We start from the raw sequence: 56,051 nt of genomic DNA, 5'->3' as shown, positions 1-56,051 counted from the left end.
TGATCGCCGAGCGGCGGGCCGCCCCCGGCGAGGACCTGGTCAGCGGCCTGCTGGCGGCCGCCGCCGAGGACGGCTCGATCACCGAGGGGCAGCTGGTCGCGCTGGTCGTCGGCCTGGTGGTGGCCGGCCACGAGACGACCATGACCAGCCTCGGCAACGCCCTGGTCTACCTGCTGGAGGACGGCCGGGAGGCCTGGCAGCGCCTCGCCTCGGACGAGGCCAGCGCCGCCGCCGCGACCGAGCAGATCCTGCGCGCCGTCCCGCTCGGCGACGCCCAGGAGTTCATGCCCGGGCTGCTGCGCCGCGCAGTGGAGGACGTGGAGATCGGCGGCGTGGTGATCCCGGCCGGCAGCGTGGTCGCCGCAGACACCGGCGCCGCCAACGTGGACCCGGCGGTCCACACCGGGGACCTGCGCACCGAGCTGTTCGCCCCGCTGGCCGCGCCGACGCTCACCTTCGGCGCCGGCCCGCACCACTGCCTGGGCGCCTGGCTGGCCCGGATGGAGCTCGAACTGGCCCTGCACCGGCTGGCCCGCCGCCTCCCGGCACTGCGGATCGCCGACCCGGTCGACGGCATCGACTGGCGCCGCGGGCTGCTCACCCGCAGCCCCAACTCCCTGCGGGTCTCCTGGTGACGGGCCCCGCCGAGACGGAGCCGGTGGTGGTCCGGGTCGACCGGGACCGCTGCATCGGCTCCGGGATGTGCGCACTGAGCGCCCCCGGCTCGCTGGCCCTGGACGCCGACGGCCGGGCCCGGCCGGTAGCCGAGTACGCCGACGGCGGCGCGGAGTTGACGGACGGCCTCGCCGAGGCGGTGGAGTTCTGCCCGGTCGAGGCGCTCGCCCTCCACTCGGCGCGCGGCGGGCACCGGATCGCCCCGCCGGACTGACGGCCCGCCCGGTACCGCCCGCTGCGACTGCGGTAGCGGGCGGTACCCCGGCCTGCCCCTCGGGGTGGGGGCTACGGCTGCCGGGGCGCTCCCCGGTCCGGTTGCGCGCAGGCGAGCACGGCGCGCAGCTCGGCGGCCGGGTCGCCCTCGTGGTAGGGGCGTTCGCTCGACTCGATGTGGTCCAGGAACTCCTGGTACCGCAGCGCGTACGACAGGTGGTAGAGAGGCTCGGCGAGTTCCAGCGCCCGCTGCGGGTCCGAGCCGGGGGCGTGGTGGCGCCAGGCGTCCGTCCAGATCCGGGTGTGGTGCCGCCAGCCGTCCGCGCTGAGGTGGGCGCGGGGGCGCAGCCCGTCCAGGGCGGGGTGCCCGAGGCAGGAGTCGGCGTAGTCGACGATCACCGAACGCACGCCGTCGGAGCGCCAGTTGCCCGGGTGGAAGTCGCCGTGCAGCAGGGTCTCGGGCAGGCCGCAGTCGGCGAGCCGGTCCAGCAGCCGGGGGAGGCCGGCGGCGAAGGCGTGGAGGCGGTCGCACTCCTCGGGCGTCAGGTCGGTCTCGCCGGGGAGCCGGTCCAACAGGGTCCGCAGCTGGGTGAGCAGCGCGGAGGGGGTCCGGTCGCGCAGGCCGGCGAGGGCCGCCGGGCGGCCGGCCAGCGCCGCCTGGGCGGCTACCAGCCGGGGGACGAGCTCGGCGACGGTCCCGGCGGACGGCTCCCAGCAGTCCTGCCCGGGTACGTGGTCGAGCAGCAGCCGGCCCTGCGCCGGCTCGCCGGCCAGGACGGTCGGTACCAGTGTCGGGTCGACGCCGCCGAGCAGCGCGATGACCTCGCCTTCACGGGCGTTGAACGCGGGCGTGGTGGTCTTCAGCCAGGCGTCGGTGCCCGTGGCGGTCGGTAGGCGGAAGAGCCCGGAGAGGTTCCAGGTGCGGATCTGCTGCGCGGGGGCGGCGGCCGGACGACCGGCGGCCGCGAGCCGCGCCTCCGCCCAGGCCAGTGCCTCCCGCAGGCCCTCCGGCGTCGCCCAGGCGGCGCGCAGTGGCGCGGGTGCCAGGAGCGCGGCCGTCTCACCGTCCGGGGCGAGGGGGTCGAGCGCGGGCGGCCGCCGCAGCGCCTCCGCGTGGTAGCGCACCCCGCCGCCGTGCCCGGCGTCCTCGCTGTGCCCCTCCAGCAGCCGCACCACGAGCACCGGCACCCCGACTGACTCGGACGCCCGCTCCACCACCCCGTCGACGGAGGACCACCAGCCGAGGTCCACTTCGAAGGGGCCGAGTCGCCCGAAGTACTCGGCGCCGTGGGTGAGTTCGACGGTGACGGTACGGCTGTTCGCTCGCTGCATCCGGACAGCTTGGCCCAGGCGAGCGCCTGACGCGAACGGATTTCCGGCGGGGACGGACCGGGCAGCCGCCGGTCCGGCCCGGCGGCGGCGTCCGGGATGCGGCGTTCGGGCGGGGGCGTTCAGCATGCGATGTTCAGCGGCGTCGCTCAACCCCCGTCGCGGTGCCCGCCGGGCTGGAAGGCTGGGGGCTCGCAGGCTTCCGGCCCGGCGGGCGGGGCGTACTGGGCCAGTCCGTCGCCGAGGGACCAGTCGATCGGCGCGTTCTCGGTCAGCGTCACGAACACGTTCCGCGGTTCGGTGCCCGCGTACCGCTCGGCGAGTTCGGCGATCCTCCGGTACAGCGCCCGTTTCTGTCGGGGCGTCCGCCCGGCACGCAGCGTGATCGTGACGTAGACGATGCCTTCGTCGCGGTGCACGCCGAGGTAGTCGCCGTAGCGCAGCGTGCTGGTGACGCCGTCGTGGCCGACCAGGACCTGGAAGTGGTCGTCCGGCGGGATCCCGATGGTCTCCATCAGGGCCTCGTGCACCGCGCGGCCGAGCGCCTCCAGCCGTGCGCCGTCGGCCTGCAGGGCGTCGATCCGTACGAAGGGCATGGCGGTTCCTCTCCCGGCCGTCCGGCCGCCGTCCGTCCGTTCGGGCGCGGCCGGGGACCGGGCTCGCACCTCCAGGCCCTGAACATACCAGTAGGTACAGGAGGCCTCGCCCCCTACGGGATCGTCACCGCCGTGCCCGAGACCCGCACCCGGCTGTCCTCCGCCCGCAGTTCGACCCGCAGCAGGCCCGGCCTGCCGAGGTCCTCCCCCTGGTGCAGCGTCAGCACCACCGGAGCCGTCACCGCGCCCAGTTCGCGCAGGTACGCGCCGAAGGCAGCGGCGGCGGCCCCGGTGGCCGGGTCCTCGACGACGCCGCCGACGGGGAACGGGTCGCGGACGTGGAAGACCTCGGCGGCCTCGCGCCAGACGAGTTGCAGGGTGGTCAGGTCCCGGGCGCGCATGTACGCGGCCAGGCCCTCGAAGTCGTAGTCGAGGCGGGCGAGGCGCGAGCGGGTGCCGGCGGCGAGGACCAGGTGGCGGGCGCCCGCGTAGGCGATCCGCGGGGGCAGGGCCGGGTCGAGGTCGTCGGCGGACCAGCCGAGCAGGGCAAGCGCCTCGGCGGTGTCGGCCTGCGGCAGTTCCTCGGTCTTCGGCTCGACGCTGGTGAGGGTCGCCCGCAGCGCGCCGTCGGCGTCGCGTTCCACCTCGACCGGGACCTCGCCGGCCGCCGTGCCGAACACGTACCGCCCGGGCCCGGTCCGCTCGGCCAGCGCCACGGCCGAGGCGACGGTGGCGTGCCCGCAGAACGGGACCTCGGCGAGCGGGCTGAAGTACCTGACAGCGTAAGACCCTTGGACGGACCCGGGGGTCAGGAAGGCGGTCTCGGAGTACCCGACCTCGGCGGCGATCTCGAGCATCCGCGCGTCGCCGAGTCCGGTGGCGTCGAGCACCACACCGGCCGGGTTGCCGCCGTCGGGGCGGGTCGCGAAGGCGGCGTAGCGCAGGATCTCGGGCGGGGCGACGGATTGGGTGGCGGGCGGGGCAACGGGCGGAACGGCAGCGGCATCGTCGTCGGTCATGACCGGACGAACGCGTTCCGTGCGGTCCGTGTTCCCGGCGCGTCGAAGCACCGTGGGCACGGCGACCGCACGCTCACCGCAGCAGCGCCTCCAGGAAGTCCGAGCCGAGCCGGGCACTGCCCGCCAGGTCCAGCTGGTAGAGCATGTACCGCCCGCGCCGCTCGGTGTGCAGCAGCCCGGCCTTGCGCAGCACGGCCAGGTGGCGGGAGACCTCGGGGGCGCTGAGCTGCCAGGCGTCGGCCAGTTCGCCGGTGGTGTGCGGCCCGCGGGCGATGGTGCGGACGAGCCGCAGTCGGACGGGGTGGGCGAGGGCCTCCAGCCGCTGCTGGACGAGCGCGAGCGAGACGGGATCGGATCCGTCGGCCTCGGCGACGGGGTACTGCAGGACGGGGCGCCAGCCGCGGGCGTGCACCGCGAGCAGGTGGGGGCGGCCGAAGACGGTGGGGATGAAGGTGACGCCCCCGGCGGCGGTGCCGCTGGTGGTGCTGTCCTGGAGCTTGTCGATGACGATCCGCCGCCGCCCGTCAGCGCCCTGGTCGAGGCTGACGGACGGCGAGAGGTCCCCGACCGCCTCGGCGAGGCCGCGGCGGGCCAGCAGGTCGGCCTTGCGCCGGGCGTCGGCGGCGAGGGCGGGCAGGACCCGCTGCCAGGCGTCGGCGAAGAAGACGGACGCGCAGTCCTCCAGCATCCGCCGCACCAGGGCCCGGACGGCCGGCGGGTCGGCGAGCAACCGGTCGGCGAAGGCGGCCTGCCGGGGGCCGCGGGCGAGGGCGAGGTCGCGGGCCCGCTCGTTGGCGGCGGGATCGGTGAGCGGAGACGCCGTCGGGCGCGCGAACCGGGAGGAGCCGCAGGTGGTGATGAGTGCTCCGGCGACGAACAGCTCGTCCTCGATCCGGTCGACGGCGTCGAGTTCCTCGGTGAGGGTGGCGCCCGGCAGCCCGGGGACGAGGAAGTCGGCGCGCGAGGAACGCCAGAGGAAGTCGGCCTCCAGCAGCCGTTCGGAGAGCTCGGCCGGTATCGCGGCGGCGGTGCTGGTCACCCAGCCGTGCAGCGCGGGGTGGTGCGCCGGCTCGGCGAGCGCGTGCAGCATGGCGTTCAGCTCGGCGAGCGGGGAGGGGGCGAAGAGCAGCCGGTCCTCGGGAAGACCGGTGATGTCGATGGTCACGCTCATGCGCCCGATCGTGCCACCCCCGCGGGCCGCGTCCGCTTCGATTGACGCCGACCGTCAATCGACGTGCCGGGTGCCCCGTCGGGGCGGACCGTACCGGTCATGAGTGTGACCCAGGAGAAGTCCGTCCATGACCACGCCGCCGTGCGCACCGGCGATCGGCCCGCCCTGCCGATCGGCACCGGCCGCGGCGGCCCGTCCGCGCTGCTGAGTCTGGTCACGGCCGCCGGCGGCCCCCGGTACGCGGTGGCCCTCGCCGTGGACGCGGTGGGCGGCGGCCTGCTGCGGCCGTTCCTGCTGCTGTTCGGCGTCGGGGTGCTCCACCTGCCCGCCGGAGCGGTCGGGTTGGCGTTGTCGGCCGGGATGGTGGCCGGTCTGCTTCTGGTGCCGCTGACCGGCCGCTGGATCGACCGCGGGGCCCGCACCCTGCCCGCGGCGGTGACGCTGGTGCTGCGGGCGGCGGGGGCCTTCACCCTGCTGACCGCGCAGGGGCTGCCGCTGTTCACGCTGGCGGCGGTGCTGTTCGGGGTGGGCAGCCAGTCCTGGCCGACCACCCACGCCGCCGTGGTGAGCACCCTGACGGAGGGACGGCTGCGGGACGCCGCGCTGGCCGCCGGGCGGTCGGTGCGCAACGCGGGCCTGGGCGCGGGTGCGCTGCTCGCCACGGTGACGGTGGCCGGCGGGGCGGACGCGATCCGGGTGCTGGCCGGGGTGACCGGCACGGCCTGCCTGGTCGCCGCGCTGCTGGCGGGCTCCCTGCGGGTGCGGGCGCCGCAGCGGACGACGGACCACGAGGGCGACGGCACCGGGGCGCCGGGCGGGCCGCTGCGCCGGATCTCCCTGCTGAGCCTCGCCAACCTGCCGTACGCGTTCTGCTTCGACGTGCTGGAGGTGGCGCTCCCGGCGCTGCTGGTGCTGCGGCTGCACGCCTCCCCGGCGTGGTCCTCAGGGGTGTTCGTGGGCAACACCGTGCTGGTGATCGCGCTGCAACTGGCGCTGGTGCTGCGGCTGGCGAAGCACTCGCGCCGCGCCGTGCTGGCGGCGGCGGGGGCCGTGCTGGCGGTCTCGTACCTGGGGTTCTGGGCGGCCGGGTCGCTGGGCGGCACTCCGGGGGCGGTGGGCATCGTGGCGGTGTCCGTGGTGTACACGGTGGGCGAGATCCTCTACACCGGCTCGGGCACGGCCCTGGTGACGGCCTCCGTGCCGCCGCACCTGCTCGGGCGGGCGCTGGCGCGGTGGGAGCTGGCGAGCGGGGTCGGCCGGGCGGCGGCGCCGGCCGTGCTGACGGCGCTGCTGGCCGCCGGGCCGGGGCTGCTGTGGACCTGCCTCGCGGTGGCCACGGCGGCGGGGGCGCTGGCGGTGCTGCGACTCGCACCGGCCGGCGGGGAGTAGCCACCCGGGGCGGGGGCGCGGCTGGGGCCCTGCGGCTCGGCTCCGCCGCCCCTCCCCTTCGCCGTCCCTCCCCTCCGCCGTCCCTCCCCTCCGCCGCCCAACCCTCCCCTTCGCCGCTCAACCCTCCCCTCGCTCACCCCTCCCGCCGCCCGACCCGCCTGCCGCTCCGGATGCGGACCGGGCGCCGAGCACGGATGCTGGCGACGAGGTGTGCCCGCCCCGAGGAAGGATGCTCGACCCGATGAGTGCCCTGGAGTTCGAGATCATCGACAGCCCCGACAGCTCGCTCAACAAGACGTCCGTCCTGGTCACCGGCCCCAGGGACGCCCTGCTGGTGGACGCCGGGTTCACCCGCTCCGACGGTCGCCGCCTGGTCGAGCGGGTGCGCGCGAGCGGCAAGCGGCTCACCACCGTCTTCGTCAGCCACGGCGACCCCGACTTCTACTTCGGCGCCCAGGAGGTCCAGGACGCCTTCCCGCAGGCCCGCTTCCTCGCCACCGCGTCGACCGTCGAGCACATCCAGGACACGTTCCACGCCAAGCTGCGCGCCTGGTCCCACCTCGGCCCTGAGCTGCCGACCCGGCTGGTCCGGCCCGAGGTGCTGCACGGGGACGAGATCGTCTTCGAGGGCCACCGCTTCGAGCTGCGCGGCGCCGACTTCCACCTGCCCGACCGGCACTACCTGTGGCAGCACCACCACCGCGCGGTGCTCGGCGGGGTGCTGCTCTTCGAGGGCCTGCACGTGTGGACGGCCGACACCCCCGCGCCCGCCCAACGCGCCGCCTGGATCGACCTCCTGGACGGCATCGAGGCGCTCCACCCGACCTGGGTCGCGGCCGGCCACCGGGTCGCCGACGCACCCACCGACCTGAACGCCGTCGACCACACCCGCGCCTACCTGCGCGCGTTCGAGACCGAGCTCGGCCGGGCGGCCGACGCGGAGTCCGCCAGGGAGGCGCTGGAGCGGCGCTTCCCGCAGCTGGGCCTGCGCATGGCCGTCGACATCGGCACCAAGGTCGCCATGGGCGAGCTCACCTGGGGGTAGGGCACCCCGGGGTCCCGGTGCCGGGCGCCGCACCGCAATTCACCCGAACGGGCGGCAGGGCGCGGCGCGCCCGCCGCGGTCTCGACACGCCACCCGTACGGCGGCAGGCTGGCCCCGGATCTGCGGCGACAGCGAGGAGTCGAGATGGCGGACACGGAAGCCGGGACGGGACGCGAACGTCCGATCGTGATCGTGGGTGCGTCCCTGGGCGGTGCCAAGGCCGCCGAAGCCCTGCGCGACGCCGGGTACCGGGGCGGCATCGTCCTGATCGGCGAGGAGCACGAGCGGCCGTACGAACGGCCGCCGCTGTCCAAGGGCTACCTGCTCGGCAAGGAGCCCCGCGAGAAGATCTACGTCCACCCGCCGCAGTGGTACGCCGACCACGACGTCACGCTGCGCCTGGGCACCCGGGTGGCCTCGATCGACCCCGCCCGGCACACGGTGACGCTCGCCGACGACGGCCGGGTCGAGTACGCCAAGCTGCTGCTGACCACCGGCTCGGTGCCGCGCCGGCTGCCGGTGCCCGGCGCCGACCTGGACGGCGTGCTGTACCTGCGCCGGGTCGAGGACAGCGACCGGATCAAGGCGGCGCTGCGCCCGGGCGCCCGGATCGCGGTGATCGGGGCGGGCTGGATCGGCCTGGAGGTCGCGGCCGCCGCCCGGACGGCGGGCGCCGAGGTGACCGTCCTGGAGGCGCTGGAACTGCCGCTGCTGCGGGTGCTGGGCCGGGAGGTCGCCCAGGTCTTCGCCGACCTGCACCGCGACCACGGCGTGGACCTGCGCTTCGGCGTCCAGGTCACCGAACTCACCGGTGCCGGCGGCACGGTGAGCGGCGTACGCCTCGGCGACGGCACCGAGCTGGCGGCCGACGCGGTGGTGGTCGGCATCGGCATCTCCCCCGCCACCGAGCTCGCCGAGGCGGCCGGCCTGGAGGTCGACAACGGCATCAAGACCGACCAGCGGCTGCGCACCTCGGACCCGGACGTCCACGCGGCCGGCGACGTCGCCAACGCCTACCATCCCCTGTTCGGCACGCACATCCGCGTCGAGCACTGGGCCAACGCCCTCAACCAGCCCCAGACCGCCGCCCGGGCGATGCTCGGGCACCCGGACGCGGTCCACGACCGCGTGCCGTACTTCTTCACCGACCAGTACGACCTCGGCATGGAGTACCTCGGCTACGTCGCACCCGGCGGCTACGACCGGGTGGTCTTCCGCGGCGACCCGGTCACCCGCGAGTTCATCGCCTTCTGGCTCACCGGCGGCCGGGTGCTCGCCGGCATGAACGTCAACGTCTGGGACGTCACCGACCCGATCCGCGAACTGATCGTCTCCCAGCGCCAAGTGGACCCCGACCGCCTGGCGGACCCGACCATCCCCCTCGGCGAGGTCTGACTGGGCGTTTCGTTCCCGACTTCTGAGGTCAGGTTCCACGCCAGGTCTGGGTGGTCTCGCCGGCGAGTCGGCGGGTCATGAGGCCGATCATCGCGCCGTGGATCACGGCTTCGGAGCGGGCCGGCAGGGCTTCGCAGTCGCGGGCCAGGCGTCGGTGGTTGCCGCCAAGTGGGCACGACACCCGACCAGTTGAGGGGCGAAGTGGAGGCGCGGCGGGCGCATCTGGCGCACAACGTCGACCGCCTGGCCGAACGGGTCACACCGCGGCGGGTGGCTCGGCGCCGCATGGACGCCACCAAGCGGCGGCTGACCAGTGCGAAGGAGCAGGTGATGGGCTCGGTGAGCAACACCGGAACGGCGGTCGGCGAGAGCGCCCGCGACCTGGCCGGACAGGTGGGCGACAGCACCGGAGCGCTGACCGGACAGGTCGGCGAGACGATCAGCGACACGGCCGCCCAGGTGGCCGACGCCGCGCGGCACGCCCCGGCCCAGGTGCGCAGCCAGACCCGGGGCAACCCGATCGCGGCGGGCATCATCGCCTTCGGCGCTGGCATGCTGGCCGGCACCCTCCTACCGGTCTCGCAGGCCGAGCAGCACGCCGGAGCCCAGCTGCGCGAGCACGCCGACGACCTCCTGCAACCGGTCAAGCAGGCCGCCTCCGAGGCCGTGCAGGAAGTGAGGGAGGAACTGCGTGAGCCGGCCCAGCAGGCCGTGGAGTCGGTCAAGGCCACCGCTCAGGACGCGGTCCAGAGCACGACGCAGGCCGGCCGGCAGGCCGCCCAGACCACGGCCGGTGACCTCAAGGAGGTCGGGCAGGACGCCGCCCGGCAGGCCCGCGAGCAGGCCCAGGACTAGGGACCCGGATCTCGGGAGGCCACAGGGGCTATCCACATTGATCCGGAGAACGGCCGGCCGCCTGGCCGCCCTCCGGCCTGCCACGGCACGCCGTCGGCCGCGGGAGTCGGCGATGAAGCGTCGGGGCGTGTGAGCGGCAGGGGTGCGGAGCGACAACGGTGCTGGTCAGAGCCCGTTGATCGTCAGGTTCCTGCGGGCCTGGTCGAACGTCCTCTGCCCTTCGGCTGCCTGGTCGGGGGCGGAGGGGAAGGAGATCTCCAGCTTGAAGCCGGCCCCGTCCTTGCGCACCAGGTCCAGTTCCAGCGCCCGCTGGTCCTTCGGATTCCTGTAGTCCGAGTTGTCCTGGTAGGTCACGTCCAACACGGCCGCGTCCTTGCCCTGCTGCTGGACAGCGTTCACGTTCCCGTCCGGCTCAGGGGCCTGGAAGTAGTGGTAGTGATCCTTGTACCAGGCCAGGTCGGCGTTGGCCACCGACAGCGGGCTGCGGGTCTCCCCGGTCCACTTGGAGAACTTGAGGACGAAGACCTTGGTCGGGTCCGTGAAGGTGACCGACGAGTCGTCCTCACTGCGAACGTAGCCGGCCGGCGCGGCGAGCGTAGCGTCCAGCCCGGGCTCCTGGTAACGCTTCCAGCCGGCCGGCAACGGGTCATCGCCGGCGAACACCAGCACCGACCCCACGGCCACGGCCAGCACAGCCGCGCCAAGCGCCAGCTGGACCCGCCGGCTGCCGGTTACAGCCCGGCGGACCCGCTGGGTCCACGTGGTCGGCGCGGCCGCTCCCGGTGCCACCCGGGTCGCGGATGGACCGGCTGGTTCGACGGCGGCGCGCAGGAGCTGGCGCAGCGCACTGGGGGCCGGCCGCGCCTGCGGTTCCTTGCGCAGCAGTTCGCAGAGCACCGCGCCCAGCGGCCCGGCGTTCGCCGACCGCGGTACTTCGGCCAGTAGGACTGCCTGCAGAGTGGACGCGGTGGTCTGGCGGCGAAACGGCGACACACCCTCGACCGCCTGGTAGAGGACCACACCCAGCGACCACAGGTCCGACTCGGGGCCCGGCCGCTGGCCCAGGACACGCTCCGGTGCCAGGTATTCGGGCGAGCCGATGAAGCTCCCGGTCTCGGTCAGCTTCTGCTCGCCCTCCACCTGGGCGATCCCGAAGTCGCTCAGCACCACCCGGCCGTGCCGTCCCAGCAGGATGTTGGCCGGCTTCACGTCGCGGTGCAGCACTCCCGCCTCGTGCGCACTGACCAGAGCCTCCAGCACCGCCAACCCGATCCGCACCGCCTCCTGGGCCGGAAGCGTGCCCTCCTGGAGCACCTCCGCCAGCGACCGCCCGCGGACCAGCTCCATCACGATCCACGGGCTTCCGTCGACCGTGACCACGTCGTGCACGGTGACCACGGAGGGGTGGTCGACCCGGGCTGCCGCCCGGGCTTCGCGCTGCATCCGCAGATACATCGTCTGCCGCTCGGCCTCGGTCAACTCCTCGGGAAGCCGGGGCTCCTTGACCGCCACGTCCCGGTCCACCGTCTCGTCGTGCGCCCGCCAGACCGTGCCCATACCGCCGGAACCGAGCCGCTCCAGCAGCCGGTAGCGGCCACCGATCAGCCGCCCCGCCCCCGGCTGCGGCACTGCGGCCGCCTCCACCACGGTCGGCTCGGCCACCGTGCGCGGCTGCTCCGGAGTGCTCCCCGGGCCCGCCAGCCCCCAACTCGTCGGCTCCTGGGCCGACCCCCCATCGGTCGTCATGGCAGCATGATGGCACCTCCGACGTGCCCTTCCCCAGGGCCCAGGGGCAACCCGCGTCGAGCAGCTCGACTCCGCACTCAGCCGGGCATGAGCGGACGGTCGAGCGGTTATACGCGCTCCATGACTGGTAGCCAACCCGTGGATTCCGGGGTGACAGTGGGAGTGCGGAAGGCCGCCGAGGTGGAGCGGGCCTTCGCCGAACTGGAGGCGAACGCGGCGGCGCCCAATCGTCAGACGCAGTGGTCCAGGGGTGCCCTGGCCGGCTACCTGTGGGCGTTGGGCCGCGGCGACGGCGCCCCGGTCACCGGTGCGCGGACCGCGGGTGTGCCCGGCAACGACGTGTTGACCGCAGAGGTGGACGCCGCGAACGTGGCCCTGGAGAACCAGGTGGAACGTACGGTGCCCCGTGATTACAGCCAGGGCGTCCACGACGCGCTGGCCTGGGTGTGCGGCCACACTGACAGCCGGCCCTGATCCGGGACTTCCGCCACCCGGAGGACACGTTTCGGCCAGCGGCACGGGGAGGGCCGTCGGCCTCCTCCCGAGAGAGTTGTTGCCCAGCGCTGCTCGCTGGTGCAGCCGGCGCCGGCGAGCATCCCGCCGGTTCAGTGGGAGTGCCCCCGCCTGAGCGCGCGCCGCGCCCTGAGAACCGGACCCACCCAGGGCACGAAGCGGAGCAGGCGCCCGGCCGCCCGGTAGACAGGGCGATGGCTCTCTGGCGCGTGGGCGGGGTGGCGAACATGACCCGCCGACCCCGCGCGCCGCCCACCGCTGAACAGTCACCTTTCGCCACGGGGCGGCTCGGGAACGCTGCCCTGCTCCACGGTGGTGGTGATCAGGACCAGACAGGGCCTGGAAGGGGTGGAACCGAATCCGAACCGGACGGGCGGTTCGACCGGTCGTAGCGGCCCGAGGTCCTGTCCGCGGTGACTGGCGCCGGCGGCGGTGATCGGCCACAGATCGCGGGGGGCGTACCACTCCCGGCGGCCCTGACCGGCGCTGCCCCGTGTTCTCACTCCCGGCAGCAGCATGCTCGGAACGTCGATCAGGGCCGCCCACGCAGGCCGACGAGAGAGCGGCGCGGGCACGGCCCGCAGCAACCAGCCCAGCGGGCCGCGTCGGCCCATCGTGAACCGTAGGGCCAGCGGCCCCGCCGTCACTGACCACCCTGTGCCCGTACGAGCCACCGCGACCGGTACGACCTGGGTCCGGTCGAAGCAGTAAGTGCTCGCGATGAACTCGCCGATCTGTTCCGTGGGGGCCAGCAGGAGCCGGAACCCGTCCGCCTGCTCGACCATGACGTCGCTGAACGCCCCGAACGGTGACGCCGTCCAGTGCCCTACGACGATCCGCGTACCTGATTCGGTCCCGACACCGGCGATCCAACCGTCGAACCGCAGCCGCACCCGTTCCACGTTCCCAACCTCCGCCCCATCATCCAAACGGCGCACCACCGTGGGAGCGGCCCCCGGGGCGCAGAGCACGTAGAGCGACACCTACCCGGTGACAGGTCCGGGGCCGGCCGTCGTGCTTGACGAGCACTCCGGTGGCGCAGAGCAGAACGTCGTAGGACTCCTCCACCTCCCCGGACGTGGTCAGGTGCCAGCGGCCGTCCTGGTACTCCGCGCTCACCACCTCCTCCGCGCACCGCAGGTGAGCGCGCAAGCCGCATCGCCCCCCCTGCCGCCACAAGCGGCACCCCTGCGGCCCTGGCGCTGGCCCGCGCCCTTGCCCACCGGGGGAGGCAGCCCGGCACACCTACGGCTCGACGAATGCCGCACCGGCCCAGCCGGTGCGGCATTGCTGGTGCCCGGCCGGGCAGCCGGATCCGTTCACTTGTGGGGATGAGGCCGGGCCTGGCTGCCAGGTATCGGCTCGCTCGGCAAGGGCCCTCGCTGCGCGGGGATGGGCGGGCGCGTGGGGGTTGCCGGGCGCGCACTGCTCGACGAACCGAAGTGCTGGATCAGTGAGTTGGTGCATGGCCATTGGTTCTCCGGCACGCCGACGTCAAGCAGGGGCTGGCTCCGCGACCCCGCCTGGATCCGCCGCTGACGCGTCGCGGCGGACGGATCTCACCAGTACCGCAGCCGGGGGTCGGGAACGCTCCGCCGGTTGATCACGCGCCACGCGGACTCGTCGATCCGGCGGATGTGGCCGAGGAGGAGTTCACGCAGCTCCGCCTCGGTGCAGGCGGTCGCGAGCACGTCGGGCACGTCGAAGTCGATGCCCTCGCGGGAGCTGATCCGCAGGGCCGCCCGGACCGGCACGACCTCCCGCGCGAGCCACGAGCCGAACTCGGCGGCCTGCGCGGCCGTGGCGTTCCGGATGGCGGCGCCTTCGCCCGCTACGCCCGCGACTCCCTCCACCGCCCGCTGGTCCAGGGTGATCCCGAAGCTCATGGTGAGCCCGTTGCGGCGCCCGTGCCCCGGATGGTCCCAGACGTGGCTGAACTCCGTCGGCTCGCGCCGGAGAAGGGCCTGCCGGAACGCATCGAGGGTCAGGCCCCACAGGCCGTCCGTCACGGGTTCAAAGATCCAGTAGTGGGCCTGCTCCTCGATCGGCGTCGGGATGGCGGGAACGGGCACCGGCTGCTCCCGCTGCCGGTCACGCGACATAGCGGGCGTAGCCGTTGACGCCGTACAGGGCCAGCATGGTGTCCCAGTAGGCCACCGAGGTCTCGTTGTTGGTATCGACCTCGACACCTCGGAGCTGACCCTGGTTCTGCGGGTTCGCCAGCGCGGCGCGGTACTTGGCCATCTCGGTCCGGTCATCGGCGTACAGGAAATGGCGCTTGTTGTTCTGGGTGTTGGTCAGGAGGCTGTCCAGGGTCCGGTAGCAACTCTTCGGATTCTGGACGTACTTGGCCTCGACGGCCATTCCGTCCGTCGGACGGATCCCGTCCACCATCAGGGTGTTGGTCGCGCCCAGGTTCGAGCCCGCCGGGAGCGGCAGCGCGAACTCGGGGTACCCCGAGGTCCTGAGCTGGTAGGCCTGTGCCGCTATGTTGCCCGCGTCGGAGAAGTCCCCTTGGGTCAGACTCTTCTGCCAGATCGTGAAGGAGGCCAGTTGAGCGGGCGTGAGGGCCGGGAACCGCGGATCGGGCGGGTCCGGTGGGGCGATGGGGTCGACGTCCGGCTGGAGCGGGTTGCGCGGCCGTTGGACGGTGGGCAGGAAGCCGACCGAGGCGAGCACGATCGGATCGGGGAAGGGGTCCGGGGAGAGCGGGTCGCCGCCCCACTCGCGGACTCCGCCGCCCGGCAGCCAAGGCAGCAGCGGTTGCCCGGAGTTCGGCTGTCCTGGGATGGTGACGACCGCCTGACTGCCATCGAGGATGTGCGCCACCGCGCCCAGGGAGTGGATGTCCGCGTCGCCCTCGACCCGGTCCTTCAGCCCGCCGTCGTTGCCGTTCCCGCCGAACAATGGGTTGTCCCAGATCGGACCGGGCGACAGGAGGGAAAGGGCGTCGCCGCCCAACTGCTTCTGCGCTGCCTCGATGTGGTCCGCGTAGCTCTCGCAGCAGGCGGCGAGCAGCGAGCAGGCCGCCGGGAGGTTCGCGAGGAGCGTCTGCCCCTCCGCAGGACGGGCCGGAGCAGCTGCCTTTCCGACGAACTGGGTGAAGTACGCGTTGACTCCCACGCTCGCCGGGCCCTCGTGGTTCTGGACGGCGGTGGTCCAACTGCCCTGGGCGTCGGCCAGGACGTTGGTCAGTATGCCGGCGGCCTTGCGCCAGGTAGCCGCGATCTGCCGAAGCCCGTCGGGGTCACCTCGGTACCGGCCGCCACCGAGGAACTGCTTCTCCCAGCTGGTGTCTCCGACGGCCTCGGGCAGCGAGTTGCCGAGCCCCCGTGGATCGTGGAGTTCCTGGCACTGGTCGGAGCGGCTGAGCCAGGGCGTGGCCAGACCGCTGCTCCCGCCGTCACCGGTGGCGGCCAGCAGGCCGGCCGCCAGCGAGGACTCGGCCGCCAGGTAGTTCTTGGCCGTCTGCAGGATCGCGGCCGCTCCGGAGCCGATGATGACGCAGGCGTTGCCGATCTGGTTGACGGTCGTCCTTGCCGCCGGGTCGTACACCGAGCCGAACAGCTGGCCGGCCTCGTCCGCCCCGACCGTTCCCTTCTGGGTCGCCAGTTCGCCCACCAGGGCGTTCGTGGTGGCGAGCAGGTCCTCGCTGCTCTGGTGCATCCCCCAGGAAGCCTCTACCAGGTCCTCGACCACGACCTGGAAGCCGGCTCCCCCGTCATCCGGCAGTCTGTCGTGCATGAAGTCATGTTTTCCATCAACTCCGTTGGCGAAAGCCGGAAACCGGGAAGTGTTGCGGAGTCGTTGCTTGCCCCGGGCGGATAAGAGGAACCAACGGAACTGCTTGATGCCCATGTCCGTTCGCCCGGGCGCTCGTTGGGCAAGCCGTGGGGAAGAGACCGCCGTGGCTGGTGTCGGACGACGGTGCGCAGGGAGCGACCGCGGTGAGGGATGGCATGCGCCATGACGTCCCCGCCGTTCCCGTGCGGGCTGTGGACACCACCGCGGCGGGCGACTGCTTCAACGCCGGGTTCGTGCACGGGCTGCTCGCCGGCCGGAAGCTGCCGGCATGCCTCGCCGCCGCCGCGGCCTGCGGCGCCGCGGCAGCCACGGGCCCGGGCTCGAGTGCGGCTCCGCGCGCCGAGGACCTCGACCGCGGGCAGCACCCGTCCTCGTGACCTCACGGTCGGGGGCGCGCCCAACTGCGCGAGTGAGGTGAACTCTTCACGGCGCTGGGTGATCGTGTTAGCGTCCGTCGGATGTCGAGGATTCTGGTCACCGATCTGGACGGCACCTTACTCGGCGGCGACCGTGAGGACCGGCGCCTGCTGCGGGAAGCACTGGACCGCCACCCCGAAGTGACCGTGGTCTTCGCCACCGGCCGAGGACCAGCCTCGATCCGGCAGGTTCTGCGGGATCCGCTCGTCCCGAGGCCCCGTTGGATCATCGCGGACGTCGGCGCCACCGTGCTGGACGGTACCGACTTCTCCACCGTCGAGCCGCTGCAGGAACAGCTACGCGCCGGCTGGCCGGGGCAGGAGCAGGTACGGGCTGCGTTGCGCCGGTTCCCCCGGCTCACCTACCAGCACGACGTGGTCCAGGACGGCCGCTGCTCCTACCACCTGGCCCCCGAGCACCTCACCGGCAGACTCACCGAGGCGGTCGAGGCCCTCGGCTGCGGCTGGACCTACTCAGCGGACCGCTACCTCGATGTCCTACCTCCGGCGGCCTCCAAGGGAAGCGCCCTGCGGGCCCTGGCCGAGAAACTGGACTGGTCGGCCGAGGAGATCCTGGTCGCCGGGGACTCACTCAACGACCTGTCACTGTTCGGGCTCGGCATTGGCGTCCGGTGGACTACGTCTCGCGCAACCTTCCCTTCGCCGAGGTCGTCGATGAGTACCTGGCCGCCGACGTGCTGTGGGTGACCTCGTTGCAGGACGGGATGAACCTGACGGCGAAGGAGTTCATCACCGTCCAAGCCACCCTCGCGCCCCACCGCGCGGGCGGGCCGGGCGTCCTGGTGCTCTCTCGTTACGCCGGCGCCGCCGCCGAGCTCGGGGACGCGGCCCTTCTCACCGACCCGCGTTCCCCGGACGACCTCAGCGCCGTCCTCGCCAAGGCCCTGGCGCTCACCGCCGACGAACGCCGCGCCCGCATGCGTCGGCTCGCCACGCTCCTCGGCCAGGAACGGCCCGCCGACTGGGCAGCGCGGATCATTCAGGCGATTCGCCGCCCCGGTCCCGCGTCCTGACCAGCTCCGAGCGGGCCCGTCGGCTGCCGAACTCACGGGCGCGGTAGGCGCGGAGGGCACGCTAGGCGGCCCGCGCGCCGCTCGTCGGTGGCCAGTGCGATCCAGCCGGTTCGGGTGGCCGCGCACGAGTGCGCCAGGTCCGCGGAATGATCACGGCGACGCTCGGCGCATGGGCATGGCGATCACGAGGGGGCGGGGTCGGAGGCGGTCGCGGTAGGGCGTCGAGGTGAGGAGCCGGCTCCTTCGGGCGGACTCCCGCGCCTTCCGGTCACAGGTCGAACTCTGCCCAGACGGTCTTGCCTTCGGGGAGACGGGCTGCGCCCCAGCGGTCGCACGTCTGCTGGACGATGACCAGCCCGTGCCCGCCGGGCAGGCCGGGCCGGTGGGGTCGGCGCGGTTCCGGCAGCGCCGATGACCGGTCACTGACGTCGACGCGCAGACGCGCCGCCGAGGCGTGCAGTGCCAGCTCGACCGCCTCACCGGCGTGGAGCACGGCGTTGGAGACGAGTTCGGCGACCAGCAGGACGATGTCGCTCGCACGGTCCGGGTCGGGCCAGGACCAGTCCGCGAGAGCGGCGGCGGTGAATGTCCGGGCGCGGGCGACCGGCCGGGGTACGCCTCCCAAGACCAGGCGTCTCCGTTGACCGCCGGCAGGCAGAGCGGTGAGATGAGCGACCGGTTCGTTGCCGAGGAGGTCCCGGCTGGTGTTCATGAGCGGTTGTCCTTCCGGCTTGACGCTCTTCCTCCCCGGTTTCCCTGTCGCGGTCGGTACATGCGGGCCGTCTCCGAGGCGGTGGTCTCAGTGCCGGCCGGAGTCCGGCGTCAACGAGGGGCGGAGAGCGCCTCGTCGACGGAGGGGTGGAGGGAGAAGACAGCGCCGGCTCCTGTGATGTCCAGCAGTCTCGTGACCGCCTCCGACGGTGCCGCAAGTCGGAACGGGACTCCGGCCGCGGTTGCGTTCATGCGCGTCCTGAGCAGCAGGTTCAGGCCGGAGGAGTCGCAGAAACCGAGGTGCTCGAGGTCGGCCACCAGCAGGGCGGGGCGTGCGGCGAGTGCTTCCTGCAGCGCGGTGCCGACCTCGGTGAGGCTGTCGAGGTCCAGGTCACCCGCGAAGGTGCAGACGGCTGCCCCGTCCGCAGTGCGCCGCACCCCAACTGCCCCACTCACGACGGGCCTTGACGCCGGCAGGGCTGCACCGTTCTTGTTTCGGGCTGGCAACGTCCCCTCCCACGAAGTTCCTTGATGGCCCTGGGACGGCATCCCACAGGCAGCCGGATCGCCCGAACGCCGTCCACCGCTTGACAGGAGCCCCTGTGCTCCAGGGGCAGTTGCCCCAGAGGCAGTTCAGCCTGCCTCCAGGCCGTCCCGCAGCTTCTTCAGGATGCGGGTGAGCAGCCGGGACACGTGCATCTGGGACAGTCCCAGCCGGGCGCCGATCTGGGACTGGGTGAGTTCTTCGGTGAAGCGCAGGGACAGGAGGAGCCGTTCACGTGCCGTCAGTTCCGCGATGAGGGGTTTGAGCGCGACGAGGTTCTCGGCGAGGGTGATCGCGGCGTCCTCCTGGCCGAGCCGGTCGGCCAGGGGGCCGGGGCCTTCGTCGTCCTCGGCGCTGCCGTGGTCGAGGGACCCGGTGGTGTGGGCCTGGGCGGCCGTGAGGCCCTCGATCACCTCGCTCTCCGGCAGGCCGAGGTGGCCGGCGAGTTCGGCGACCGTCGGTGCGCGGTCGAGTTGGACCGTGAGGTCGTCCTGGGCCTTGGCGAGGGTGATGCGCAGTTCCTGGAGCCGGCGGGGGACGTGGACCGCCCAGGTGGTGTCCCGGAAGTGGCGGCGGATCTCGCCGAGGACCGTCGGGATGGCGAAGGTGGAGAACTCCACCTCGCGTTCGGGGTCGAACCGGTCGATCGCCTTGATCAGGCCGACGGCTCCGACCTGCAGCAGGTCTTCCTGGGGCTCGCGGTGGGCGTCGAAGCGGCGGATCACGTACCGGACGAGGGACAGGTTGAGCTCGACCAGGGTGGATCGTACGTAGGAGTACTCGCGGGTTCCTTCTTCGAGGGTCGCGAGTCGGGCCAGCAGCACGCGCGTCAGCTCTCGCGCGTCCGCCGGGGCGACGTCCCGCGGGCTGTCGACGTCGAGCAGTTCCGGCGCGACGCGGCGGACGGCGTCCGGGCTGCCGAGCGGCCGGGCGGCCAGCTCGCGGTCCTCGGTTCGCGTGGTCATCGGTGCTCCTCTCCAAGCCGGGGCAAGCTCGTTCCCGGTTGCCCGCGACCGCGGGCATCATGCACACAAGCCCCGTGGAGGAATTGTGCACATTTCATGCTCTCGGCCGGTTCTGCTCCTCCGTGACACGGACGGCCCGGCCCGTGCCTCCGTGTGGTTGACGCCGCGGTGGCGAACCGGATCCGGTGCCCCGCCCGCCAGGCGGGTCAGAGCGGGTCGGATCCGGAGTCGTGGACGGTCGTCATGTCGGTGAGGCCGCAGATCGTCAGGACGGGGACGAGAAGGGCGGGGGCGCGGATTTCGATGCGCTCCGCGCGAGCGAGCAGCACACTCAGGCCTGCGCTGTCGAGGTAGCCGACGCGGGTGAGGTCGACGAGGACGGGTGGGGGGCCGGCGCCCAGGAGGGTGTCCAGGGCCACCGTGAGATCGGCGGCATTGGTCATGTCGATCTCGCCCTCGGCGACCAGCGCGCTCCGCCCGTCCGCTCGGTGCTCTTCGGTGAGAGACAGCAGGGAGCTCATGAGTCGATCCTCGTGTTCATCTCGATGGTGGTGCCCTCGGGGCCGGGGGCGATGGTGACCTGCTGCATCAGGGCGCGCATCAGGGTGATCCCACGCCCGCGGTGAGGGTTCGCCTCAGGCTCCGGGGTCTTCCAGCGTCCGCTGTCGGTGACGGTCAGCCGCATTCCGCCCGCCCGGGTCTCGGCTCGCAGGCGGACCGTTTCCCCGGGGTTGTGGCGGTGGCCGTGCTCGATGGCGTTGGCGCACGCCTCCCCCGCGGCGACCAGCACGCCGTGTGCCGTGTGCGGCGGCAGGTCGCACCGGCGGAGCCAGTCCCGCAGCGCTTGGCGGACCGGCGCGAGCTGTCCTGTCTCGGCGGGGAAGGCCATGTCCAGCGGGGCGGGGTGCCGGTACACGAGGAGGGCGACGTCGTCGTCATACCCACCGACCGGCGCGAGCGCGGCCATGACCTGGGAGGCCAGTTCCTCGATGTCGGTGTCCCGGCCCCCCTGGACGGCCTCGGCGGCCTGTTCGATGCCCTCGGTCACGGGGCGCCGGCGCCGTTCGACCAGGCCGTCGGTGTACAGGAGCAGGGTGGCGCGGGCCGGCACGGTGAACTCCGCGCTCGGGCGCGGGTGGCCCGGGCGGACGGCGAGGGGGGTCGCACGCCCCTCCTCGAGCAGGTGCACCGCTCCGTCGGGATGGACGACTATGCCCGGCGGATGTCCGGCGCTGGAGTAGACCAGGTGCCCGCTGGCCGGGTCGAGGACGCCGCAGAAAACGGTGGTGCACAGGGCCCCGGGGATGCTCGCGGCGAAGTGGTCCAGGGCTGAGAGGACCTGACCGGGCCGGGCGTCCTGGAGGAGCAGCGCCCGGCAGGCGCTGCGCAGCTGTCCCATGACGGTGGCCGCCGTCAGACCACGGCCCACGCAGTCGCCGACGACGATGCCGATGCGGCCGTCGGGCAGCGCGGTGGTGTCGTACCAGTCGCCACCCACCTCGAGGGGCCGCGCGGCGGGTTCGTAGCGCACGGCGAAACCCTCGGGCAGGTGGGAGGGGCCCAGGATGGAGCGCTGAAGGGCGAGGGCGGTCTGCCGCTGCTGGTCGATCTGCTGGGCTCGGGCGAGCCCCTGTGCCAGGTGCCCTGCGAGCAGGGCCAGCAGGGTGGTGTCCTGATCGGTGAACGGACGGTTCCCGCCCAGGTCGAGCCAGAGTGCCATGGGACCCTGCGGGTGTTCCAGAGCCACTCCCACGCCCGGGCCGCGGTCTGTGGCAGGAGCCAGTGACGGGCCTTCACGCACGGCGGTGAGTGCGCGGCGCTGGTCGTCGGTGAGGCTCTCCCAGGTGCTCTCGCCGCAGGAGGCGTACAGCGACGGCGCCCCGGCTCCGTGGAACACGGCTGCGAGCACCTGACGGGCGCTCCAGAGGACTTGCAGCTCTTTCAGGGCTCCTTCGAGAGCCTCGTCGAGGCTACCGGCTCGGGACAGCAGGAGGCTGAGGGCGGCTACCGCGCTCTCCCGCTGGATCGTGTAGTGCTCAGCGGTGACGTCTCGCAGCGTTCCGACGATGACGCGTCGGCCGGTGTCCGGGTCCTGGACGTGGTTGAAGGTGGCCGTGACCCAGACCCGGCGGCCGTCGCGGTGCCGGACCGGCACCGTGTAGCAGCCGCGTTCCTGCGCCAGCAGGCTGCTGAACGCCTCGGCCACCTGGCGGTGGGCCTCGGGATCGCTGATCGCATCGGGCCACCACGGGTGGAGCGGGGCGTAGGGCAGCCCGTCGGTGTCGTAGCCGAGGATGTCCGTGAACGCGGCATTGATCTCCACCACGGCGCCCTGCTCGTCGCAGACGAAGAACGCCTCCTGCAGGGACTCCACCAAGGCGGTGCGCCAGCGGGCGTGGTGGGTCCGCAGGCGGGCCAGCTCGATGTTCGCGCGGACCCGGGCCAGCAGTTCGGCCGCGGAGAACGGTTTGACGAGGTAGTCGTCCGCCCCCGCCTCCAGGCCCTCGATGGATGACTCCTGCCCGGCGCGCGCCGACAGCAGCAGGACGGGCACACCCGCGGTGCGCCGGTCGGCCCGCAGTGCGGCGACCAGTTGCAGGCCGTCCAGCCGGGGCATCATCACGTCGCTGACGACCAGGTCCGGGGCCTCGCGGCGGGCGCTGTCCAGCGCGGCCTGCCCGTGCGGCACCGCCTGCACCTCGTACCCGCTGCCGCGCAGGAGCCGGGTGAGGTATCCGCGCATGTCGGCGTTGTCGTCCGCGACCAGCACCCGTGCCGGCACCGTACGGCCGCGCCCTGCGGGAGCCGGGGAGGATCCGGGTGGGCTGGAGGTGCCGGCAGGAAGGACCCCCGACCGGGATCCGTGGCCGGCACTGGGGACGGTGTCCCCCGTGGGTGCCGGGGGGCCTGCGGGAAGCCAGCCCAGGGCTTCCTCCAGGTAGGACTCGGCACCGGCCGAGGGAGACGGCGCGGTCGCCGCCGGTACCAGGGCGTCCGCCGGCAGGTGGGCGTGGCCGAAGGGCAGGCGAACCGTGAAGGTGGTGCCGTCGCCCTCGTGGCTGCGCGCGGCGATGGTGCCGCCGTGCAGGGCGACCAGTTCCTTCACCAGGGCCAGGCCGATGCCGCTGCCCTCGTTGGACCGCGCCCGGGCGTTGTCGACGCGGTGGAAGCGTTCGAAGAGCCGGGGCAGTTCCTCCTGGGGCACGCCGGTCCCGGTGTCGGCCACCGTGACCACCGCGTGGTCGTCTTCCGTGCCCGCCGTGACCCGGATGGAGCCCTCGAAGGTGAACTTCAGTGCGTTGCTGAGCAGGTTGAACATCACCCGCTCCCACAGGGCGCGGTCCAGGTACACCGGCTCCGGCACCGCGGCGCAGGCCACCTCGAGGACCAGTCCGGCCCGCTCGACGGCGGAGCGGAAGACGGCCGCCAGTTCCGCGGTCACCGCGCCGAGGTCGGTCGGCTCGTAGCGGGCCTGCATCCGTCCGGCCTCGATGCGGGAGAAGTCCAGGAGGGTGTTGACCAGCTTGCCCAGGCGCCGGCCGTTGCGGCGGACGACCTCGAGTTCCTCTCGCGCCCTCGAGTCCAACTGGTGCTGGCCGCCCAGCAGTTCCTCCACCGGCCCCATGATGAGCGTCAGGGGGGTGCGCAACTCGTGGCTGATGTTGGAGAAGAAGGCGGTTTTCGCCCGATCGAGCTCGGCGAGTCCCTCAGCACGCTGTTGCTGGGCCCGGTAGCTGCGGGCGGAGCCGATTCCGGCCGCCAGGTGGCCCGCGACGAGTCCCACGAAGCCGCAGTACGGCTCGTCGACCGGCCGGTAGCGGTTCAGCGCAGCCACCAGGAAGCCGTAGGGCGAGCTGCCCTGCTGCTGCAGGGGCACCACCAGTGCCTGGCTGGGCGGCAGAGGCCAGACTGCGGACGGCAGCTCCGTGGACGGGCCGCCCTCGAGCGTCAGCAGGGCTTCCTCTCCGCGGGCCGCCGCCTGCGCGGGCCACGCTCCGTCGGGGTCGTCGAGCGCGATGACCTCGGGGGCAGCCGGGTGGCCGGCCGCGATTCCGGTGGCCGACGCCAGGTGCGCGCAGCCGTCGCCGTCGAACAGGTAGGTGAGGGTGAACGGCAGGTCATGGGGGTTCCGCTCCAGCTGCCGGCCGGCGAAGGCCAGCACCTCCTGCTCGGTGCGCACCACGCTCGGGTCGGAGCCGAGGTCCCGCAGGGTCGCCATCCGCCGCTCGCCGACGACGCGTTCGGTGTCCTCGGTGACGACGCACAGCATGCCCACGACGGAGCCCGCGTCGTCCCGCAGGGGGCTGTAGGAGAAGGTGTGGTACGTCTCCTCCGGGTAACCCGACCGCTCCAGGACCAGCATCAGTGCCTCGTCCCAGGTCGCCCGGCCGGTGGCCAGCACCGTGTCGATCCGGGGGCCGATGTCGTCCCAGATCTCGCTCCAGACCTCGGCGGCCGGTCGGCCCAACGCCCACGGGTACTTGCGGCCGAGCGTGTCGCGCCGGTAGGCGGCGTTGCAGAAGAACGTCAGTTCCGGGCCCCAGGCCATCCACATGGAGAACCGGGACGACAGCAGGATGCTCACCGCCGTCTGCAGGCTCTGCGGCCAGTCCTCCGGAGAGCCGAGCGGCGTCGCGGTCCAGTCGACGGAAGCGAGATCGCGGCCGACCTCGTCATCGGGGGAGAACACCGCATCCGGAGCGGCCAGTGGCCCGCGGGCGTCCCCGTTCCCGCCGGTCTCCGTCTGCTTCACCGCTTCCCGCTCCCTTTCTGCCTGTGCCCTGTGCCCCTGCCCGGGTGCGGCCCCGCGCTTCACCGGGACGGGATCGCGGTCGGTGCGGCTGTCGCCGCCAGGGCGTCTTCCACGCTCGCGTGCAGCGGGAAGACCTGGTCCGTGCCGGTGACCCGGAGCAGCCGCCGCACCCGCTCGCCCGGGGCGCACAGTCCGACCTCGAGGCCCTGCCGGGCGGCCTCGGCCCGCAGCCGCAGCAGCGCGTTCAAGCCGCTGGAGTCGCAGAAGTCCAGTGCGGCAAGGTCGAACATCAGGTGGGTCGCGCCGGAGAGCACGGTCGGGTCCAGCCGGACGACGTCCACGCTGTCCAGGTCGAGTTCGCCCACCAGACGGGCGACCACCACGCCGTCGGAGCACTGCACCGTCATGGTCGCCCCGTTGCCGAGGGGGCAGTCGTCGGTGCCGGAGGATGGGGTCGGCGTCATCGGCAGGTCCTCTCACACTCGTGGCGGCGCGCTTCACTGCCCGTAGCTGTACGCGGCGGTGGGACCGGCCACCGTCGCCTGCGGCTCAGGAAGGTGTCAAGGAATTCCTGACATGCGATTCAGGTCATGGATATCAGGTTAACGGGGACACCAGGTGCGGGGGCCTGCTCAACCGGCACGCAACCGGCGTCCGTCAGCCTGGAAAGCCCGGTGCGCGGCCGGGCCAGGGCAGCGCGGCGTGGATGTGCTTGCCGCTCTCGTGGGGCACCACCGTCAGGGCGTCGGCGAGCTTCTCGAGAAGTGGCCAGCCGTACCCGCCGGTGCCGTCGGGCTGTGGCTGGCGGGGCTCGGGCACGGCGGTACTGGTGTCGCTGACGGTGACGCGCACCCGGCCGTCCTCGCTGAAGTCGATGTGCAGCCGACCGGGCCCGGCGGTGTGCCGCACGGCGTTGGTGACCAGTTCCGAGACGGCCAGCAGGATGTTGTCGGCCGCCCGCGGGTCGTCGCTGGGACGCGCACGGTGCAGCGCGGCGAGGAAGTCCCGGGTGACGGCACGGGCGGCGCCGATGCTTCCGTGCCGGCCGTCGAAGACGTGCCGAACCGACCACTGGCCGCTGCGAGCCCCGGAGCTGTTGTCCACCAGCATCCTCACTCCTCTGATGACTGTCACGGGGCTCCGCCGGGCGGGAGCAATCAGCGCGGATTCCAGCGCCGGTGCCTCACCGCACCGGTACACGGCGGCTCTCGGGCAACGTGTTGCCGCGCCCCGAGGACTCTACACATCCCGCTCCGGCTGCCGGCCGGGGGCGGGGAAACCGGCCGGCCGGCCGATCAGGGCCGCCAGACCGCTGAACACCAGCAGTTCGCGGGCCTGTTGGCCGGCTCCGCTCACCATCAGCGTGCCGCCGCCGTCCCGGGCGACGTGCTGGAGGGCGACCAGGGCGTGGATGCCGGAGCAGTCGATGAAGGTGACCCCGGTCAGATCGACGGCGAGGTCGGTACCGCTCCCCTGTTCCACGGCCAGCGCGGCTCCGACCAGGTGGCCGGCGGAGTCCAGGTCGATCTCCCCGAGGGGATGGAGGGTCAGGGTGCCACCCTGGTGACTGGTGAAGACGTGCAGCTCGGTCATGACCGGCTCAGCCCCCTTCCGGGGCGTTGACTGCTCCCACCCTCTCATCCCGCTCACGCCCCACCAACCCAGCGGCTGGTCCTTCGCGGACACGGCCGTCGGCGGGCCGTCGCACGCGGGCCCTCCGCCGGCTGGCTGGCGGAACCGCGGTGTTCACGGCCGTGCCGCGCGCGGCCGACCGGCGCCGCGCCGGGCGGGCGCCCGACGCCGACCCCCGGATGCACACGGCCCCGGCTGCAGGCCGAGTTGCTCGACCCTACGGCTCCTCACCATCACCGGACTCGATCGGGTCTTCCTCCGACGCCCCGACGGGGAGGCGCGGTGAGCGCCCGGCAGCTCAGCTGCCCGTAGGGCCCGTCCACCCCGCCGTTCCGGTCCGGCGTCCAGGGCGATGGCCTGAGGCTGGTGCCAGCCGATCGGCGACGCGCACGGACTCGGACATCGGTCGAGGCTCCGGCGACGGCCGGGGACTCACCGGCTCAACCGTGCCAGCCCGCGCGGGCCCCGGCCGCGGCCAGGACCGCGCACGCCGCCAGGTTCGTGAGCGGGTAGGAGACCAGGACGGCCACGAACTCCCGCAGGGTCGCGCTGGGCCGGTAGTAGGCCGCGGTCGGTGCGCCGTGCGCCTCGCCCGGTACCCCGGCCCGGCGCGCGAGGATGCCCGCCCGCAGCGTGTGGAAGTCGTTGGTCACGATGGCGCAGCGGTAGTCCGGGCGGATCCGCCTCATCAGCTCGCGACTGAACCGGAGGTTCTCCCCCGTGTTCGTCGAGGCGCGCTCCTGGAGGACGTGCTCGTCGGGGACGCCCCGCCGCGCGAGGTAGTCAGCCATCGCCTCGGCCTCCGGCACGCGCTCGTCCGAGCCCTTGCCGCCGGAGACCACCAGGATCGGGGGCTTTCCCCTGGCCGCCTGACGGCGGTACAGGGACAGAGCTTTCAGCAGGCGCGCGGCCAGCAGCGGCGGGACGGTGGACCCGTTCGTCAGGCCGGCGCCGAGCACGACCACGAAGTCGACCGGGCGGCGTGCCGTGACCCGGTGGTAGAGCGCGGCGTAGCCGGTGAAGCAGAGGAAGAGGAACGACAGGTAGCCGCTCATCAGCAGGGCGGCGGTGGCCGCCGCGCGCAGCGGTCCCTGGTCGGCTCGCGCGGCGACCACCACGAGCGGGAGTACGGCCAGGATCGCAAGGCCCGCCAGCAGTGACAGGAGGTTGGCCGGGCGGCCGCCTTCGGTGCGGACCATCCGGATGCCGTTGGCCACCAGGGCCCCGGCGACGGCCGTCGCACTCGCCACCGCCGCGATGCCGGTGGCGCCGGCCACCGCCTGCGCCACCGGTCGGTGGAAGCGGTCGAGCTCCAGAAAGAAGCCTGCGAACAGGAGGAGAGCGCCCAGGCCCAGGAGCACGCCGTTGCCGAAGCGACGCCGGTCGTCACGGAAACGCCGTGCGAAGAGCAGCAGGAGCAGAGCGGCTGCCAGGAGGAGGAGGGATGTCACTTCGGCTCCTTGTCCGGCGAAGGGGGAACGCGCACCACCGACGGCTGGATCGCCGGGGCCCGGCACAGGCGGACGGAACCTCCCGGCCGACCGTCCCTGCTCAGCAACGGATGCGGGCGTGACGCGGCCCGTGGGCCTCGTTCCCCACCCGGGCCGCCGTGGACCGGCGCCGCCCGCCCCGGTGAGCGGGGCGGGGAGCGGTCGCTGCCAGGACCATCGCCAACGCCAGCGGAACCAGCAGCAGCATCATCGTCACGGTATCCACGCCTCCAGGAGTCATCCAGCGCCGCACCAGTACCCGCGTCCTGCCCCGCATCGCGGACACCATGCCACCAGCGCTCCGGTACGGGAGGAGAGTGTCGCCGGGCTGGTCGGCCCGCTTCGCCGCGGGTGGGCTCCTCGGCGAGGTGCCGCGCGGCGCCGTCGGCGGGGTTGACCGGGCAGCAACGGCGCGCCGACATCGGTGGTGATCCGTGAAGGTGTCACCCGGTTGGCCTTCGCGCACCCGTTGCGCTTAGGCTTCCCGCTGGCCCGCGTCTCACCCGGTGGCTGCGGAAGGCCCAGGAAGGTGGAAAGCCGATGCCCGAGCAGGCTTCGGCATCCGAGGACGGCGTTCCTGGCAAGCGCCTGCATCTGGTGCCCGATGAGGTCGTCGAGGCCGGTCGGATGGAGGCGGTTCGCCGCTACGACATCCTCGACACCCCGCCCGACGGGGCGTTCGACCGGGTGGCCGCGCTGGCAGCCCGCCTGTTCGACGTCCCCGTGGCGACGGTGACGATCGTGGACGAGGACCGGATCTGGTTCAAGGCCGCGCACGGCCTGGACGGGGTCAGTGAGATCGGCCGCGACCCGGGCCTGTGCGGCTCGGCGGTGCTGCGCGACGACGCCCTGGTGATCCCCGACACCCTGCTCGACGACATCGCCTGCGGCAACCCGCTGGTCACCGGTCCGCTCGGGGTCCGGTTCTACGCCGCCGCGCCGATCATCACCGCGGACGGGCACAAGCTGGGCACCGTCAACGTGCTGGACACCAAGCCCCGCTCCATCACCTCCGGACAGACCGCCACCCTGACCGATCTGGCAGCGATCGTGCTGGACGAGATGGAGCTGCGCCTGTCCGCCCTGCGCACGGTGCGCCAGGAGCAGCGGGCCGCCGAGGCCGAGCGGGCGGCCCGGGAGCAGGCGGAGCGGGACAGGGCGGCGATCGCCTCCTTCGCCTCCACCTTGCAGCGCACTCTGCTGCCGCCGGCGCTGCCGACGGTGCCCGGCCTGGAGCTGGCCTGCCACTACCACACCGCGTCCGCGCACGACGTGGGCGGCGACTTCTACGACGTCTTCCCCCTGTCCTCCGGGAAGTGGGGATTCTTCCTGGGGGACGTGTGCGGCAAGGGCGCCGAGGCGGCCACCATCACCTCCCTGGCCCGCTACACCCTGCGGGCCTCCGCCCAGCACACCGACGACCCCGTCGCGGTACTCGAGGCACTCAACAACGCCCTGCTGGCCGACGTGTGGGCGGGCAGCCGGTTCTGCACGGCATACTTCGCAACTCTCACCCCGGCCGAGGCCGGGGGCTTCACCGTGGAGCTGGCCACCGGCGGGCACCCCCCTGCCTACCGCCTCGTCCCCGCGCCACCTGGATCCGGACCCGCCACGCAAACGCGAGTGGAAGCGGTCCGCCCCAAGGACGGCATGCTCATCGGAGCCTTCCCCGGCGCCCGCTTCGCCTCGATCACCCTTCACCTCGCCCCCGGCCAGGCCCTGCTCGTCTACACCGACGGGCTGACCGAGGCACGCACCAGGACCGGCGCCATGCTCGGTGACGAGGGCCTGACGGCCTTCCTGTCCGCTCGTCCCGCGTCGTGCGGGGCGGCGCAGTTGGTCCAGGACACGGTCGGCCTGCTGGACGCCCTGCCCGAGGGCGCGAGTGACGACGTCGCCCTGCTGGCGCTGTCGGTCCCCACTCCCGACCAGGCGGCCGCCACGACGGGGGCCGGATCCACCGCCCACACCACCGCCGCGCCCGCCGGCGAGGAGCACTGACGGCCATGACCGACGACATCGAGCTGGCCCTGACCGCCACCCCCGGTCCCGCGGCGGTCGCCACCGTCACCGGCGAGATCGACCTGCACACCGCGCCCGGCCTGCGTACCCGTGCACTGGAGCTGATCGGCCAGGGCCACCGCCACCTGATCCTGGACCTGTCGGGTGTGGGCTTCTGCGACTCCGCCGGGCTCAGCGCACTGATCGGCATCTGGCACGGCGCCCAGGAAGCCGGCGGCTCCCTCATCCTGGCCGCCGTCCCCGACCGGCTGATGCGCATGCTCGCCATCACCGGAGTCGACACCCTTCTGCCCCACCACCCGAACACCGCCGACGCGCTCAGCGCCCACCAGGGCGCCCCCGACACCGTCTGAACCGCACCTCCGCCGGCACCCGGCGTCACGGCTGTCCGCGTACCGGTTTCGCGCGCTTGAAGCTGTGGAGCGCGAGGATCGCCTCAACCTGACCGGGCCGGCGGGGGTAGTGGAGCTGGGGACTCCTGCTGGGAAGTCGTCCTGGCGGTCACCTCCGAGGGGCGCCGCGCAAGGCGGGCGGTCTCTGCCCGGCGACGCGACGATCTTGCGGCCGTCCTGTCACGTTTGGCGCCGGACGCTCGACCCCCGGCGGGAGTGGCGATCCGTCCCGCATGGTCCCGGCGAGCACGGTGAGCGGGGATGCTGCCGCGGAAATCCCCGCCGAACGACCAGCCGGCCCATCGGCGGCCGCAGGTGACGAACGCCCGCACGCCGTCGGCCCTCGCGGCTGAGCTCTCACCGCGCTGCGCAAGTCGTAGGCGATCACGCCGCCATCGAACGCCGGTCCATTCAACACCGGCCCACACAACGCCGGTCCGTGCAACACCGGTCCACGCACCAACGCCGGTTTACGCCTTCCCGCCCGCGCGCGATCCCGTTCGCCGGACGGCACGACTTGTTCAGGAGTCCCTCGATGACCAATGATGATGATCAATCTTTGCTACTACCCGGTCCTACCGCATGTGCATCGGACCCGACACCGGAGTTGCGCTATGAAGAGTCTGCACCGCAAGGTCGCCGTCGTCACCGGGGCAACGAGCGGCATCGGCGCCCGTGTTGCGGAGGCGTTCGCCGCCGAGGGCGCTTACGTCGTCCTCGCCGGCCGTCGCGAGCAGGAAGGACAGCAGCGGGCCGCGGCACTGGGCGAGTCGGCGACCTTCGTGCGCTGCGACGTTTCGGTCGAGGCGGACGTCGAGGCACTGGTCGGCCACGCCGTCGAGCGCTACGGGCGGCTGGACGTCATGGTCAACAACGCCGGCGGGCCGGGGAACATGGCGTCGGTGACGGACTTCGACTCGGCCGTGTTCACCCGGACGCTGGCGGTCCATGTCGCGGGCGTCATGCACGGCGTCAAGCATGCCGGACGGCAGATGGTGGCGCAGCGCTCGGGAAGCATCATCAACGTGGCGAGCCTGGCGGGGAAGATCGCCGGCTGGTCCGGCCTGGACTATTCGACCGCCAAGGCCGCAGTACTCCACCTCACCCGCTGCGCGGCGGTGGACCTGGGTGAGCACGAGGTCCGCGTGAACAGCGTGTCCCCCGGTTTCGTGCCGACGGGCATCTTCGCCAAGGGTTCCGGCGCCGAGGCATCGGCGGCTGACGCCACGGCCGCGTCGGTGGCCGAAGCGTTCAAGCCGCTGCTGGACTCCAGCCAACCGCTCCCCGGCACCGTTCGGACCGACGACATCGCCGCGGCCGTACTGTGGCTCGCCGGCGACGCCAGTCGCCTGGTGACCGGTCAGGATCTCGCAGTCGACGGCGGCATGACGGCCGGACGCCCCGCCGCGGTCTCCCGGGCCGAACGGACCCGCATGCGCGGCCTGCTCTCCTCCTGACCTTGCGGAAGCGCATCCGACCGGCCCCGATTCATCCATCGCACGCCGCCACCGCTGGCAGGCGATATTCGACGTTGCTTGCCCGGCTTTCATCATGACTGGTGGTTCCGGCTCAACTTCCGTGCGGCTGCCACGGGGTAGTCAGGTCTTCGGGGCCATGGTGTGGACTTCCTGGACGTCGCCGGTGTCGAAGAAGCTCCACGGCACGGTGAAGCAGCCGTCGCCGCCCCAGCCGGTGCCCCAGCTGTCCTCGACCTTCAGGCCCTGGTCGTTGGAGGCGTCGGCGGTGACCTCGTGGCCGCCCTCGAGGGGTCGCTGGTGCCGCACCCTCTCTCCGACGCTGTCAACGCGCTCGAACCGGCCTTGCGCTGGGAAGTCCGGCCCGCCGGCCAGGACGGCGCCTTCCGTACCGTCCAGCCGCTATCGTCCAGCCGCCGAGGAATACGCGGGGCTTGGCCGGCGTGTCGAGTGTCCTTCCGGAAGGTCCCACGGCCCGCAGACCGGGGCAGATTGGGTGGCGCGGCGCGGGGTAGGCGGGGACCGCGAGTTTCAGACCGGACGGCAGCGAACGCGGCGAGTGTGCAAGCGGACGAGAACTGGTTCCATCCTCCGACATCGGGCGGCTTCGACGAGGCCGCTGCCGGTGAGGTACCTCAGGCCGTCGCGGCCCTCGTATCGTTGTGGAGATCCGCACTGGACCGCACGGCGCCGCAGCTGTCCGCGTACCAGTTCCGGGCGCTTGAAGCTGTGGAGCGCGAGGAAGGCCTCAACCTGACCGGACTGGCGGGGGTGTTGGAGGTGGGGACTCCTGCATGCAGCCGCCTGTGCGGGCGGCTGGAGGCGGCTGGTCTGCTGGAGCGGCGGGCGCACCCGCTCAGGCGCCGGGAAGTCGTCCTGGCGGTCACCCCTGAGGGGCGCCGCACGGTGCGGGAGGTCACGGCCCGGCGACGCGACGATCTTGCGGCCGTCTTCGCACGTTTGACGCCGGAGGACCGAGCGGCTCTGGTCCACGGCCTGCGCGCGCTGTTCACGGTCGTCACCGAGCGGCCTCGGCAGGAGAGCGGCGGCAACGGTTTCTGAGCGGGTGGTGAGGCGACCCCTCGCCCCCGTCCCCGCACCGCTGGAGTATCACGGGGTCGGGGGCTGAGGCTCGGAGCCGCGAGCGCTCGCGATGGCCGGGGTGCCCACCGGGACGGGATCAGGTCCCGGCCGGCTGGATCGCGCCACCGATGCGGCGGTGCAGGACCGGGCGCCGGACGGGCGCCGGGACGAGTGGGGCATGGCACAGCACGAAGCAGACGTCGTCGTCGCCGTCGCTGTCGGCCAGCATGGGGGCCAGCAGGGTGTCGGCCGCGTGGTCGAGATCGTCGGACAGTGTGGAGGGGTGCAGGGCGGCCAGGCCGCGGGAGAGGCGGTCGATGCCGGGATCGATACCGCTGTCGCGGCGTTCCACCAGGCCGTCGGTGTAGAGCAGGAGGGTGGAACCCGGGAGGAACGGCGCGGTGTGGTCGGGGAAGGGGCGCTGCACGGGCAGGCCGAGCATGACCCCGGACCGCTCCGCCAGGACGCGGACGCGCCCGTCCGGAGTGCGCAGCAGCGGTGGGAGGTGACCGGCTGCGGCCCAGGTGACGGTGGGCTCGCCGGGCTGCAGACGGGCCACGACGGCCGTCGCGTACAGCTCCTGCTCGACGTGGGGGATGAAGGTGTGCAGACGCGCGAGGAGGGCGCCGGGGCTGTCACCGGCCACGGCGTAGGCGCGCAGTGCGGTGCGCAGTTGCCCCATCATCACTGCTGCGCGCAGGCCGTGGCCGGTGACGTCGCCTATGACGATGGTGGTGCTGCCGTCCGGTTGGGTGAAGGCGTCGTACCAGTCGCCGCCGACGTTCAGGCCGCGGGTGGCGGGGAGGTAGCGGGCGGCGAGGTGGACGTGTCCGGCGGTGGGGAGGTCCGACAGCAGGGCTTGTTGCAGGGCTTCGGCGGTGTCGCGCTGGCGTTCGTAGCGCAAGGCGTTGTCGAGCGCGACGGCGGTGCGGTGGGCCAGTTCGCGGAGCAGGGTCACGTCGTCGTCGGTGAAGGTGTCACCGAGCGGGGTGAGGCTCAGTACTCCGAGGGTGGTGCGGCCGACCGTGAGGGGCAGTTGCAGCGGGGCCGGGTGCGGACTGCTCGTCAGGGCGTCGGGTGTTGCCGGCGGCGGCGTGCCGCGCTCCTGCCGGTCGTCCTGGAGCCGGACGTTGGCGGCCCGGGCGTAGGCGGGGACGAGCAGCTTCCGCAGCGTGGCGATGATGGCGTCGTGGCTGAGTGAGGCGGCCAGTGCGGCACTGGCCTCGGTCAGGAAGAGCAGGCGACGTCGCGCGTCCTCGGCCTGTGCGCGGGCGGCGCGTTCGGCGGCGAGCAGGCGGCGTTGCTCCTTCGCGGCGGTGTCGAGTTCGGCGTGCAGCGCGAGGACGCCCTGGTTGGTGTGGTGGAGTTCCTCGCGGTGGGAGTCGAGGAGCCCGGCCTGCTGGGACAGCCGGGCGAGCAGGTCGGCGATGTCGCGGTCCGTGCTCAGCAGGGCCGTGCCGGGGTCCGCGCCGTTGGTCGCGGCCCTGCGCAGGACGGCGTGGGGCTGGGCGCAGGCCAGGCTCTGTTCCCAGTGGGGTCGGTGGGCGCAGTGAGGTTGGTGGGCGCAGTGGGGCCGGTCGGCCGGGGTGGAGGTGTCGTGGACGTGCAGGGTCAGGCTCGTGTCGTCGGCGGTCGCCTGCACGAGGACAGGGCCGGTGCTGTCGTCGAGCCGTGCGCCCACGTGGGCGGTCAGGTCGCTCAGGAGGCGCAGGCGCTCCTCGGCCGGGACGTCCGTGAGGGCGTGGTCGAGGGCGGCGCGCACGTGGGCCAAGTCCTTGCGTGCGGTGACGGTCCAGGTCACCGGTGCGGGCTCGGTCATGTCGCGACGGTGTCCGGGTGGGTCACGACGGTGATGGTGGTGTCGTCGCGGGCGGGCAGCGCGGCGCTGCTGGCGTCGCGCATGATCACGGCGGCGATGACTGCCGGGTCGTAGCGGCTGAGGTCGGGGGCGTGCGGGGGTTCCCAGCGGCTGGCCAGCCCGTCGCTGTGCATGACCAGGACGCTTCCGGGCCGCCAGGGGTGGTGGTGCACCGGTACTCGGGCAGGGCGGTGGGTTCCGGCGATTCCGGGGTGGCTGATCAGGTGGCTCCAGGTGTCGTCGTGGCCGATCCGGCCTCCGATGTTGCCGATGCCGGCGAACTGGACGGTCGCCGTGCGCAGGTCGATCTGCGCCACGGCCACCGCGGCGCCGCGGGTGCCGCGCAGGTCGGCGTCGAGCCGGTCGAGGACTTCGCGGGGGCCGGGTGCTTCGCGGGGGCCGGGTGCTTCGCGGGGGCCGGGTGCTTCGCGGGGGCCGGGTGCTTCGCGATCGCGCAGGGCCGCGACGGCGGTGCGGGCTGCTGCGGCCGCCGCGGGTCCGTGGCCCAGTCCGTCCGCGAGCAGGACGGTGACACGGTCCTGGCCGCCCGTGCTTGACCAGGCGTCACCGGAGATCCTGGCACCGTCGAGCGCCACGCGCACACCGGCCACGCGCACCGCCGGGGCGGCGAGGCCTTTGGTCGGGCGGACGTTCTTGGCGGTCAGACGGGCCAGGGCGACCGTGCCGCGGCCAGGGGTGCTGTGGACCTGGAAGGTGTCCGCGATACGGCGGCAGGTGCCCAGGCCGGCGCCCAGGGAGGCAGCGGTGGAGTACCCGTCCTGCAGGGCTCGTTGCACGTCGGGGATGCCGGGCCCGTGGTCGAGGGCGACGATCTGCACGACCGGTTCGCCGTACTGCGGCTGCCCGGCGGGACCGCATGCCACCTCGTCGACGATGATCCGCCCGCCGCCGGCGTGCTTGAGCAGGTTGGTGGCCAGTTCGGTGGCCACCAACGCGGCCGCGGCCACGCGTTCGGGGCCCAGGCCGGCCTGCTGCGCGGTGGTCTCGGCTGCTACCCGCACCTCGTGGACCCGGGTGGTGTCCTGTACCGGGATCTCCCACAGCCCCGCCATCACAGGGCCTGCCGGGTCGGGGGCACGCTGCCCTGCCACATGGTGATGGTGACGGTCGTCCCGCGTCCCGGCTCGCTGTCGAGGTGGAAGTCGTGGACGAGGCGCCGCGCGCCGCCCAGGCCGAGGCCCAGGCCTCCGCCGGAGGTGTAGCCGTCGCTCATGGCCTGGTCGATGTCGGCGATGCCGGGGCCGGAGTCGGTGAAGACCAGGCGCACACCCGTGTGCGCGCCCTCACGGACCACGGCGGCCTCCATGTGGCCGCCGCCACCGTGGACGAGTGCGTTGCGCGCCAGTTCGCTGACGGCGGTCACGAGTTTCGTCTGCTGCACCAAGGAGAAGCCCGCCTCGGCCGCCATCTGGCGCACCTCCTGGCGGATCCACATCAGATCCATGTCGGAGCGGATCGGCAGGTGGGTCGGAGAACCGCGGTGAGCGTCAGTACCGATGGGTGTCATCCAGGCCTCGCTCACCGCGCTCGTGCACGGACGCAGGAGACTCGCGGAGCATGCTCAGCGAGCTTTGCAGATCCCGGGCCGTCCGCACCCCGGGCAGACTCAGACCGAGCTCCACCATCGTGATCGCCACACTCGGACGCATGCCCACCACGATGGTCTGCGCGGCCAGCAGGCCCGCGCCGGCCGCGATCTCGGCGAGTACCCGGCCCAGGAACGAGTCGACGACTTCGACCGCTGAGATGTCGATGATCACCGCTCCGGTGGGATTCTCCGCGACGTGCCGCAGAACGTCGGCCTGCAGTCGCTCCGCACTCCTGTCCTGCAGATCGCCCTGGATGGTCACCAGCAGCGCGTCCTCCAGGCGCAGGACCGGGACCTGGACCTGCGGCAGCCGCGTGAGCCGGTCCGTCATCGCTGCGCGGCCGGTTGAGGTGACGCAGCCACCCCCGCTCCCAGCCCGCGCAGCGCGAAGGCGAGAGCGTCCGCCAGGCTGGCACGGGTGACCACGCCGCCGAGGTCGATCCCCAGGTGCACGATCGTCTGGGCGATCGCCGGACGCACTCCGGACACCACGCACTCGGCCCCCATCAGCCGCGCGGCCGCGACCGTCTTCATCAGGTGCTGCGCCACCAGCGAGTCCACGGTGGGGACCCCGGTGATGTCCAGGATCGCGTACCGGGCCTGCTGGGCGACGATCGCCTCCAGCAGGCTCTCCATCACCACCTGGCTCCGCGCGCTGTCCAGGGTGCCGATCAGCGGCACCGCGACGACGCCGTCCCAGAGCTTGATCACCGGTGTGGCGATCTCCAGGAGCTGCTGCCGCTGACGGCTGATCAGTTCGTGGCCCTCGGTGAGTGCGGTCTCCATCACCACCAGCCGCAACGTGCCCATCAGGAGCGTCAGTTCCAGCAGCGCGCCGTGCACCACGGCGTCCGGTTCGCGGTCGAGCTCTGCGCCGAGGTGCTCGACCGCAGGCGAACGCAGTGCGGCGACCTCGGCCGCGATCTGCGCCGGGTTCAGACCGGTGCGCGCCCGGGACGCCGACATCCGCGCCAGTTGCTCGCGCACCGCCTGGAAGCCGGGCGCGTCCACGTCCTCCGTGGCGCCTGCGTCCGCGACATCGGCCAACGCGTCCAGGACGGCCCTGCACGCCTCCACCGCCTCGTCGCGCGACACGGTGAACACCGTACGGAACAGCTGGGCGTCGGCCCAGCGTTGCGCGATCTGCTCACGGCGGCGACGCAGTGCCTCCCCCACTCGGGTCGCCGACGACCACTCGTCCGCGTTCTGCTGCTCCGACACGCGCAATACCCTTTCGTCTGCACCGGCGACGTGGGGACCGCTCCGGCACATCCAGCCGATTGTTGCTGTCCGACAACTGTAGCCGGGATCAGACGTCGTCGGCAGTCACACCCGAGTGCTGAACGTCTCAGAATTCACGAATGGAATGTCGCCCATCACCGTCCGTACCAGTCCAGGCACACCACCAGCGCGTCGTCGTCCGGCATCGGCCGACCGCGGTGGACCGTCAGCTCCCGCAGCACCGCCCTGGGCACCTCCGCCGCCGGCAGCAGTCGGGTGGCCGTCATGGCGCGAGCCAGCGCCTTCTCCCCGTACCGCTCCCCGAGCGGCGAGGCGACCTCGTACACCCCATCACTGACGAACAACAGCCGGTCGCCGGGTTCGACGCTGAACTCCTGGGCGACGTAGTCGGTCTCCTCGAACATGCCCAGCGGCAGTTGGGCGTCCAGGTCCACCGTCTCCACGCCGCCCTTCGCCGACATGCGCATCATCCGCGGAGAGCCCGCGTCCACCACCCTCACCCGTCCGCTGTCCAGATCGAAGTCCAGCAGGAGCACCGACAGATGCAGGCTCCCCCGGTGCTGGGCGTAGATGGCCTGGTCCGCCAGGGCGGCCTGGTCCTCGATGGAGATGCCCGCACGGCGGGCGTTGCGGAGAGCATTGATCCCCAGATTGGTCAGCAGGGAGGCCTCGATGCCCTCACCCATGCCGTTGGTCACGTACAGCAACAACCGGTCGGCGGTGGCGGACCAGTCGAAGTTGTCGCCGTGAATGGCGTACGCGGGCTCAAGCTGCGCCCCGATCTGGTATTCCCTGCGGGAACACGAGCGCCCGGGCAGCAGCTGCCACTGCATCTCCGCGGCCAGGGTGAGCCGGCTCCGGCGCCGCGCCTGCAGGTACACGTCGGTGTCCCGCTCGGCGACGATGACCTCGTGGCCCAGGATCTCGGCGATCTCCCGCAGCTCGCCGAGCACGTCGGGCGAGACGCTCTCCTCGGGCAGCGACAGGGTGAGCACCCCCAGCCGGTCACCGCGCACCGTCACCGGCAGGTGCACCCGTGACCCCTGCCCCGAGGCCTCCACGAACGGCTCCTGGGAGCCGAAGGCGCGGCCGGGGGCGGTATTGTGCACCGAGATCGGCTCGTCGGTGTGCGGCAGGACCGAGACCGGCTGCAGGACGCTCAGCCCATAATCGGCCATGTACAAGTCAACGCACGAAACCGCGTACTGCTCCACCAGCACCTCGCAGAGCGCCTCCAGCAGCCGATGAGGGGCAGCCCGGCGCAGAGCGCGTTCCGCTACATGGAATCTGTTCACGATGATTGCTCATGCCTCTTCTGAAATGGCCGGTCTCGCACATTCAAGGCGCGATGGCCGCGGCCGCAATGCTGCGACGACAACTGGAACGGTTCCGCCGGTGCTACTGGTACAGGCTGACATCCCGGGCCGAGCCTGCCACAGTGTCACTGTGAAACCATCCGAGCGAGAACAGCAGCACGCCGACACGGCGGCGCGCGCCGCCTCGGATGCCGTTGAACTGCTCGAAGTCATGTGGGGGCGGGCTCTCACCGGCCCGGTCTCCGCATCGCAATTGCGCGCCATCTTCATTCTGGAGCACAGCGACGGAATCAACCTGAGAACGCTCGCCGAGGCGATGGATTCCAGTCCGCCCTCGGTCAGCCGGCTGTGCGACCGGCTGGAAGCGATGGGCATGGTCGAACGCACGCCCAGCCCCACCAGCCGACGCGAGGTGCGCCTGCACCTCAGCAAGACCGGGCGCGCACTGGTGGACGAGCTGCGGGCCCGGCGGATCCAGGAGCTGCAGCGAGTGCTCACCCGCATGCCCGCCGGTAAGCGGCAGGCGCTGCTCCAGGGGCTGGAGGCCTTCCGCGACGCCGCCGTCGGGGAACTGTACGAAGCCGATGCGCAGAGCAACGAGGCCGCCCGCACCGCCTGACGACCCCGCCGGGGCAGGAAGCGCGCTCGCGCCGTGCGAACCACCGCGCACCTCCCACTCGACTGTCGCTCTTGTGCAGCACAAGACTGTTGCTTGGCGACTACTGTTGTCAAACGGCAACTGTCCGGATGCGGGGTGCCGGTGACCGCGACTGCGGCCAGGTCTCGCCTTCGCGGCGCTCTGCGGCGCAGCAGGGTATGTGCCGTCCAACCGCTGCTGACGCTCGTGCAGTGCCCGGCGCTGGTAGCGGCGGACCACGTGCTGGACCGGATCGCGAACTCGATCGGTGCCGGACGTGCGATCGTGCGAGCCCTGTCATCGGCTGTGTGGCCGCACCCCGCCGGTTTGGCCTCGACAGCGCTCCGCGGTCTGCGTCGAACCGCGCGTCGACGAGCGAGCGGGACGGCTCTCCCCGCCCCATCACCCGGTAACGAAACGCCGGGACCGGCCGTCGGTGGTGCCTCTCCCCCGCCTGGCCGAGATCGTCTTGATCCTCCGAGCCGTGGCTTCTCGGGGAAGCCCGCGGTCGCGAAGGATCTACGCCGGGAAGCTGTCGATGAACGCTTGCCGGCCTCCGGCCAGATCGAGGGGCTGGGGGTCGCCGTCGTAGTCGATCCACCACACAACGGGGGTGTCGGGGGCGAGCTCGTGCAGGACCGCATGGACGACGGTCAGTGACGCGGAGTGCGGCTCCCGGTCCTCGAACGAGAACGCGCCATGCCGGAGGTTGAACGACAGTTCCGCCCGCCGGCCGGGTTCGACCTCGACGTCGATCTCCAGGAAGCGCTCGAACGCGTGGCTCACCGTGGAGGCCGGCCAGTGCCGCCGCACGCAGTCCGTGACCTGGTCACCGGTGAACGTCCACGGTCCGGCTCGCTCGCGGTCTGCGCTGATGTAGAAGGTGGATCCCACGGTACTTTCTCGTTTCTCTCGGCGGTGCGAGGGGCGGGTCAGGGCTCGATGCGAACACGGCCGGTGACGTTCCGCGCGCTCATGGGGGGCCTGCCAGTAGCTGCTGGCCCTCGCGCCGTTGATGACCAGCTCGAGGTGCTGCTCGACCTTGTTGCGGGGATCCTTCAAACAGGATCTCGGCAGCTGACAGAGTATGGAGCGGGCGCATCGAGGCTACCCGAGGCGACGATCTCTCGCCGCTCGCGCGTGGCCCGGCGATAGGGTCGGGGCATGTGGGAGGGACTGGAGGCAATTGACTGGGCGACGCTGAAGGACAACTGCGGGTCCGCCGAAGATGTGCCCGCTCTGTTGCGTCAGTGCGCGGGACAGAATCTGCAGGACGTCGACCACGCCGCATCCGAGCTCCTCAACCATCTGTTCCACCAAGGCGGTTGGATCTGCTCGGCTTCGTCGGCGGCGCTGCCCTTTCTCGTACGGTTGGCCGCGAGTCCGGACGTCCTGCTCTCGAGCCGCCGCGCGGTGCTGGAACTGGTGTCGAGGCTGGTGAGCGAGGCGGGGCGGGTCGCTGAGAGGTTCCTCGACCCCGGCTGGCGGCCGGCTTGGGAACGGGCGGTGCCGAAGGTGATCCTCCTGCTCACCGACCCTGCTCCCGAAATCCGACGGGACGCAGCCCACATCCTCGGCGCCTGCGAGACCCGCGGTGAAGCCGTACTGTCTGCGCTGATGCAGTGCTGGCGGTCGGAGGCCGATCCGGCAACCCGCCTCGACCTGGTCCTCGCGCTCGGCCTGGCGGCCGGACGGGAACCCGCCGGCCCGCAGGCTGCCGAGGTCCTGGGACTGCTCCGCGACTTGCTCGACGCGCCGGACGTGCAGATCCGCCTGGCAGCAGTGCACGCGCTCGCCTCGACTGATCCGAACCTTCCCGCTCGACGAGCCGATCTCCTGCTGCAGGCAGTCCGCGACCCGAGCGTCGAGTTGTGGCGCCACACCAGCTCGGTCAGTACCGGTGTCACCGGTGTCCACCACTGGACCGCGAAGTTGTTCACCGAACCGTTCCCCGCCTTCGCCCTCGGGCTCCTGCAGGACCATTCCGACGTCGACCAGCGGGTCGGTGCAATCTGGGCTTCATCGAGGACGTCGACTTTCCTGACGTCCTCGCGGAGCTGCGCGTCGCTGTCCCCGAGGTCGATCTCCCTGTCGTTCTGGCGGCCGCCTTCGGGCGGAATCCCGATGGCACCACGATGGATGGCATGCAGGCATTCCAACTCGTCGCTGCGGGGGCGATGGGAAGTGATCACTGCCCCACCGCCCCCGCGTCCGAGGTCGGTGGCTCGTGTTGAGCCGACTGATCAGGTGCCGGTTGGCAGCTCGGGTGACCTGGAGGGGCCGGCCGCGGGGGCGGGGCGGAAGGTGCGGCGGTACGCCTGGGGGGTGACGCCCGTGGTGGCGCGGAGGTGGCGGCGCAGGGAGGCGCCGGTGCCGAGGCCGGTACGGTCGGCGATGAGGTCGACGGGCCAGTCGGTGGTCTCCAGGTAGTGGCGCGCCAGGTCGACGCGCTGGCGGACCAGCCACTGGGCCGGGGTGGTGCCGGTCTCGTCGCGGAAGCGGCGCGTGAAGGTGCGCACGCTCATGTTCGCGTGGGCGGCAAGGTCGGCCAGGGTGAGGGGTTCGGCGAGGCGTTGCACGGCCCATGCCTGGGTGGGGGCGGTGCCGGGGGCTGTCGAGTCGGGGACGGGGCGTTGGATGTACTGGGCCTGCCCGCCGTCCCGCCAGGGCGGTACCACGCAGGAACGGGCGACGTCGTTGGCGATCCGGCTGCCGTGGTCGCGGCGGACGAGGTGCAGGCACAGGTCGATCCCGGCGGCGACACCGGCGGAGGTGAGGATGTCGCCGTCGTCGACGAACAGCACACCGGGGTCGATGCGGATGGTGGTGAACATCCGTTGCAGGCGCTCCGCTTCGCGCCAGTGCGTGGTCGCGGGGCGGTGGTCGAGCAGCCCTGCGGCGGCCAGGACGTAGGCGGCGGTGCAGATGCCCACGATCCGGGTGCCGGGGCGGATGGCGGCCAGGGCCTCGCGCAGTGCGGCGGGCAGGCGGCCCTCCTCGCGGATGGGGCCGAGGGCGTGGGAGGGCGGGATGACGACGGTGTCGACGTCCGCCAGCAAGGAGGCGTCACGGCTGACGGTGAGGCCGTAGTCGGCCTCGGTCCGTACCGGCCCGCCGTCGAGGCTGCACGTGGTCACGGTGTAGAGCCGGTTGCCGGCCCCGTCGCGGGCGGCGCCGAAGATGCGGGCGGGGATGCCGAGTTCGAAGGGGACGACGCCGTCCAGTGCCAGAACGCCCACGTGGTGCATGGCCAGATCTTTTCAGGCCGTGGCCGTCACGCCGCTACCGGGGGCTCCCGGGGCCCGGCAGTCTGAGGGCGCGTCCGGGAGACCGGGCGCAACCTCAGGAAGCACACCCGGAAAGAGAACGCCGTCATGTCCCGAACCACCACTGCCCCCACCATGCGCGCCGTGTTGCAGGACACCGCCGGAGCCCCGGACGTCCTCAAGGTGGTCGAGACCCGGCGCCCGGAGCCGGGCCGCGGCGAGATCCTGGTCCGGGTGCACGCGGCGGGTGTGAACCCGGCCGACTGGAAGACCCGGCAGCGGGGGGTGTTCGCCGACGGGACACCGCTGCCCTTCGTCCTCGGGTTCGACGTATCCGGGGTGGTCGAGGCGACCGGCGACGGTGTCACCGTGTTCCAGCCGGGCGACGAGGTGTTCGGGATGCCGCGCTTCCCGCACCCGGCCGGCGCCTACGCCCAGTACGTCACCGCCCCGGCACGCCACTTCGCCCCTCGCCCCCGGGGCCTGACCCACATCGAGTCGGGCGCCCTTCCCCTGGCCTCGCTCACCGCCTGGCAGGCCCTCGTCGACACCGCCGGCGTCCGGCCCGGCCAGCGCGTCCTGGTCCACGCAGCCGCGGGCGGCGTCGGCCACCTGGCCGTCCAGATCGCCAAGGCACGCGGCGCGCATGTGATCGGCACCGCCAGCGCCGCCAAGCACGACCTGCTGCGCTCCCTGGGCGCCGACGAACTCGTCGACTACCGCACCCAGGACTTCGCCGAGACCGTCCGCGATGTCGACATCGTCCTGGACACCCTCGGCGGCGCCGACCGGGTCCGCTCCCTCCGCACCCTGCGCCGGGGCGGACGGTTGGTCACGATCCTGCCGCTGGACGACGCGTTCCCCCACGAGGAGGCCGAGGCGGCCGGGGTGCGGACGGAGTTCATGCTCGTCGAGCCCGACCGGCAGGGCCTGCGTGAGATCACCGCACTGGTCGAGGACGGACGCCTGCAGGTGATCGCCGACGCCGTCTTCCCGCTGGAGGAGGCCGCCGCCGCCCACGCGCTGGGCGAGGCCGGCCGCACCACCGGGAAGGTCGTCCTTTCCGTCACCTCGTGACCGGCCGTCATCACCTCCCCCGCGCATGTCACGTGCGGGTCCCGCAGCGTCGGCAGGGCCGGCAGCACCGGCAGGGCCGAGCCCACCATGCCGTCGAGCCGCCCGTTGGCAGGGGCGACGGCGGCGCGCTTGGCGATGTCCTCGAGCGGGGTCTCCAGGCCGTCTTCGGCGAACGCGGCGCGGGCGGCGGTGAGGATGCGCTGCTGGTTGCGCAGCGCGTCGGCGCGCACGGGGCGCGGGCCGGGGTCGGGATTCGAGGAGGTCACAGTGGCAAGGGTGGGAGAAAGCTCCAAGAGCGAGAACTGACGTGTCGGGTTTTTCGTGACGTTCGTCTGAGACGGAAATGCGACGCCTGGGCCCGTGCTGCCCTCGCGGATGCGAGGGGGCGTTCCGCCATGCCCGACCGGCGCGAATAGCGTGGTGGGTGGCGGCCCGAAGCCGCGGATTCCACGAGCGACCCGAGTGAGGCGTACGTCCATGAGCCTGAGCATCCGCAACCAGATCCCCGGCACCGTCACCGCCGTCACGGCGGGCGAGGCCATGTCCGCGGTGAAGGTCCGCCTCGCCGGCGGCCAGGACATCACGGCGGCGATCACCACGGACGCCGTGAAGGACCTCGGCATCTCCGAGGGCAGTGCTGTCAAGGCGCTCGTGAAGTCCACCGAGGTGTCCCTCGCGACCGCCCCCGTCGAGGGCATCTCGATCCGCAATCAGATCGCGGGCACGGTCACCGAGGTGGCGACCGGCGGTGCCATGGGATCGGTCAAGGTCGACGTCGAGGGCGGCGAGCTGACCGCCGCGATCACCAGGGACGCCGTCGAGGCCCTCGGCCTGGCCGCCGGCTCCTCCGTCGTCGCCCTGATCAAGTCGACCGAGATCTCCCTCTCGGCCTGATCCCGTCCCGCCCCGGGCTCCCCCGCGCTTCCAAGGCGTAGGGGGCCCTCAGGCGTTCGCCCTTCAGAGCCAGTGAGCGCAACGTCGAGCAGTCGTGAGCGCCCGTCCTCGAACGGAGCGGGCCCGACCCGACCGAATCCGGTGCATGGTCCGGGATCGAGCGGGCAGACGGGTGCCCGACAGGATGCTGCGATACGGAGGGAGAACCGCGATGAGTGCCTCGGACAAGGCGTCGAACCTCGGTGACAAGGTCAAGGGCAAGGTCAAGGAGGCCGCGGGAAAGGCGGTCGGCAACGAGCGCCTCGAAGCCGAGGGCAAGGGGGACCAGGTCAAGGGGGACGTGAAGCAGGCCGGCGAGAAGGTCAAGGACGCGTTCAAGGACTGACCGCTTCTTCCGCGACGGGCCGGACACCTCGGGAACGGGGTGCCCGGCCCGTCGTCACGCCCGGAGCCGCACGCTGCGGATCCGGGGCGGGCGGGGCAGGGCGGCGCGGGCCGGCGCAGGGCGGCGCAGGGCGGTGCTGGCAGGATCCCGTTGCTCCCGTGGCACGGCGGACGAACGCACGCCTACCACCGGTCCCGCTGCCCGACCGCAGCCGCCCCTACCTGCGCAACCGCGCACGGATGGCCCCTGCCCACCCCCGCCACGCTCGCGTGCCCTCCGCCCATGCCCTCCGCCCGTGCCCTCCGCCGGTGGCACTCGTCGGCGGCATTCGGCCCAATCCGGCCCGCCCCCGGTTCCGAACATCCGGTGAAGACACAGTTCGGGCCGCGCCTGCGGCCCTGACCGCCGGAGGGGCTCTCGTGACGATCGTCGGTACCGTCCCCGTCTCCACCGACCGCGGCGTCACCGCGTCTGCCGGCGGACGTCCGCGAAGGGCCGCGGTGGTGGGATCGGGCGTCGCCGGACTCACCGCGGCGTACGAGCTGTCCCGCGCCGGCGTCGAGGTCGAGCTGTTCGAGGCCGACGCGCGCCTCGGCGGCCACGCCCACACGCAGGAGGCCACCGGGGCGGACGGCCGGGCGGTGGCGCTGGACACCGCGTTCCTGGTCCACAACGAGCGCACCTACCCGCACCTGGTGCGGCTCTTCCGCGAACTCGGCATCCGCACCCGCGACAGCGAGATGAGCATGTCGGTGCGCTGCGACGGCTGCGGGCTGGAATACGCCGGCGCGAGGGGGCCCGCCGGGCTGTTCGCCGTACCCGACGTCCTGGTCCGCGGCCGGTACCTGCGGATGCTCGCCGAGGTGCCGCGTTTCCACCGGCGGGCGCGCCGCCTGCTCGCCGACCCCGGGGCGGGGGACCCGAGTCTGCGGGAGTTCCTCGCCGCCGAGGGCTTTTCGCCCTACTTCGTCAGCCACTTCATGACCCCGGTGGTCTCCGCCGTGTGGTCCTGCGCGCCCGACCTGGCGGGCGACTACCCGGCCCGCTACCTGTTCGCGTTCCTCGACAACCACGGCATGCTCTCCGTGACCGGCTCCCCGACCTGGCGCACCGTCGTCGGCGGCTCGCGCACCTACGTCGAGCGGATCGCCGAGCGGCTGAGCGCCGTCCACCGGTCCGCTCCCGTGCGGGCGGTGCGCCGCCACCCGGACGGCGTCACCGTGGTCCGCGAGGGCGGACACCGCACCGAGACCGACGCGGTGCTGATCGCCACCCACGCGGACCAGGCGCTGGACCTGCTCGCCGACCCGACCGACACCGAACTGGAGGTCCTGGGCGCCTTCACCTACTCGCGCAACCCCACCGTGCTGCACCGCGACCCGTCGGCGCTGCCCGCCGCCCGCTCGGCACGCGGCTCGTGGAACTACCGGATGCCGCACTGCACCGCGCCCAGCGACCGGGTGCGGGTCAGCTACCACCTCAACCGGCTTCTGCGGCTGGACACCGCCGAGGACTACCTGGTCACCCTCAACGAGGACCGCGACCAGCCGGTCCCCGAGGAACTGGTGATCTCCCGCACGGTCTACGAGCACCCGGTCCACACCGCCCGCACCGTCGCCGCCCAGGCCCGTCTGCCCGAACTGAGCACCGGTCGGACCGCGTTCGCCGGTGCCTACCACGGCTGGGGCTTTCACGAGGACGGCTGCCGCTCCGGCGTCGAGGCGGCGCACTCGCTGCTGGGGGTGAGCGTTCCGTGACCGCCCTGCCCGGGCCCTGGGGCGCCGTCCTGTACGACACCGTCACCACCCACGTACGCACCGCGCCCTCCCGGCGGCAGTTCCGCCACCGGGGCTACCTGTGGCTGGTGGACCTCGACCGCCTGCCGCCCGTCCCGCGCCCGCTGCGGCCACTGGCGCGGTTCCCGGTGGGCGACCACCTCCTCGGCCCGCCCGGCCCGGCGCCGACCGTCCGCCAGGATCTGGCACGGTTCCTCGAGGGCCGCGGTGTCCGCCTCGGCGGCGGGCGGGTCCTGATGCTCGCCCAGGCCCGTTCCCTGGGGCACGTGTTCAACCCGCTGACCGTGTACTGGTGCCGTGACGAGACGGGCCGTCCGCTGTGCACCGTCGCCGAGGTCCACAACACCTACGGCGGCCGCCACCGCTACCTGCTGCCACCCGATCCCCGGGGCCGCGGCGGGACCGACAAGGACTTCTACGTCTCACCGTTCTTCCCCGTCGACGGCCGCTACACGATGCTGCTGCCCGAACCGGGCGAACGGCTGCGCCTGACCGTCCACCTGGAACGCCCCGGCGGCCGGGCCTTCACCGCCACCGTGCGCGGCACCGCACGGCCGGCCGGCCCCGCCGCCCTGCTGCGCGCCGCGCTCGCCCACCCGTTCGCCACCTGGGCCGTCAGTCTGCACATCCGCTACCAGGGCGTCCGCCTGTGGCTCAGCGGCCTGCCCGTCCATCCCCGTCCGCCCGCCGGCCCGTACCGGCCCGCCGGAACGCCCGCGCCCACGGAAGAGGTGCCCACCCCATGACGACCACCACCGCGCTGCCGGCGTCGACCCCGTCGGCCCCCGTCGACCCCTCGCGCTGGCCGGACGTCGCGCGGGTGCCGAACGTGCCGCTGCGCGCGGCCGCCGCGGCGCGCGTGCTGCGGCGGGTGGCGGCACGCCGCGGCCTGCGCGTCGACCTTCCCGGCGGCCGCACCCTGCAGCCCGCCCCGCCCGGCGCCCCCGTGCTGCGCCTGCACCGGCCGCGCGCCTTCCTCCACCGCGTCGGCGAAAGCGGGCTGATCGGCTTCGGCGAGTCCTACCAGGCCGGTGAGTGGGACAGCCCCGACCTGGTCGCGCTGCTCACCGAACTCGCCACCGCACCCCACACGCTGGTACCGCCCGGAACCCAGTGGCTGCGCCGACTGTACGTCCAGCGCCCACCGGCGGCGGAGGTGCCCACCGCGAGGAACGCGCGGCGCAACGTCCACCGGCACTACGACCTGTCCAACGACCTGTTCGCACTCTTCCTCGATCGGACGATGACCTACTCCTCGGCGATCTTCCCGACCGGACCGGACGGAGCCCCGCTCGCCACCCGGGACGGCCTGCCCGCCGCCCAGCACCGCAAGATCGACCGGCTGCTCGACCTCGCCGCCGTCGGCCCCGGCACCCGGCTGCTGGAGATCGGCACGGGCTGGGGCGAACTGGCCCTGCGCGCCGCCGCGCGCGGCGCCCGCGTGGTCAGCCTCACCCTCTCCGAGGAGCAACTCGCCCTCGCCCGCCGCCGCATCGCCGACGCCGGGCACACGGACCGGGTGCAGGTGCGGCTGTGCGACTACCGCGCCGCCGAGGGCCGGTACGACGCCGTGGTCAGCGTCGAGATGATCGAGGCCGTCGGCCGGCCCTTCTGGCCCCGGTACTTCGCCACCCTCGACCGCGTCCTGGCACCGGGCGGCCGCGTCGCCCTGCAGGCCATCACCATGCCCCACGAACGGATGCTGGCCAGCAGCAGCACCTACACCTGGATCCTCAAGTACGTCTTCCCCGGCGGGCAGATCCCCTCGCTGCGGGCGATCGAGGAGACCGCGGCCCGCCACACCCGCCTGCGGGTGACCCACGCCGACACCTGGGGGCCGCACTACGCCCAGACCCTGCGCCTGTGGCGGGAACGCTTCGCCGAACACTCCCCCGAGGTCGCGGCCCTCGGCTTCGACGAGGTCTTCCGGCGCATGTGGGAGCTCTACCTCGCCTACTCCGAAGCCGGCTTCCGCACCGGCTACCTCGACGTCCACCAGGTCCTGCTGACCCGCGAGGAGGCGGGCAGGTGAACGCCGCCGCCCTGGTCGCCGCAGCCCTCGGCCGGCTGCTCCCCGGCCCCCTGCCGTTCCGCCTGAAGACCTGGGACGGCTCCGCCACCGGGCCCGAGGGCGCCCCCGTCGTCGTCCTGCGCCGTCCCCGAGCGGTGCGCCGGCTGCTGTGGCAGCCCGGTGAACTCGGCCTGGCCGAGGCCTACATCCTCGACGAACTGGACATCGAGGGCGACCTCGCCTCCGGCCTGAGCCAGGTCCGACGCTCCCTGGCCGGCCGGCGGCCCACGCTCCCGGCGCCCCGGGCCTGGCCCGCACTGCTGGCCACCGCGGCCCGGCTCGGTGCGCTCGGTGCGCCTCCCGCCCGTCCGCGCGGGCGCGCAGCGGTCGGCGGCGCGCCGCACAGCCGGGCCCGCGACCGCGCGGTGATCAGCCACCACTACGACCTGTCCAACGACTTCTACGCGCTCCTGCTCGGCCCCGCGATGGCCTACTCGTGTGCCTACTACGGGCGCGACGACCAAGGCCTCCAGGCCGCCCAGGAAGCCAAGTTCGACCTGGTCTGCCGCAAGCTCGCGCTCGAACCCGGCTCCCGGCTGCTCGACGTCGGCTGCGGCTGGGGCGTGCTCGCCCGCCACGCCGCACGCCGCTTCGGGGCCCGCGTCACCGCCGTCACGCTCTCCGAACGCCAGCACCGCTGGGCCACCGACAGCATGGCCGCAGCGGGCGTGGCGGACCTGGTCGACGTCCAGCTGCGCGACTACCGGGACATCGAGCCCGCCGCCTACGACGCCATCAGCTGCATCGAGATGGGCGAGCACGTCGGCGAGGACCGGTACCCGGCCTTCGCGGCCCGTCTGAACGGCCTGCTGCGGCCCGGCGGCCGCCTGCTCGTCCAGCAGATGTCCCGCGGCGCCACCGCACCGGGCGGCGGGGCCTTCATCGAGACCTACATCGCCCCCGACATGCACATGCGGCCCGTGGGCCGCACCGTCGACCTCCTGGAGTCCGCCGGGCTGGAGGTCGTCCACACCGAGGCGATGCGCGAGCACTACGCCCGCACCATCGACGCCTGGCACGACACCCTGCGCGAGCGCCGGGCCGAGTTCACCGCCCTGGTCGGCCGGCCCACGGTCCGGCTGTGGGAGCTCTACCTGGCCGGCAGCTCCCTGGCGTTCGCCGAGGGGCGGATGGGCGTGGACCAGATCCTCGCCCGACGCCCCGGCGGCCCGCCGTCCACCGTGCGCCCCGCCCACTGGTACGGGACGCACCCGTGAACGCCGCCGCCTTCGCCCGGGCGCTGCCGGTCACCGCCGCCGTCGCCCTGGCCGTGCTCCTCGCCGCTTTCGCCGTCGGCGTGCGCACCGGGCGCCACCGCGGCGTGGACGTCGCCTGGGGGCTCGCGTTCACCGCCGTCGCCCTCGCCTCCCTCGCCCTCTCCGGCGGCCACGGCGACCCCGGGCGCCGGATCCTGGCCACGGTGCTGGTCACCGTGTGGGGCCTGCGGCTGTCCGGGCACATCTGGTGGCGCGGCCGGGGCGAGCCCGAGGACCCGCGCTACGCCCGGATGCTCTCCCGTGCCCCCGAGGGCCCGGCCCGCACCCGCTACGCCCTGCGGATGGTCTACCTGCTCCAAGCCGCCCTGGTCTGGTTCGTCTCCCTGCCCGTCCAGGCCGCCCAGTACATCCCGGAGCCGCCCGGCGCGCTCGCCTGGGCGGGCACCGCGCTGTGGGCGGTGGGTCTGTTCTTCGAAGCGGTCGGGGACCGTCAGCTCGCCCGCTTCAAGGCCGACCCGGCCAACCGCGGCCGGATCATGGACCGGGGCCTGTGGCGCTACACCCGCCACCCCAACTACTTCGGCGACGCCTGCCTGTGGTGGGGCCTGTTCCTGCTGTGCGCCGACACCCCGGCGGGCTGGGCCCTCGTCCTCAGCCCTGCCCTGATGACCTGGCTGCTCGCCTTCGGCAGCGGCAAACCGCTGCTGGAGAGGCACCTGGGCTCCGAACGCCCTGGCTGGGCCGAGTATGCCGCCCGTACCAGCGGCTTCCTGCCCCTGCCGCCACGCCGTCCGGGGCCCCCGCCCGGCACCGGGCCGTGACCGGTCCGTCCGGGTCGACCGGGCCGGGGAGTGCTGTGCTGCTCGGGCGACGGCGCGCGGTGGCTGCGGCGCGGCCGTAGTCGTCGAGGGGCGCGACCGGCCTGCGCACTGTAACGCCCCGTGAAGATTCGAGGACCGGTGCCGACCGGCGATCACCGGCTCGTGACCGGCGCGGTGGAGCATCCGGACCAGGACGCCACTCGCCGTTCGGGACGGCCCGTGGTGTGGCCGAGGTGCGGCCCGGGGCGTAGGGGGCGGGCAGCGCTCCCTCAGCGGCGGAGCGCGCACCATCGCCGGAGGCGTCCCGCGCCGCGGCCGCGTGCCCGGTGGCGCCGAGGTGCGGACGCCCTCGTCGTCACGTAGATCCGACCGCCGGCGGCGTTCAGGATCCGGACGTGGTTGACGCCGCTTGCCGAGTCCGGCTAGCTTCCCCGGCATGCAGCAGCGCCGAATCCCTCTGACGACCCGGGGTCACATCGACCTCCTCTGGGTCTGTTCCGCTGCCTGTCGCCCCTGTTGAGGGCTGCTGACGCCCTGCCGCACGGCCTCTGACGGCCGTCCCGGCCGCTGAACCGCCCGTGTTCTGACACCGCCTCACGTGTGCCGACGCACCGTTCGCGCGGTGCACTCCCAGGCCTGCCCGCACCCGTGTGCCCGTCGGGTGCACGCTGCGGCGCCTGTCCTCTCCCTGCCCTCGCACGGGTCCGACTCTGCCCGAGGAGACACCTGTGTCCATCGACACGGACGCCCCACCACCACCCGCAGTTACCCGCGACGCCCCGGCCCCCGATCTGGTCGCCGTCGCCGCACGCGCCGGTCGGAGCCGGCGCGCACCACGCTGGGCGCGGCGCTCGATCGCGCCGCTCGTCCTGCTCGCCGTCTGGCAGGTGCTCGGCTCGACCGGAGCGCTCTCCGCCCAGACCCTGGCGGCGCCGTCCACCGTTCTCGGCAAGGCCGTCGCCATGACCGCGGACGGCACCCTGCCGTCCGCCCTGGCCGTCTCGCTGCAACGGGTGCTCTGCGGCCTGGCGCTCGGGAGCCTGGTCGGTGTCGGACTGGCCCTGGTCGCCGGCCTGTCCAGGCTCGGCGAGGACCTGGTCGACGCGACCGTGCAGATGTTGCGCACCGTTCCCTTCATCGGCCTGATCCCGCTGCTCATCATCTGGGTGGGCATCGGAGAGGCACCCAAGGTGGCGCTGATCGCGATGGGCGTCGGCTTCAACCTCTACCTGAACGTCTACGCCGGGATCCGCAGCGTCGACGACGCGCTCGTCGAGGCCGGCAGGACGCTCGGCCTGAACCGGCGTCAGCAGATCTGGCACATCGTCCTCCCCGGGGCGCTGCCCGGCCTGATGACCGGCCTGCGGTACGCGCTGACCGTCTCGTGGCTCGCACTGGTCTTCGGGGAGACGATCAACGCCGACAACGGCATCGGCTTCCTGATGAACCAGGCCCGCGAGTTCTTCCAGACCGACGTGATCGTCGTCTGCCTCCTGGTCTACGCCCTCCTCGGGCTCCTGGCCGACCTCATCGTCCGCACGCTGGAAAGGACTCTGCTGTCGTGGCGACCGACCTTCAGCGGAAGGTGAGGGACTCGACCGGCGCCGCCGTGCTGGTCCGCGGCCTGCGCAAGTCCTTCGGCCCGGAGGTCGTCCTCGACGGTCTCGATCTGCGCCTGGAGCCGGGGCAGTTCACCGTTCTGCTGGGCGCGAGCGGCTGCGGCAAGAGCACGCTGCTGCGGATCCTGGCGGGTCTGGACCGGGAGATCGACGGGGAGGTGCTGGTGCCGGGGCGTCGCGCCGTGTCCTTCCAGGCACCGCGGCTGATGCCCTGGAAGAGGGTCTGGCGCAACGTGGTCCTCGGACTCCCCGGCCGGCCGGACCGGTCGCTGGCCGACCGGGTGCTCGCCGAGGTGGGTCTGGCCCACCGGGCCGACGCCTGGCCCAAGACCCTCTCCGGCGGCGAGGCCCAGCGTGCCGCACTGGCTCGGGCGCTGGTGCGTGAACCTGAACTCCTGCTCCTGGACGAGCCGTTCGGCGCACTGGACGCCCTCACCCGACTGCGGGCGCAGCGGTTGGTCGCCGAGGTCTGGGAGCGTCGCAACTGCGCGGTGCTACTGGTCACGCACGACGTCGAGGAGGCCGCGCTACTCGCCGACCGCGTGCTGGTGATGCGCGCCGGGGCGATCGTCCACGACGAGCCGGTGGACCTCCCCCGACCGCGCGACCCCGCCGACCCGGCGGTGCTCCGCCTGCGCAGCTCCCTGCTCGACCGGCTCGGCGTCTCCGGCCCCTACTGAGGATCACGACATGTCCCTGAAGAACCGCCGCACCGTTGCGGCCGCCATCGCGCCCCTCCTGCTCGCCGCTCTGGCCGCCTGCGGCTCGTCATCGGCACGGTCGCAGGCCCCGGAATCCGCCTGGGCAGCCCCGACCCTGCGGGTGGGGGACCAGAAGGGCTCCGCCGCGCAGGCCCTGTTGGACGCCTCGGGCCAGAGCAAGGACCTCCCGTACAGGATCAGTTGGTCCTCCTTCACCTCCGGCCCGCCGATGCTGGAGGCGATCGGTGCCGGGTCGGTCGATCTCGGCTCGGTCGGCGACACGCCCCCGGTCTTCGCCGGAGCCGCCAACCGGCCGGTGAAGGTGGTCGGGGCGGTCCGGGCCTCCGCAGCGGGTGACGCCGTCCTGGTGCCCAAGGGCTCGGGGGTGACCGGCATCGCCGCGCTCAAGGGCCGGACCATCGCCGTCGCCCAGGGCAGCTCCTCGCACTACACCCTGGTCGCGCTGCTGCTCAAGGCCGGCCTCTCGCCGGCCGACGTGCACCTGAGCTACCTCCAACCCGCCGACGCGCTGGCCGCGTTCAACTCCGGGAAGATCGACGCCTGGGCGGTGTGGGACCCGTACACCGCCATGGCGGAGCAGGCCGGCGGCCGTGTCCTGGCCACCGGGGAGGGGGTCACGGCGGGACTGTCCTTCGCCGTCGCCTCCACCAGCGCGCTGGCCGACCAGGCGCGCAGCAAGCTGGTCGGCGACTACCTGCAGCGGCTGCGGGCCGCCCAGCACTGGGCGGCCACGCATCCCGAGGAGTGGGCGCAGGTGTGGTCCAAGCAGACCGGGATCCCCTACGACGTCGCGCTGACCTCGGTGCGGCGCACTCAGGCGACGTCCTTCGGCGTGGCGCTGGACGACGACGCCGTCCGCTCCGAGCAGGCGATCGCCGACACCTTCGCCGGGCAGAAGCTCATCCCGGCCTCCTTCTCCTTCGCGGACTTCACCGACCGCCGCTTCAACGCGAGGCTGCCGGCCTCCACCACGCAGCTGCCCCCTCCGTCCTGACCGGGCGCTCCTGCCCCCCGACTTAAGCGCCCGACCGAAGTGCCTGACCGGAGTCCCCGGCCGAAAGCGCCTGCCCGAAGCGCCCGACCGGAGTCCCTGCCCGAAGCGCCTGACCGAGAGAGTCCTGATGAACCTTCACCTGCACTGGTTCCTGCCGACCGGCGGGGACGGCCGAGGCCTGGTCGACCGCCACGCCTACGCCGGCAACCTCACCGGGGCGGCCGCGAACCCGACGGTGGGCAGCGCCGCCGCGGCCGTCCGGCCACCCGACATCGAGTACCTCGCCCAGATCGCCAAGGCCGCCGACCGGCTCGGCTTCGAAGCGGTGCTCACCCCCACCGGCACCTGGTGCGAGGACGCCTGGCTCACCACGGCCTTCCTCGCCCACGAGACCGAGCACCTGAAGTTCCTGGTCGCCTTCCGCCCGGGGGTGATCTCGCCGACCCTGGCCGCCCAGATGGCCGCCACCTACCAGCGGGCCACCCGCGGCCGACTGCTGCTCAACGTGGTGACCGGCGGCGACGCGGCCGAGCAGGCCCGGTTCGGCGACCACCTGGACCACGACGGCCGCTACGCCCGCACCGACGAGTTCCTCAGCGTGGTGCGCGGGGCGTGGACCGGCACGCCGTTCGACTTCGAGGGCGCCCACTACCGGGTGACCGGCGCGCACGTACCGGTGCCGCCCGCTCCCGCGCCGCCGGTCTTCTTCGGCGGCTCCTCGGCCGCCGCCGGCCCGGTCGCCGCCAAGCACGCCGACGTCTACCTGACCTGGGGCGAACCGCCCGCCCAGGTCAAGGAGAAGGTCGACAGGATCCGGGGGCTCGCCGAGGCCGAGGGCCGCGAGATCCGCTTCGGCGTCCGGCTGCACACCATCTCCCGCGACTCCTCCCGGCACGCCTGGCAGGAGGCGCAGCGGCTGCTGGACGACCTCGACGACGACGCGGTCGCACTGGCCCAGCAGTTGCTCGGCCGCAGCGAATCGGTGGGCCAGCAACGGATGCTGGCGCTCCACCGGGGATCGCGCGCGGACCTCGAGATCCACCCCAACCTCTGGGCGGGCGTCGGCCTGGTCCGCGGTGGGGCCGGCACGGCGCTGGTCGGCAGCCACGAGGAGGTGGCCGACCGGATCGAGGAGTACCACGCCCTGGGCATCGACCACTTCGTCCTCTCCGGCTATCCGCACCTGGAGGAGGCGTACTGGTTCGGCGAAGGGGTGCGCCCTGTGCTCCAGGCCCGTGGCCTGGTCGGCCCGCCGCCCGGCGCCGCCGCGACGGCCGGTACCCCGCTGCTCTCCGGCGCCGGCCGCTGACGACCCACCACCGAAAGTCCGCTCACCCGACCGCCCTCCACCAGTAAGGACCACCATGCGAAAGACGACCTGGGCCGCCCGCAGGGCACTGGCCGTGGCTGCGACCGCGGCGTTCGTCGGCGTGCTGCCGGCGCCCGGCGCCACGGCGGCGACGCCGGACAGTGCGCCACTGCCCCCGCTGAACGTCCTGACCGACAAGGCGGGGACCGGCAGCGGTGACCTCTTCATCGCGCCGAACTCCGCCACTGGCCGGTACGCCAGTGGCGTGGAGATCCTCAGTCCCGACGGCAGGAAGGTCGTCTGGTCGCACACGGTACCGGCCGGGCAGCAGGCGGCCGACTTCCGCAAGCAGACCTACCGGGGCAAGCCGGTGCTGACCTGGTGGCAGGGCACCAACCTCGGCGGCCTGGCCAGCGGCGTCGACTACATCTACGACGAGCACTACCGGAAGATCGCCGAAGTGCGGGCCGGCAACGGCTACTCGGCCGACGGCCACGAGTTCGTGATCACGCCGCGCAACACCGCGCTGATCCTCGCCTACGCCGAGGCCACCGCCGACCTCACCTCCATCGGCGGCTCCGCCCACCAGAAGGTGATCAACGGGATCGTGCAGGAGATCGACATCCGCACCGGCAAGGTCCTGTTCGAATGGAACAGCGCCGACCACGTGCCCTACGGGCAGAGCGAGCAGCCGCTGCCGTCCTCGCCGGACACGCCCTGGGACTGGTTCCACATCAACGCCGTCAAGCCGGACGGCGAGGGCGAACTCCTCGTCGATGCCCGCAACACCTGGACGACGTACCAGGTGTCCCGGCACACCGGCCGGATCCTCTGGCAACTCGGCGGCAAGGCGAGCTCGTTCGAGCTGACCGCCGCGCCGGGCCAGGTGCTGGACGGCGCCGCGAGGATCTTCGCCTGGCAGCACGACCCGGAGCCGCTCGGGAACGGGCT

55 protein-coding genes (2 of these 55 running past the window's edge) are annotated in these 56,051 nt (G+C 72.9%); 28 read left to right on the top strand and 27 right to left on the bottom strand.

The genetic code is table 11. The annotated features are described in order from the left end of the window. A protein-coding gene (locus tag ACGF07_RS19330; RefSeq protein WP_392900279.1) for a cytochrome P450 crosses the window boundary here: on the top strand, positions 1–635 show its 3' portion. 586 nt of this gene lie to the left of the window's left edge; 635 of the gene's 1,221 nt are visible here — the last part of the coding sequence; its start codon lies beyond the left edge, outside the window; it ends in the stop codon at positions 633–635. Then, entirely contained in the window at positions 632–889 is a 258-nt protein-coding gene (locus ACGF07_RS19325) for a ferredoxin (protein ID WP_392900276.1), read from the top strand. Before ACGF07_RS19330 ends, ACGF07_RS19325 begins: the two co-directional genes overlap by 4 nt. A 71-nt stretch (positions 890–960) precedes the next feature. Here the strand turns inward: ACGF07_RS19325 and ACGF07_RS19320 are convergent, their stop codons facing one another. The 4 genes from ACGF07_RS19320 to ACGF07_RS19305 form a co-directional block, all read right to left on the bottom strand. Then, a complete protein-coding gene (locus ACGF07_RS19320) occupies positions 961–2,220 on the bottom strand; it encodes a phosphotransferase family protein (protein WP_392900274.1) in 1,260 nt (419 codons plus the stop codon). A 146-nt stretch (positions 2,221–2,366) separates the two neighbouring features. Further along, positions 2,367–2,813, bottom strand: coding sequence for a tautomerase family protein (locus ACGF07_RS19315; RefSeq protein ID WP_392900272.1), 447 nt, complete (start codon positions 2,811–2,813; stop codon positions 2,367–2,369). 113 nt (positions 2,814–2,926) lie between these two features. Then, positions 2,927–3,832, bottom strand: a complete 906-nt coding sequence (locus tag ACGF07_RS19310; RefSeq protein WP_392900269.1) for a PhzF family phenazine biosynthesis protein — start codon at positions 3,830–3,832, stop codon at positions 2,927–2,929. A gap of 73 nt (positions 3,833–3,905) precedes the next feature. Next, the gene (locus ACGF07_RS19305) at positions 3,906–5,003 is read right to left on the bottom strand and encodes a DUF5937 family protein (RefSeq protein ID WP_392900266.1); all 1,098 of its coding nucleotides are present in this window, start codon (positions 5,001–5,003) and stop codon (positions 3,906–3,908) included. Between the two features lie 99 nt (positions 5,004–5,102). Between ACGF07_RS19305 and ACGF07_RS19300 the strand changes: the two genes are divergently transcribed. The 3 genes from ACGF07_RS19300 (at position 5,103) to ACGF07_RS19290 (ending at position 8,832) form a co-directional block, all read left to right on the top strand. Next, positions 5,103–6,392, top strand: coding sequence for an MFS transporter (locus tag ACGF07_RS19300; protein ID WP_392900263.1), 1,290 nt, complete (start codon positions 5,103–5,105; stop codon positions 6,390–6,392). A gap of 241 nt (positions 6,393–6,633) precedes the next feature. Beyond that, the gene (locus tag ACGF07_RS19295; protein WP_392900261.1) at positions 6,634–7,437 is read left to right on the top strand and encodes an MBL fold metallo-hydrolase; all 804 of its coding nucleotides are present in this window, start codon (positions 6,634–6,636) and stop codon (positions 7,435–7,437) included. A 144-nt stretch (positions 7,438–7,581) separates the two neighbouring features. Continuing rightward, positions 7,582–8,832, top strand: coding sequence for an NAD(P)/FAD-dependent oxidoreductase (locus ACGF07_RS19290; protein WP_392900258.1), 1,251 nt, complete (start codon positions 7,582–7,584; stop codon positions 8,830–8,832). Positions 8,833–8,860: 28 nt separating this feature from the next. Here ACGF07_RS19290 and ACGF07_RS19285 read toward each other — a convergent pair whose 3' ends face one another. Beyond that, entirely contained in the window at positions 8,861–9,013 is a 153-nt protein-coding gene (locus ACGF07_RS19285; RefSeq protein WP_392900255.1) for a hypothetical protein, read from the bottom strand. Here ACGF07_RS19285 and ACGF07_RS19280 point away from each other — a divergent pair. After that, positions 9,001–9,687 (top strand): DUF3618 domain-containing protein, encoded by a 687-nt coding sequence (locus ACGF07_RS19280; RefSeq protein WP_392900253.1) that lies wholly within the window; start codon positions 9,001–9,003, stop codon positions 9,685–9,687. The two genes, ACGF07_RS19285 and ACGF07_RS19280, sit on opposite strands and share 13 nt — an antisense overlap. Positions 9,688–9,852: 165 nt before the next feature. Here the strand turns inward: ACGF07_RS19280 and ACGF07_RS19275 are convergent, their stop codons facing one another. Then, positions 9,853–11,433, bottom strand: coding sequence for a serine/threonine-protein kinase (locus ACGF07_RS19275; RefSeq protein ID WP_392900250.1), 1,581 nt, complete (start codon positions 11,431–11,433; stop codon positions 9,853–9,855). Between the two features lie 150 nt (positions 11,434–11,583). Between ACGF07_RS19275 and ACGF07_RS19270 the strand changes: the two genes are divergently transcribed. Beyond that, a complete protein-coding gene (locus ACGF07_RS19270) occupies positions 11,584–11,907 on the top strand; it encodes a hypothetical protein (protein ID WP_392900247.1) in 324 nt (107 codons plus the stop codon). Between the two features lie 305 nt (positions 11,908–12,212). On the opposite strand, the gene ACGF07_RS19265 is transcribed toward ACGF07_RS19270, so the two are convergent. From ACGF07_RS19265 to ACGF07_RS19255, 3 genes are all read right to left on the bottom strand, one after another. Beyond that, positions 12,213–12,848 carry a hypothetical protein gene (locus ACGF07_RS19265; protein WP_392900244.1) on the bottom strand — a complete coding sequence of 212 codons (636 nt, stop codon included), beginning with the start codon at positions 12,846–12,848 and terminating at the stop codon, positions 12,213–12,215. A 657-nt stretch (positions 12,849–13,505) separates the two neighbouring features. Beyond that, positions 13,506–14,018 (bottom strand): hypothetical protein, encoded by a 513-nt coding sequence (locus tag ACGF07_RS19260; protein ID WP_392900241.1) that lies wholly within the window; start codon positions 14,016–14,018, stop codon positions 13,506–13,508. Positions 14,019–14,037: 19 nt separating this feature from the next. Next, complete coding sequence (locus tag ACGF07_RS19255; RefSeq protein WP_392900239.1) at positions 14,038–15,690, bottom strand: restriction endonuclease fold toxin-2 domain-containing protein; 1,653 nt, start codon at positions 15,688–15,690, stop codon at positions 14,038–14,040. Between the two features lie 146 nt (positions 15,691–15,836). On the opposite strand from ACGF07_RS19255, the gene ACGF07_RS19250 reads away from it, so the two are divergent. From ACGF07_RS19250 to ACGF07_RS19240, 3 genes are all read left to right on the top strand, one after another. Further along, the gene (locus tag ACGF07_RS19250; RefSeq protein WP_392900236.1) at positions 15,837–16,127 is read left to right on the top strand and encodes a carbohydrate kinase family protein; all 291 of its coding nucleotides are present in this window, start codon (positions 15,837–15,839) and stop codon (positions 16,125–16,127) included. A gap of 81 nt (positions 16,128–16,208) precedes the next feature. After that, a complete protein-coding gene (locus ACGF07_RS19245; RefSeq protein WP_392900233.1) occupies positions 16,209–16,874 on the top strand; it encodes an HAD-IIB family hydrolase in 666 nt (221 codons plus the stop codon). Further along, a complete protein-coding gene (locus ACGF07_RS19240; protein ID WP_392900230.1) occupies positions 16,799–17,200 on the top strand; it encodes a trehalose-6-phosphate synthase in 402 nt (133 codons plus the stop codon). Before ACGF07_RS19245 ends, ACGF07_RS19240 begins: the two co-directional genes overlap by 76 nt. Positions 17,201–17,468: 268 nt before the next feature. On the opposite strand, the gene ACGF07_RS19235 is transcribed toward ACGF07_RS19240, so the two are convergent. From ACGF07_RS19235 to ACGF07_RS19195, 9 genes are all read right to left on the bottom strand, one after another. After that, positions 17,469–17,825 carry an ATP-binding protein gene (locus ACGF07_RS19235; protein WP_392900227.1) on the bottom strand — a complete coding sequence of 119 codons (357 nt, stop codon included), beginning with the start codon at positions 17,823–17,825 and terminating at the stop codon, positions 17,469–17,471. Positions 17,826–18,022: 197 nt separating this feature from the next. Next, complete coding sequence (locus tag ACGF07_RS19230; protein WP_392900224.1) at positions 18,023–18,349, bottom strand: STAS domain-containing protein; 327 nt, start codon at positions 18,347–18,349, stop codon at positions 18,023–18,025. Between the two features lie 195 nt (positions 18,350–18,544). Further along, positions 18,545–19,420, bottom strand: coding sequence for a SigB/SigF/SigG family RNA polymerase sigma factor (locus ACGF07_RS19225; protein ID WP_392900221.1), 876 nt, complete (start codon positions 19,418–19,420; stop codon positions 18,545–18,547). 206 nt (positions 19,421–19,626) lie between these two features. Then, entirely contained in the window at positions 19,627–19,941 is a 315-nt protein-coding gene (locus tag ACGF07_RS19220) for an STAS domain-containing protein (RefSeq protein ID WP_392900218.1), read from the bottom strand. Beyond that, positions 19,938–23,975 (bottom strand): SpoIIE family protein phosphatase, encoded by a 4,038-nt coding sequence (locus ACGF07_RS19215; protein WP_392900336.1) that lies wholly within the window; start codon positions 23,973–23,975, stop codon positions 19,938–19,940. The genes ACGF07_RS19220 and ACGF07_RS19215 overlap by 4 nt, the downstream gene beginning before the upstream one ends. 257 nt (positions 23,976–24,232) lie before the next feature. Next, the gene (locus ACGF07_RS19210) at positions 24,233–24,637 is read right to left on the bottom strand and encodes an STAS domain-containing protein (RefSeq protein ID WP_392900216.1); all 405 of its coding nucleotides are present in this window, start codon (positions 24,635–24,637) and stop codon (positions 24,233–24,235) included. Between the two features lie 193 nt (positions 24,638–24,830). Further along, the gene (locus tag ACGF07_RS19205) at positions 24,831–25,283 is read right to left on the bottom strand and encodes an ATP-binding protein (protein ID WP_392900214.1); all 453 of its coding nucleotides are present in this window, start codon (positions 25,281–25,283) and stop codon (positions 24,831–24,833) included. Between the two features lie 129 nt (positions 25,284–25,412). Further along, positions 25,413–25,766: an STAS domain-containing protein gene (locus ACGF07_RS19200; protein ID WP_392900211.1), complete on the bottom strand. Its 354-nt coding sequence runs from the start codon at positions 25,764–25,766 to the stop codon at positions 25,413–25,415. A gap of 479 nt (positions 25,767–26,245) precedes the next feature. Continuing rightward, a complete protein-coding gene (locus ACGF07_RS19195) occupies positions 26,246–27,256 on the bottom strand; it encodes a YdcF family protein (RefSeq protein ID WP_392900208.1) in 1,011 nt (336 codons plus the stop codon). 579 nt (positions 27,257–27,835) lie between these two features. Between ACGF07_RS19195 and ACGF07_RS19190 the strand changes: the two genes are divergently transcribed. From ACGF07_RS19190 to ACGF07_RS19180, 3 genes are all read left to right on the top strand, one after another. Beyond that, entirely contained in the window at positions 27,836–29,296 is a 1,461-nt protein-coding gene (locus ACGF07_RS19190) for a PP2C family protein-serine/threonine phosphatase (protein WP_392900206.1), read from the top strand. A 5-nt stretch (positions 29,297–29,301) separates the two neighbouring features. Further along, positions 29,302–29,670 (top strand): STAS domain-containing protein, encoded by a 369-nt coding sequence (locus ACGF07_RS19185; RefSeq protein WP_392900203.1) that lies wholly within the window; start codon positions 29,302–29,304, stop codon positions 29,668–29,670. Between the two features lie 581 nt (positions 29,671–30,251). Then, on the top strand, positions 30,252–31,166 hold the full coding sequence (locus ACGF07_RS19180; RefSeq protein WP_392900201.1) for an SDR family NAD(P)-dependent oxidoreductase: 915 nt from the start codon (positions 30,252–30,254) through the stop codon (positions 31,164–31,166). A gap of 141 nt (positions 31,167–31,307) precedes the next feature. On the opposite strand, the gene ACGF07_RS19175 is transcribed toward ACGF07_RS19180, so the two are convergent. Continuing rightward, positions 31,308–31,493, bottom strand: a complete 186-nt coding sequence (locus ACGF07_RS19175) for a hypothetical protein (RefSeq protein WP_392900198.1) — start codon at positions 31,491–31,493, stop codon at positions 31,308–31,310. 252 nt (positions 31,494–31,745) lie between these two features. Between ACGF07_RS19175 and ACGF07_RS19170 the strand changes: the two genes are divergently transcribed. After that, a complete protein-coding gene (locus ACGF07_RS19170; protein ID WP_392900195.1) occupies positions 31,746–32,246 on the top strand; it encodes a MarR family winged helix-turn-helix transcriptional regulator in 501 nt (166 codons plus the stop codon). Between the two features lie 118 nt (positions 32,247–32,364). Here the strand turns inward: ACGF07_RS19170 and ACGF07_RS19165 are convergent, their stop codons facing one another. The 6 genes from ACGF07_RS19165 to ACGF07_RS19140 form a co-directional block, all read right to left on the bottom strand. Beyond that, positions 32,365–34,086: a PP2C family protein-serine/threonine phosphatase gene (locus tag ACGF07_RS19165; RefSeq protein ID WP_392900192.1), complete on the bottom strand. Its 1,722-nt coding sequence runs from the start codon at positions 34,084–34,086 to the stop codon at positions 32,365–32,367. Continuing rightward, positions 34,083–35,237 carry a SpoIIE family protein phosphatase gene (locus ACGF07_RS19160; protein WP_392900189.1) on the bottom strand — a complete coding sequence of 385 codons (1,155 nt, stop codon included), beginning with the start codon at positions 35,235–35,237 and terminating at the stop codon, positions 34,083–34,085. Before ACGF07_RS19160 ends, ACGF07_RS19165 begins: the two co-directional genes overlap by 4 nt. Further along, complete coding sequence (locus ACGF07_RS19155) at positions 35,198–35,590, bottom strand: anti-sigma regulatory factor (protein ID WP_392900186.1); 393 nt, start codon at positions 35,588–35,590, stop codon at positions 35,198–35,200. Before ACGF07_RS19155 ends, ACGF07_RS19160 begins: the two co-directional genes overlap by 40 nt. A 43-nt stretch (positions 35,591–35,633) precedes the next feature. Further along, the gene (locus ACGF07_RS19150) at positions 35,634–36,065 is read right to left on the bottom strand and encodes an STAS domain-containing protein (protein ID WP_392900184.1); all 432 of its coding nucleotides are present in this window, start codon (positions 36,063–36,065) and stop codon (positions 35,634–35,636) included. After that, entirely contained in the window at positions 36,062–36,961 is a 900-nt protein-coding gene (locus tag ACGF07_RS19145; protein WP_392900181.1) for an STAS domain-containing protein, read from the bottom strand. The genes ACGF07_RS19150 and ACGF07_RS19145 overlap by 4 nt, the downstream gene beginning before the upstream one ends. Before the next feature lie 149 nt (positions 36,962–37,110). Next, on the bottom strand, positions 37,111–38,271 hold the full coding sequence (locus tag ACGF07_RS19140) for a PP2C family protein-serine/threonine phosphatase (protein ID WP_392900178.1): 1,161 nt from the start codon (positions 38,269–38,271) through the stop codon (positions 37,111–37,113). Positions 38,272–38,503: 232 nt separating this feature from the next. Between ACGF07_RS19140 and ACGF07_RS19135 the strand changes: the two genes are divergently transcribed. Next, positions 38,504–38,911, top strand: a complete 408-nt coding sequence (locus tag ACGF07_RS19135; protein ID WP_350742197.1) for a MarR family transcriptional regulator — start codon at positions 38,504–38,506, stop codon at positions 38,909–38,911. 537 nt (positions 38,912–39,448) lie between these two features. Here ACGF07_RS19135 and ACGF07_RS19130 read toward each other — a convergent pair. Both ACGF07_RS19130 and ACGF07_RS19125 read right to left on the bottom strand, forming a co-directional pair. Further along, positions 39,449–39,823 (bottom strand): hypothetical protein, encoded by a 375-nt coding sequence (locus ACGF07_RS19130; protein WP_392900175.1) that lies wholly within the window; start codon positions 39,821–39,823, stop codon positions 39,449–39,451. A gap of 1,349 nt (positions 39,824–41,172) precedes the next feature. Next, on the bottom strand, positions 41,173–42,177 hold the full coding sequence (locus ACGF07_RS19125) for a GlxA family transcriptional regulator (protein ID WP_392900172.1): 1,005 nt from the start codon (positions 42,175–42,177) through the stop codon (positions 41,173–41,175). A gap of 126 nt (positions 42,178–42,303) precedes the next feature. Here ACGF07_RS19125 and ACGF07_RS19120 point away from each other — a divergent pair, with 126 nt between their 5' ends. The 13 genes from ACGF07_RS19120 to ACGF07_RS19060 form a co-directional block, all read left to right on the top strand. Then, positions 42,304–43,272, top strand: coding sequence for an NADP-dependent oxidoreductase (locus tag ACGF07_RS19120; RefSeq protein WP_392900169.1), 969 nt, complete (start codon positions 42,304–42,306; stop codon positions 43,270–43,272). Between the two features lie 477 nt (positions 43,273–43,749). Continuing rightward, positions 43,750–44,166: a molybdopterin-binding protein gene (locus ACGF07_RS19115; RefSeq protein ID WP_392900167.1), complete on the top strand. Its 417-nt coding sequence runs from the start codon at positions 43,750–43,752 to the stop codon at positions 44,164–44,166. Between the two features lie 211 nt (positions 44,167–44,377). Next, complete coding sequence (locus ACGF07_RS19110; protein ID WP_350739045.1) at positions 44,378–44,551, top strand: CsbD family protein; 174 nt, start codon at positions 44,378–44,380, stop codon at positions 44,549–44,551. A gap of 500 nt (positions 44,552–45,051) precedes the next feature. Next, positions 45,052–46,308 (top strand): NAD(P)/FAD-dependent oxidoreductase, encoded by a 1,257-nt coding sequence (locus ACGF07_RS19105; RefSeq protein WP_392900333.1) that lies wholly within the window; start codon positions 45,052–45,054, stop codon positions 46,306–46,308. 5 nt (positions 46,309–46,313) lie between these two features. Continuing rightward, positions 46,314–47,093: a DUF1365 domain-containing protein gene (locus tag ACGF07_RS19100; RefSeq protein ID WP_392900330.1), complete on the top strand. Its 780-nt coding sequence runs from the start codon at positions 46,314–46,316 to the stop codon at positions 47,091–47,093. Then, positions 47,090–48,379, top strand: a complete 1,290-nt coding sequence (locus ACGF07_RS19095) for a class I SAM-dependent methyltransferase (RefSeq protein ID WP_392900164.1) — start codon at positions 47,090–47,092, stop codon at positions 48,377–48,379. The genes ACGF07_RS19100 and ACGF07_RS19095 overlap by 4 nt, the downstream gene beginning before the upstream one ends. Then, the gene (locus ACGF07_RS19090) at positions 48,376–49,635 is read left to right on the top strand and encodes a class I SAM-dependent methyltransferase (RefSeq protein WP_392900161.1); all 1,260 of its coding nucleotides are present in this window, start codon (positions 48,376–48,378) and stop codon (positions 49,633–49,635) included. The genes ACGF07_RS19095 and ACGF07_RS19090 overlap by 4 nt, the downstream gene beginning before the upstream one ends. After that, positions 49,632–50,456, top strand: a complete 825-nt coding sequence (locus ACGF07_RS19085; RefSeq protein ID WP_392900158.1) for a DUF1295 domain-containing protein — start codon at positions 49,632–49,634, stop codon at positions 50,454–50,456. The genes ACGF07_RS19090 and ACGF07_RS19085 overlap by 4 nt, the downstream gene beginning before the upstream one ends. Before the next feature lie 734 nt (positions 50,457–51,190). Continuing rightward, entirely contained in the window at positions 51,191–52,045 is an 855-nt protein-coding gene (locus tag ACGF07_RS19080) for an ABC transporter permease (protein ID WP_392900328.1), read from the top strand. Next, the gene (locus ACGF07_RS19075) at positions 52,018–52,755 is read left to right on the top strand and encodes an ABC transporter ATP-binding protein (RefSeq protein ID WP_392900156.1); all 738 of its coding nucleotides are present in this window, start codon (positions 52,018–52,020) and stop codon (positions 52,753–52,755) included. The genes ACGF07_RS19080 and ACGF07_RS19075 overlap by 28 nt, the downstream gene beginning before the upstream one ends. A 10-nt stretch (positions 52,756–52,765) precedes the next feature. Then, positions 52,766–53,791: an ABC transporter substrate-binding protein gene (locus ACGF07_RS19070; protein ID WP_392900153.1), complete on the top strand. Its 1,026-nt coding sequence runs from the start codon at positions 52,766–52,768 to the stop codon at positions 53,789–53,791. Positions 53,792–53,918: 127 nt separating this feature from the next. After that, positions 53,919–55,100, top strand: a complete 1,182-nt coding sequence (locus ACGF07_RS19065) for an LLM class flavin-dependent oxidoreductase (RefSeq protein WP_392900150.1) — start codon at positions 53,919–53,921, stop codon at positions 55,098–55,100. A gap of 55 nt (positions 55,101–55,155) precedes the next feature. Further along, on the top strand, positions 55,156–56,051 hold the 5' portion of the coding sequence (locus tag ACGF07_RS19060) for an arylsulfotransferase family protein (protein ID WP_392900147.1). 325 nt of this gene lie beyond the right edge of the window; the window shows 896 of its 1,221 coding nt (coding positions 1–896); the start codon lies at positions 55,156–55,158; the stop codon falls past the right edge of the window.

The organism is Kitasatospora sp. NPDC048194, from assembly GCF_043202455.1.
Classification (GTDB): domain Bacteria; phylum Actinomycetota; class Actinomycetes; order Streptomycetales; family Streptomycetaceae; genus Kitasatospora.
This window is presented reverse-complemented; position numbering and strand designations above follow the sequence as displayed.

What these genes read in the sequence shown, in the direction of transcription:
- ACGF07_RS19320 (WP_392900274.1), bottom strand. Translation starts at nt 2,220, where the DNA reads ATGCAGCGAGCGAACAGCCGTACCGTCACCGTCGAACTCACCCACGGC.
- ACGF07_RS19315 (WP_392900272.1), bottom strand. Translation starts at nt 2,813, where the DNA reads ATGCCCTTCGTACGGATCGACGCCCTGCAGGCCGACGGCGCACGGCTG.
- ACGF07_RS19310 (WP_392900269.1), bottom strand. Translation starts at nt 3,832, where the DNA reads ATGACCGACGACGATGCCGCTGCCGTTCCGCCCGTTGCCCCGCCCGCC.
- ACGF07_RS19305 (WP_392900266.1), bottom strand. Translation starts at nt 5,003, where the DNA reads ATGAGCGTGACCATCGACATCACCGGTCTTCCCGAGGACCGGCTGCTC.
- ACGF07_RS19300 (WP_392900263.1), top strand. Translation starts at nt 5,103, where the DNA reads ATGAGTGTGACCCAGGAGAAGTCCGTCCATGACCACGCCGCCGTGCGC.
- ACGF07_RS19295 (WP_392900261.1), top strand. Translation starts at nt 6,634, where the DNA reads ATGAGTGCCCTGGAGTTCGAGATCATCGACAGCCCCGACAGCTCGCTC.
- ACGF07_RS19290 (WP_392900258.1), top strand. Translation starts at nt 7,582, where the DNA reads ATGGCGGACACGGAAGCCGGGACGGGACGCGAACGTCCGATCGTGATC.
- ACGF07_RS19275 (WP_392900250.1), bottom strand. Translation starts at nt 11,433, where the DNA reads ATGACGACCGATGGGGGGTCGGCCCAGGAGCCGACGAGTTGGGGGCTG.
- ACGF07_RS19255 (WP_392900239.1), bottom strand. Translation starts at nt 15,690, where the DNA reads ATGCACGACAGACTGCCGGATGACGGGGGAGCCGGCTTCCAGGTCGTG.
- ACGF07_RS19245 (WP_392900233.1), top strand. Translation starts at nt 16,209, where the DNA reads ATGTCGAGGATTCTGGTCACCGATCTGGACGGCACCTTACTCGGCGGC.
- ACGF07_RS19225 (WP_392900221.1), bottom strand. Translation starts at nt 19,420, where the DNA reads ATGACCACGCGAACCGAGGACCGCGAGCTGGCCGCCCGGCCGCTCGGC.
- ACGF07_RS19220 (WP_392900218.1), bottom strand. Translation starts at nt 19,941, where the DNA reads ATGAGCTCCCTGCTGTCTCTCACCGAAGAGCACCGAGCGGACGGGCGG.
- ACGF07_RS19215 (WP_392900336.1), bottom strand. Translation starts at nt 23,975, where the DNA reads ATGTGGATGGCCTGGGGCCCGGAACTGACGTTCTTCTGCAACGCCGCC.
- ACGF07_RS19210 (WP_392900216.1), bottom strand. Translation starts at nt 24,637, where the DNA reads ATGACGCCGACCCCATCCTCCGGCACCGACGACTGCCCCCTCGGCAAC.
- ACGF07_RS19205 (WP_392900214.1), bottom strand. Translation starts at nt 25,283, where the DNA reads ATGCTGGTGGACAACAGCTCCGGGGCTCGCAGCGGCCAGTGGTCGGTT.
- ACGF07_RS19200 (WP_392900211.1), bottom strand. Translation starts at nt 25,766, where the DNA reads ATGACCGAGCTGCACGTCTTCACCAGTCACCAGGGTGGCACCCTGACC.
- ACGF07_RS19190 (WP_392900206.1), top strand. Translation starts at nt 27,836, where the DNA reads ATGCCCGAGCAGGCTTCGGCATCCGAGGACGGCGTTCCTGGCAAGCGC.
- ACGF07_RS19185 (WP_392900203.1), top strand. Translation starts at nt 29,302, where the DNA reads ATGACCGACGACATCGAGCTGGCCCTGACCGCCACCCCCGGTCCCGCG.
- ACGF07_RS19180 (WP_392900201.1), top strand. Translation starts at nt 30,252, where the DNA reads ATGATGATGATCAATCTTTGCTACTACCCGGTCCTACCGCATGTGCAT.
- ACGF07_RS19165 (WP_392900192.1), bottom strand. Translation starts at nt 34,086, where the DNA reads ATGACCGAGCCCGCACCGGTGACCTGGACCGTCACCGCACGCAAGGAC.
- ACGF07_RS19155 (WP_392900186.1), bottom strand. Translation starts at nt 35,590, where the DNA reads ATGGATCTGATGTGGATCCGCCAGGAGGTGCGCCAGATGGCGGCCGAG.
- ACGF07_RS19150 (WP_392900184.1), bottom strand. Translation starts at nt 36,065, where the DNA reads ATGACGGACCGGCTCACGCGGCTGCCGCAGGTCCAGGTCCCGGTCCTG.
- ACGF07_RS19135 (WP_350742197.1), top strand. Translation starts at nt 38,504, where the DNA reads ATGTGGGGGCGGGCTCTCACCGGCCCGGTCTCCGCATCGCAATTGCGC.
- ACGF07_RS19125 (WP_392900172.1), bottom strand. Translation starts at nt 42,177, where the DNA reads ATGCACCACGTGGGCGTTCTGGCACTGGACGGCGTCGTCCCCTTCGAA.
- ACGF07_RS19120 (WP_392900169.1), top strand. Translation starts at nt 42,304, where the DNA reads ATGTCCCGAACCACCACTGCCCCCACCATGCGCGCCGTGTTGCAGGAC.
- ACGF07_RS19115 (WP_392900167.1), top strand. Translation starts at nt 43,750, where the DNA reads ATGAGCCTGAGCATCCGCAACCAGATCCCCGGCACCGTCACCGCCGTC.
- ACGF07_RS19110 (WP_350739045.1), top strand. Translation starts at nt 44,378, where the DNA reads ATGAGTGCCTCGGACAAGGCGTCGAACCTCGGTGACAAGGTCAAGGGC.
- ACGF07_RS19095 (WP_392900164.1), top strand. Translation starts at nt 47,090, where the DNA reads ATGACGACCACCACCGCGCTGCCGGCGTCGACCCCGTCGGCCCCCGTC.
- ACGF07_RS19070 (WP_392900153.1), top strand. Translation starts at nt 52,766, where the DNA reads ATGTCCCTGAAGAACCGCCGCACCGTTGCGGCCGCCATCGCGCCCCTC.
- ACGF07_RS19065 (WP_392900150.1), top strand. Translation starts at nt 53,919, where the DNA reads ATGAACCTTCACCTGCACTGGTTCCTGCCGACCGGCGGGGACGGCCGA.